The 46,188-nt window shown below is 67.0% G+C and carries 40 protein-coding genes and 2 pseudogenes; 24 read left to right on the plus strand and 18 right to left on the minus strand.

Translation table 11 applies throughout. The features are described from left to right. From FBT96_RS17805 to FBT96_RS17825, 6 genes and pseudogenes are all read right to left on the minus strand, one after another. A pseudogene (locus FBT96_RS17805) lies at positions 1 to 239 on the minus strand (recombinase family protein); the annotation flags it as partial. 1 nt (position 240) lies between these two features. Continuing rightward, on the minus strand, positions 241 to 873 hold the full coding sequence (locus tag FBT96_RS21490; protein WP_283234947.1) for a recombinase family protein: 633 nt from the start codon (positions 871 to 873) through the stop codon (positions 241 to 243). A gap of 90 nt (positions 874 to 963) precedes the next feature. Then, positions 964 to 1,350: pseudogene (locus FBT96_RS21495) on the minus strand (recombinase family protein); the annotation flags it as partial. 1,160 nt (positions 1,351 to 2,510) lie between these two features. Continuing rightward, entirely contained in the window at positions 2,511 to 4,571 is a 2,061-nt protein-coding gene (locus FBT96_RS17815; protein ID WP_136909044.1) for an AAA family ATPase, read from the minus strand. After that, entirely contained in the window at positions 4,568 to 5,956 is a 1,389-nt protein-coding gene (locus FBT96_RS17820) for an aminotransferase family protein (protein ID WP_136909046.1), read from the minus strand. The genes FBT96_RS17815 and FBT96_RS17820 overlap by 4 nt, the downstream gene beginning before the upstream one ends. A 6-nt stretch (positions 5,957 to 5,962) precedes the next feature. Further along, entirely contained in the window at positions 5,963 to 7,390 is a 1,428-nt protein-coding gene (locus FBT96_RS17825) for an APC family permease (RefSeq protein ID WP_169583573.1), read from the minus strand. A 530-nt stretch (positions 7,391 to 7,920) separates the two neighbouring features. Here FBT96_RS17825 and FBT96_RS17830 point away from each other — a divergent pair. The 7 genes from FBT96_RS17830 (at position 7,921) to FBT96_RS17860 (ending at position 14,955) form a co-directional block, all read left to right on the plus strand. Continuing rightward, entirely contained in the window at positions 7,921 to 8,904 is a 984-nt protein-coding gene (locus FBT96_RS17830; protein WP_169583575.1) for an ABC transporter substrate-binding protein, read from the plus strand. Positions 8,905 to 8,908: 4 nt separating this feature from the next. Beyond that, a complete protein-coding gene (locus FBT96_RS17835) occupies positions 8,909 to 9,697 on the plus strand; it encodes an ABC transporter ATP-binding protein (protein WP_136909052.1) in 789 nt (262 codons plus the stop codon). After that, the gene (locus FBT96_RS17840) at positions 9,694 to 10,458 is read left to right on the plus strand and encodes an ABC transporter permease (RefSeq protein ID WP_136909054.1); all 765 of its coding nucleotides are present in this window, start codon (positions 9,694 to 9,696) and stop codon (positions 10,456 to 10,458) included. The genes FBT96_RS17835 and FBT96_RS17840 overlap by 4 nt, the downstream gene beginning before the upstream one ends. After that, positions 10,455 to 11,216, plus strand: coding sequence for an ABC transporter permease (locus FBT96_RS17845; protein WP_136909056.1), 762 nt, complete (start codon positions 10,455 to 10,457; stop codon positions 11,214 to 11,216). The genes FBT96_RS17840 and FBT96_RS17845 overlap by 4 nt, the downstream gene beginning before the upstream one ends. After that, positions 11,213 to 12,880, plus strand: coding sequence for an alkaline phosphatase family protein (locus FBT96_RS17850; protein WP_136909058.1), 1,668 nt, complete (start codon positions 11,213 to 11,215; stop codon positions 12,878 to 12,880). Before FBT96_RS17845 ends, FBT96_RS17850 begins: the two co-directional genes overlap by 4 nt. Before the next feature lie 133 nt (positions 12,881 to 13,013). Continuing rightward, entirely contained in the window at positions 13,014 to 13,874 is an 861-nt protein-coding gene (locus FBT96_RS17855) for a nitroreductase family protein (RefSeq protein WP_136909060.1), read from the plus strand. Positions 13,875 to 13,917: 43 nt separating this feature from the next. After that, a complete protein-coding gene (locus tag FBT96_RS17860; RefSeq protein WP_136909062.1) occupies positions 13,918 to 14,955 on the plus strand; it encodes an isopenicillin N synthase family dioxygenase in 1,038 nt (345 codons plus the stop codon). A 94-nt stretch (positions 14,956 to 15,049) separates the two neighbouring features. Here FBT96_RS17860 and FBT96_RS17865 read toward each other — a convergent pair whose 3' ends face one another. The 10 genes from FBT96_RS17865 to FBT96_RS17910 form a co-directional block, all read right to left on the minus strand. Beyond that, positions 15,050 to 16,243, minus strand: a complete 1,194-nt coding sequence (locus tag FBT96_RS17865) for a trans-sulfuration enzyme family protein (protein WP_136909064.1) — start codon at positions 16,241 to 16,243, stop codon at positions 15,050 to 15,052. 22 nt (positions 16,244 to 16,265) lie between these two features. Next, positions 16,266 to 16,961: a DUF1847 domain-containing protein gene (locus FBT96_RS17870; protein WP_136909066.1), complete on the minus strand. Its 696-nt coding sequence runs from the start codon at positions 16,959 to 16,961 to the stop codon at positions 16,266 to 16,268. 35 nt (positions 16,962 to 16,996) lie between these two features. Then, positions 16,997 to 17,803, minus strand: a complete 807-nt coding sequence (locus FBT96_RS17875) for an SDR family oxidoreductase (protein ID WP_136909068.1) — start codon at positions 17,801 to 17,803, stop codon at positions 16,997 to 16,999. 22 nt (positions 17,804 to 17,825) lie between these two features. After that, positions 17,826 to 18,926, minus strand: a complete 1,101-nt coding sequence (locus FBT96_RS17880) for a class II histone deacetylase (RefSeq protein WP_136909070.1) — start codon at positions 18,924 to 18,926, stop codon at positions 17,826 to 17,828. A 14-nt stretch (positions 18,927 to 18,940) separates the two neighbouring features. Further along, on the minus strand, positions 18,941 to 19,726 hold the full coding sequence (locus FBT96_RS17885) for a DUF1684 domain-containing protein (protein ID WP_136909072.1): 786 nt from the start codon (positions 19,724 to 19,726) through the stop codon (positions 18,941 to 18,943). Beyond that, positions 19,723 to 20,094, minus strand: coding sequence for a hypothetical protein (locus FBT96_RS17890; protein WP_136909074.1), 372 nt, complete (start codon positions 20,092 to 20,094; stop codon positions 19,723 to 19,725). The genes FBT96_RS17885 and FBT96_RS17890 overlap by 4 nt, the downstream gene beginning before the upstream one ends. Continuing rightward, a complete protein-coding gene (locus FBT96_RS17895) occupies positions 20,091 to 20,882 on the minus strand; it encodes an ABC transporter ATP-binding protein (RefSeq protein WP_136909076.1) in 792 nt (263 codons plus the stop codon). Before FBT96_RS17895 ends, FBT96_RS17890 begins: the two co-directional genes overlap by 4 nt. Next, complete coding sequence (locus FBT96_RS17900; RefSeq protein ID WP_136909077.1) at positions 20,882 to 21,877, minus strand: ABC transporter permease; 996 nt, start codon at positions 21,875 to 21,877, stop codon at positions 20,882 to 20,884. Before FBT96_RS17900 ends, FBT96_RS17895 begins: the two co-directional genes overlap by 1 nt. Before the next feature lie 7 nt (positions 21,878 to 21,884). Then, positions 21,885 to 22,916 (minus strand): ABC transporter substrate-binding protein, encoded by a 1,032-nt coding sequence (locus FBT96_RS17905; protein ID WP_136909079.1) that lies wholly within the window; start codon positions 22,914 to 22,916, stop codon positions 21,885 to 21,887. Between the two features lie 72 nt (positions 22,917 to 22,988). Further along, entirely contained in the window at positions 22,989 to 24,311 is a 1,323-nt protein-coding gene (locus FBT96_RS17910; RefSeq protein WP_136909081.1) for an O-acetylhomoserine aminocarboxypropyltransferase/cysteine synthase family protein, read from the minus strand. A 784-nt stretch (positions 24,312 to 25,095) separates the two neighbouring features. Here FBT96_RS17910 and FBT96_RS17915 point away from each other — a divergent pair. The 15 genes from FBT96_RS17915 (at position 25,096) to FBT96_RS17985 (ending at position 40,168) form a co-directional block, all read left to right on the plus strand. Beyond that, positions 25,096 to 26,688 (plus strand): ABC transporter substrate-binding protein, encoded by a 1,593-nt coding sequence (locus FBT96_RS17915; RefSeq protein ID WP_136909083.1) that lies wholly within the window; start codon positions 25,096 to 25,098, stop codon positions 26,686 to 26,688. 9 nt (positions 26,689 to 26,697) lie between these two features. Next, positions 26,698 to 27,693: an ABC transporter permease gene (locus tag FBT96_RS17920; protein ID WP_136909085.1), complete on the plus strand. Its 996-nt coding sequence runs from the start codon at positions 26,698 to 26,700 to the stop codon at positions 27,691 to 27,693. Between the two features lies 1 nt (position 27,694). Beyond that, positions 27,695 to 28,516 carry an ABC transporter permease gene (locus tag FBT96_RS17925; RefSeq protein WP_136909087.1) on the plus strand — a complete coding sequence of 274 codons (822 nt, stop codon included), beginning with the start codon at positions 27,695 to 27,697 and terminating at the stop codon, positions 28,514 to 28,516. Continuing rightward, positions 28,513 to 29,295, plus strand: coding sequence for an ABC transporter ATP-binding protein (locus tag FBT96_RS17930; RefSeq protein ID WP_136909089.1), 783 nt, complete (start codon positions 28,513 to 28,515; stop codon positions 29,293 to 29,295). The genes FBT96_RS17925 and FBT96_RS17930 overlap by 4 nt, the downstream gene beginning before the upstream one ends. Then, positions 29,292 to 30,071 (plus strand): ABC transporter ATP-binding protein, encoded by a 780-nt coding sequence (locus FBT96_RS17935; protein ID WP_136909091.1) that lies wholly within the window; start codon positions 29,292 to 29,294, stop codon positions 30,069 to 30,071. The genes FBT96_RS17930 and FBT96_RS17935 overlap by 4 nt, the downstream gene beginning before the upstream one ends. Further along, positions 30,068 to 31,153 (plus strand): aminotransferase class V-fold PLP-dependent enzyme, encoded by a 1,086-nt coding sequence (locus FBT96_RS17940; protein WP_136909093.1) that lies wholly within the window; start codon positions 30,068 to 30,070, stop codon positions 31,151 to 31,153. Before FBT96_RS17935 ends, FBT96_RS17940 begins: the two co-directional genes overlap by 4 nt. Positions 31,154 to 31,358: 205 nt before the next feature. Then, positions 31,359 to 32,873: an ABC transporter substrate-binding protein gene (locus FBT96_RS17945; RefSeq protein ID WP_136909094.1), complete on the plus strand. Its 1,515-nt coding sequence runs from the start codon at positions 31,359 to 31,361 to the stop codon at positions 32,871 to 32,873. Between the two features lie 17 nt (positions 32,874 to 32,890). After that, positions 32,891 to 33,853 carry an ABC transporter permease gene (locus tag FBT96_RS17950; protein ID WP_136909096.1) on the plus strand — a complete coding sequence of 321 codons (963 nt, stop codon included), beginning with the start codon at positions 32,891 to 32,893 and terminating at the stop codon, positions 33,851 to 33,853. After that, positions 33,853 to 34,665, plus strand: a complete 813-nt coding sequence (locus FBT96_RS17955; RefSeq protein ID WP_136909098.1) for an ABC transporter permease — start codon at positions 33,853 to 33,855, stop codon at positions 34,663 to 34,665. Before FBT96_RS17950 ends, FBT96_RS17955 begins: the two co-directional genes overlap by 1 nt. Then, a complete protein-coding gene (locus FBT96_RS17960) occupies positions 34,662 to 35,468 on the plus strand; it encodes an ABC transporter ATP-binding protein (RefSeq protein ID WP_136909100.1) in 807 nt (268 codons plus the stop codon). Before FBT96_RS17955 ends, FBT96_RS17960 begins: the two co-directional genes overlap by 4 nt. After that, entirely contained in the window at positions 35,465 to 36,211 is a 747-nt protein-coding gene (locus FBT96_RS17965; protein ID WP_136909102.1) for an ABC transporter ATP-binding protein, read from the plus strand. The genes FBT96_RS17960 and FBT96_RS17965 overlap by 4 nt, the downstream gene beginning before the upstream one ends. A 388-nt stretch (positions 36,212 to 36,599) precedes the next feature. After that, entirely contained in the window at positions 36,600 to 37,697 is a 1,098-nt protein-coding gene (locus FBT96_RS17970; RefSeq protein ID WP_169583577.1) for an ABC transporter substrate-binding protein, read from the plus strand. 80 nt (positions 37,698 to 37,777) lie between these two features. Beyond that, positions 37,778 to 38,632: an ABC transporter permease gene (locus FBT96_RS17975; RefSeq protein ID WP_136909106.1), complete on the plus strand. Its 855-nt coding sequence runs from the start codon at positions 37,778 to 37,780 to the stop codon at positions 38,630 to 38,632. Then, a complete protein-coding gene (locus FBT96_RS17980) occupies positions 38,622 to 39,395 on the plus strand; it encodes an ABC transporter permease (RefSeq protein ID WP_169583579.1) in 774 nt (257 codons plus the stop codon). Before FBT96_RS17975 ends, FBT96_RS17980 begins: the two co-directional genes overlap by 11 nt. Next, positions 39,392 to 40,168, plus strand: a complete 777-nt coding sequence (locus FBT96_RS17985; protein ID WP_169583581.1) for an ABC transporter ATP-binding protein — start codon at positions 39,392 to 39,394, stop codon at positions 40,166 to 40,168. Before FBT96_RS17980 ends, FBT96_RS17985 begins: the two co-directional genes overlap by 4 nt. A gap of 46 nt (positions 40,169 to 40,214) precedes the next feature. On the opposite strand, the gene FBT96_RS17990 is transcribed toward FBT96_RS17985, so the two are convergent. Further along, a complete protein-coding gene (locus FBT96_RS17990; protein ID WP_136909110.1) occupies positions 40,215 to 41,192 on the minus strand; it encodes an agmatinase in 978 nt (325 codons plus the stop codon). 35 nt (positions 41,193 to 41,227) lie between these two features. Then, the gene (locus FBT96_RS20875) at positions 41,228 to 41,536 is read right to left on the minus strand and encodes a hypothetical protein (protein ID WP_169583583.1); all 309 of its coding nucleotides are present in this window, start codon (positions 41,534 to 41,536) and stop codon (positions 41,228 to 41,230) included. Between the two features lie 97 nt (positions 41,537 to 41,633). Here FBT96_RS20875 and FBT96_RS17995 point away from each other — a divergent pair, with 97 nt between their 5' ends. Next, positions 41,634 to 43,313: a hypothetical protein gene (locus FBT96_RS17995; RefSeq protein ID WP_169583585.1), complete on the plus strand. Its 1,680-nt coding sequence runs from the start codon at positions 41,634 to 41,636 to the stop codon at positions 43,311 to 43,313. Between the two features lie 139 nt (positions 43,314 to 43,452). Beyond that, positions 43,453 to 46,032: a cation-translocating P-type ATPase gene (locus FBT96_RS18000; protein WP_136909114.1), complete on the plus strand. Its 2,580-nt coding sequence runs from the start codon at positions 43,453 to 43,455 to the stop codon at positions 46,030 to 46,032. Positions 46,033 to 46,188: the final 156 nt, after the last annotated feature.

Raw genomic sequence — 46,188 nt, forward strand, 5'->3', positions numbered from 1 at the left:
GGGCTTGGCGCGGGCAGGGCGGCCAGCTTCGCCTCGAGCCCCGCCTTCTGCGCCTCCAGCGCATCCATCTTCGCCTTCATGCTCGGATGGAACATCCCTTCTGTGATCGCCGTGAGGATGTTCTCGATCTCTCTCGTGATCTTGACCAAGGCCCGTTCCGCCTCGACCCGGCCGGCCGCGCTCTCGCGCCGCTCTTTATCCATCTCCCGATGAAACTCCGCGATGAACTCCCGGATCAAGTCAGGATGCATGAGCTATGAGCTGCGTCCTCAACCCGCCCAGAACCCGCGCCTCGACGTCGGTGCGTTTGATCGTCTTGCGATTGGCGCAGGTCCCGGAGTTCCGTGCCGCAGCACAGCCCAGGCGGCTATCGCTGATCATGATATAGCCCGAGCCGCAGCAGCCGCAGGTCAGAAGCCCCGACAGCAGATAGCGGGGGCGATGGCCACGTTCGATCTTGGGGCCGTCGGGATTGGCTACCCGTTCGGTCAGGATATCTTCGCGGATTGCGCCCTGCCGATGTTTGACCCGTGTCCAGAGTTCCTCCTCGATGATGCGCAGGGCCGGGATGTCTTCGATGATCCAAGCATCGGGCGGGTTCGGCCGTGCCTGACGTTTGCCGCTGTCCGGATCCTTCACGAAGTGCTGCCGGTTCCAGACCAGTTTGCCCACATACAGCTCGTTGTTGAGAATGCCCGTGCCGCGCTTCCAGTTGCCCGATATCGTCGAAAAAGACCAAGTGCCCTTGCCGCCTGATCGCGGGGCGGGGATGCCATCGCGGTTCAAGCCGATCGCGATCGCCCGCGCACTGCGCCCCCGGTCATATTCCGTGAAAATCCGCCGAATGATCGCGGCCTCCGCCTCGTCGATCACCCGGTCTCCTGTGGTGTAGGTCCCGTCTGGCAGCGGCTGCCGGTCAAGCCGGTAGCCATAACTCAGCCCTCCCGCCGATTTGCCTGCCTTGACCCGCCCCTCAAGCCCGCGGTGCGTCTTCTCAGCCAAGTTGCGCAAGAAGAGCGCAGACATCGTGCCGCCAAGACCCACATGCATCTCGCTGATCGCGCCCTCGGCCTTCGTGACGATGTCCACGCCGAGAAACCGCATCCGCTTGTGCAGCCCAGCAATATGTTCCTGATCGCGCGAAAGCCGGTCGAGCGCCTCGGCGACCAGCACATCGAACTGCTCGGCCATCGCCGCCTGTTGCAGGCGCTGAAAGCCGGCCCGAAGCTGCGTGGCCCCGCTCATTGCCTCGTCCGCGAAAACCTCCACGACGGTCCAGCCACGCTCTTCGCACAAGCGTCGACACAGTCGAACCTGATCCGGGATCGAGGCCGCTGACTGAAGATCCGAGGAATACCGCGCCTAGATCGCCGCGCGCAGGGGGGCAGTCCGAGTCGTCATGCTCACCTCCGTCAACTGCCATCAATATCGCACGCGCGCGCCTCGCGCGCAGCTTGTCTCGCCAAAAGCCGTGCCAGCGCGACAAGGCCGGGATGTGGGGGGCAACTCATGGACAAGGAATCCGGCGCGGTCGACACCGGCAGGGCAGGGGCCGCAGCTTCCACCGCGACCTTCTTCCCACCGACATGCCTGCTCCGGTCCCGTGCCACGACAGGTTGCTCCCGGCCAAGCCAGAATAAACCCGGCCAGCTCGCTGATTGATGATCCCTGACACCGGGTGGCCCCCGATGCCCTCGAGATCAGTATACCAGAGATGCCGACCGCTTCGCCGTGGCCCGTCGAGTAACCCATTGCGATTATTGTGGAAAACCTCCCCGAAAATCCGGAGAACTCTCCACAGGAAATTCTTTGACCCATTGCGATCACTCCCAAACAGATAGACCGGCGCCCAGGCGCGCCCTGCTTGCGACATGAAAATCCGGATAATCCGGAGCATCGCTCGTCAGCCGGGCATGCCTGACGCGGTCGCGACAGCCCAGAAACTCCAAAAAAGAAGACAGCGGAAAAGACCGCCGCCGCAGGCGAGGCGCAAATCGCCATGAAAAACCGAAAGAGGAAAAAGGTCTGAAAGCTAGGTGCAAAGGAAGACGAGAAAGGGAATAGGAAAGAAGGGGCATCGTGGCGCTGCTCGAAAAGGAGAAAAAAAGAGGAAAAGGGAAGCAGGGCCTGTGTCCCGCCGTCACTCCGGACCCTCGATGAGCAATGCGACCTTTTGCGCAAACGCCCGCACGCTATCGCGAACGTCGGCCCGGAGAGGATTGCGCGTGGCGCAGAGGGTGGAGTTGGCCGGATGGGGCCGTCGTCCTGCCTTCCGAGCCGATACCAGCCCTCTACCGCTCGAATTGTGCTCGAATCCCAAGCGATATGGACCACCGCGTCGGTCAGAAAGCCAGTCGGCGCGGTCTCGTTCGAGCGGCCCCAGACCCGGGGAACCTGGCCATCTCTCAAGCAGATCCAGTCCTCCAGGATCGGTAACCTGTAAAGCTGTTCGGGGTCGATACCGAGGCTGACATCGCGCAACGCCCCGTCGAGGGCGGCGATCAGATCGGTTACGGCCATTGCGCGTCCTCCTCACCTGCGGGAGCGATCGGCGGAACGCCCGATGGCGTCATCGGCAGAAAAAGGGACTGACGCAGGTCCTCGCCGGTCAACTCCCGCTCCACGACTAGGCGCGCGGCCAACGCCCGAACCGCTCCGACATGGGGCCGCAGCGTCTCAAGGGCCCGTACCTCCGCAGCCTCCACGCGCGCGCACACGCGCGGAAACAATTGTGGGGATCGGAGCAGTAGAAGATCGTCTCCGCTTTGCCAGACCGGGCCGGTCTCGCCCAAGCCGAGTTGCGCTTCGATCGCGGCGGCGAGCCGCGTCGCTTGTGCGAGATCCGAGCTCGCGTCGCCGCCCGCGCCGGCACTCACGTCGCCAAAGATCAAACGCTCGGCAGCGCGCCCCGCCATCATCGTCGCGAGTTCGCGTTCAAGATCAGCAAGCAGAGCTTGGCTGGGCGCCCGCGTCCGTTCCGTCAGCCCGCCCGCGCCCGCGATCGCGATCCGCGTGACCCGCCCAACGCTGAGCGCCGTCGCTGCGAGCGCGTGGCCCGACTCATGCACCGCAACTCGCCAATCGACCGCAGGCTCGGGGGCGTCTCCGGGCGCATGTGCGAGCATATCGTCGATGGTCAGGTCTCGATCCGCGGCGCGCGCGCGGGACCGCGCGGCGCGGATCATCGCGTCGACCGCCGCGGCGCTAGCTCCAGTGCAGCGCCGCGCCAACGTCTCGATCTCGGCGGAAGACAGATACGATCCGAGTGCTGCCATCAGCATTGAGAAAATCGCATGCCGATCAGGGAGAGGCACCTCGATAGTGCGATCGAACCGACCGGGCCGCCGGATCGCGGCGTCAAGCGCATCGGGATTGTTGCACGCCCCCACGAGGAGCACGCCCTCTGAGCGGTTGAGCAAGTCGAGCTGCTCGAGAAAACCGTTGACTACTTGCCTGCGATAGCTGGCATTTTGCGAGTCTACGTCATCGCGCGATCCCGCCGCGTCGATCTCGTCCACAAATAACACGCAGGGACGAGCGGCAACGGCTGCAGCTAAAGACTCCCGCATCGCGGCAAGCATCTGGCCGAGGTGACCGGCCGATTGCCATGCGGCAAACGACGCTTGAATGCAACGAATGCCCGGCTCGGCGCCCATGGCTTGTGCAAGCCAAGTTTTGCCAGTGCCGGGCGGGCCGAAAAACAGGACAGAGTGTTCGATCTCGTTCCACTTCGCCGCGCCAGATTGCCATGCGCGCAACCCGTCAATGAGGCCTCGCGCAGCCTCGACGGCAGGGCACGGCGAAAGGTCCGAAAGGCAGGGGCCGCCCGGAGCCTGCGCGCAGGCCGCAGCAAGTCGATGCGCCGCGGCGACAGGATCGTCCGCCCGCAACGCGTGCAAAATGACGGCTTCGGGCAGGCCCGCGAGATGGCCATCTGGGGGCAGGAATGCTGCCGCCTCGGCGAGGTGCTCAGCCGTGAGATCAGCCGCCGTCGCGCGCCAATAAGCGCAGAGGATCGCTGTCGAAATCGGTGCGATCTGGATCCGCAATGGCGCGCACGCCGAGAGCGAGGGATCGAGGCCGACGCCGCTCGGCAGCGCGCTGTTGAAGACGTTGTTGACGATCATCAGCGCGCCGAAAGTGGTCAGCTCGACGATCTGGGTCGGGTTGAACTCGGCCGACAGCCGCTCGAAGAGCGCATCGGACACCCGGTTCGGATCCTTGGCGATCTGCGTGCCGTAATCCCAGATCACCTGCTCGCGTTCGTCGAGGTTCAGCTTTTCCGGGTTCTCGCCCCAGCCCGCGATGGCGCGGCGCATGAAGGTGGTGCACAGCTCGCAGGCATTGGCGCGCGAGATGGCAAAGCAGAACAGGATCGCCTCGCGCTGGCCCAGCCAGGGTTTGACCGCATCGAACAGCGCATACCATTCGAGCACGGCCTTGAGCGCCACGGGCGAGCGCAGAAGCGTCGCTTTCATGTTGGTCAGCGCATGGGTCTTGCTGATCTCGTCATGATAGGCGCGGATTTCGGGCGTGGCGGTGGCCAGATTGACCTTGGTGACGCGGGTCATGGTTTTTTCCTTTGTGTGTTGGCGGGAAGGACGGCGTGGATGGCGCCGATGACGATGTCGGCGATGGCCTCTAGCTCCGCGTCTGGCGTGGTCAGCGGCGGCGCGAGGCAGATCACGTCGGTGAGCACCCGGGTCGAGAGGCCGCGGGCGAAGAGCTCGCGGCGCAGGCGTGGTGCCAGATCCGTCTCGGGGCCGAAGCGGCGTTTCGTGGTGCGGTCGGCGACCAGTTCGATGCCGAAAAGCAGGCCAAGGCCGCGGATGTCGCCCACGTTCGGATGATCGGCAAGCCCGGCGTGCAACCGGCCAAGCAGATGCTTGCCCTGTTGTGCCGCACGCTCTGCCAGCCCCTCCGCCTCAAGGATGCGGATGGTTTCCAGTGCCACCGCGCAGGCGACCGGATGGGCCGAGGCGGTGAAGCCGTGCCACCAGCGCTTGGCGGGGGGGGCCGCGTCGAGCGCGGCCTTGATCCGCCCGCTGACCCCGATCCCGCCCAAGGGGATATACCCCGAGGTGATGCCCTTGGCGAATTGCACGATGTCGGGGCGCACCCCCCACTGCTCGACCGCGAACCAGTGCCCGGTGCGGCCAAAGCCGGTGATCACCTCGTCGGCGATGAAAAGCACATCGTAGCGGTCGCAGATTTCGCGGATGCGGGGGAAATAGTCGTCTTGCGGCACGATCACCCCGCCGCCGCCGCCCTGCACCGGTTCGGCGATGAAGGCGGCAACGGTCTCCGGCCCCTCGCGCAGGATGGCCTGTTCCAGCAGATCAGCGGCCTCCTGTCCCGTGCCCTCGAAGCGGTAGGGGTAGGGCGACGGGATGTGCAGGATGTCGGGTGCCGGTGGGCCGAAACCCTGCGAGAACTCGGTCACGCCGGTCACGCTCGCCGCCACCCCGGTCGAGCCGTGATAGGAATAATCGCGCGAGATGATCTTGGTCTTGCGCGGCTGCCCGACGGATTGCCAGAACCAGCGCGCAGTGCGGACCGAGGTTTCGGTGGCCTCGCTGCCCGAGGTGGTGAAGAAGAACGCCTCGATCCCCGGGGGGGCGATCTCGGAGAGTTTTTCGGCCAAGGCCACGCCCGGGCCGTGGCTGGCCCCGGCATAGGTGTTGGCAAAGGCGAGCCGTTCCAGCTGCGCGGTCGCTGCCGCGATCAGCTCCGGGCGGGCATGCCCGAGGTGAACGTTCCACATGCTGGACAGGCCGTCGATCAGCCGCCGCCCCTCGGCATCGATCAGAAAGGCGCCCTCACCTCGCGCCCAAAGCACCGGGGCGGCGTGGTCGACGGGGTGATGTTGCGGATGGATGAGATGGGCGCGGTCAGCGTCGCGCCAGCCGGAGAGGGTCTCCGCCGCTGCGGAAGGGTTGAGAAAGGGATGGGTCATGGCGGATCACTCCGCCGGAACGGCTTGGGTGGCGGTTTCGAGATCGTCCTCGATCAGCCGCAGCACGTCGGGGTTCGACCAGCGCAGCCAGAGGAAATGCCCGACCCCAAGGCCCAGAAGCCCGAGGAAGGCATAGGGCAGCAGGTTGAAGGGCGCGGGCGGCACCGGGTAAAGCAGCCCGATCAGCGGCAGCGACAGCAAGCCAACCGAGGCGACGGAAATTGCGACGTGATGCGGGCGCAGCTCGCCCCGCCGCGCCAGAAACACCGGTGCGCCGATCGCGACAAGGATATAGGCCGCAAGGAAGCCGAGCGTGGCGATGGTGCCGAGCCAGGCGAAGATGTCGAGCAACCCGTTGCCCGCAAGCGTCAGCGGCAGCGACAGCAGAGCCACGACAAGGGCCGAGATCGCCACCGCGACATGGGGCGTTTCATGCACGTCATGCGCATCGCCCGCACGGCCGTGGATGATGCCGTGCCGCGAGAGCAGATAGATCACCCGCGCCCCCGCATTGATCGAGGCGAGCGCCGAGGCGAAGAAACTGGCCGAGACCCCCGCCGCGATCACCGGACCCAGCACGCCAAGGCCAAGCCGCGCGGCGAGCGCCGACAGCGGCGCATCGATGCCGCCAAGGCCGGTCACCTCGCCCTGAAAGGCCGCGACGAGCACATAGGCCGAGACGGTGAAGAACAGCCCGGTCGCCAGCACCGTGGTGATCACGGACCGCGGGATCACCCGCAGCGGATCTTTCGCCTCGTGGCCGAGCACGGTGGCGCTTTCAAAGCCCACGAAAGAGAAGAAGGCGAGCACAAGGCCAAGGCGCAGGTCCTCGCTTTCCACGCCCTGCAACGTCAGCTGCGCTGGATCAGCCCCCGCCGCGCCTTGCCAAAGCGCGACGCCCAGAACGATCAGCACCGCGCCCACGGTGATCGCCTCGAGCGTCAGCGACAGTCGGGTCGACAGCCGGATCGAGCGCCAGGCGATGGCGAAGGCTAGCCCGATCGCCAGCGCCGACAGCAGCACCGCGGGCAGGTGGGTGTCAAAATCGCCAAAGGCCAGATGCAGCACTTCAAGCGCATAGCTCACCGAGCCCGCCACCACGGCCGCGGCGGTGAAGAGATAGGCGATGACGAGCGACCAGCCCGCGACCGTGCCCCAGAACGGCCCGAGGCCTTGCCCCGCAAAGGCGTAAAGCGCCCCGGGCGAGGCCGAGCGGCTGGAAAACGCGGTGATGGTGAAGGAAAGCACCAGAAGCGCCAGCGTGGCGAAGAGATAGGCCAGCCAGGTGCCGTTGCCTGCGGTGGCGAAGACGCCAAGGATCACGAAAGCCGGTGTGCCCGAAGGGGCGATGGTGCCGACGGCCTGCGCGACAACGTCGAGAAAGGAGAGATGGTCACGCTTCAGCGCGCCCGAAGAGCGTTCGAGAGAGGTCATGGGTCCTGTCCATGCTGGGAATGTCGTTGGGGAAGGCGGGTGTTGCGGCGACAGCCTCAGGCTGCCGCCCATCTACACGGGTCCGCCGCGCCCTTGACCGAGGCAAGGATGATCGCAAACCCGGCAAAACCGGTGACCTCCTTCCAGGGCTGGGGCACAAACGACATCTCGGCCTCTTTCGGCGCTACGGGTGACTTTTCGGATGCTGCATCCTCGCCCGCAAATCACGACCGATTCAATGGATAATTCTTGGCCTTTCGCGGCGCCCGCGCAGAAGGAATGCGGTGCGCCGCCCGCGCCAGGCGCAAGGTTTCTTCCCGGCGACGAGTCGGGGGGGCTGCGAAGCCAAGGCGGGCGGATGGCACGGTGGCGGCAATGGCCGCGCGGCGGGGGAATAGCCTTCTCCTCCCGGCGGCGGGTTTGGAAGCGGGTGTTCGTTTCGCCGGTTTCTTCGCCTGGGCTGTTTTCTTGACCCAGTCTTGGGGGGGTGAGATAAAAAGTTAAATGAAATCATATATGTGATGCGATTCATGCCGAGCTTGATACTGACCCGCCGCCGTCTTGGCGCCACTGTGACCGCCGCAGTCCTTGCGGCGGTTCTGGCGCTGCCCGCGCAGGCCGAAGAGCTGAAGAAGGTGCGCTTCGCCTATCTTCTGTCGGATACGCTGCTCTCGGTCTTTCGTGCGCAAGATCAGGGCTATTTCGCCGCCGAGGGGCTTGATGTCGATCTGATCCCGGTGCAGGGCGGCCCGGCGGTGATTGCGGCGCTGGCCTCGGGCGAGGCCGATATCGGCTATGCCGCCCCGGTGCCGCCGCTCAATGCCCGCGCGCAGGGCGTGCCGGTGAAGCTGTTCCTGACGCTCGGCCACGAGGCCGACCCGGATCGCAAATATGTCTGGCTTGTCGCCTCGAAAGCCTCGGGCGTGACCGCGCTTGCCGATGTGAAGGGCAAGAAGATCGCGATCAACGGCAATGGCACCGGCTGCGAATTGGCGTGGCGCGACCATCTGGCCGCGGCGGGCCTGTCCTATGACGCGGCAGAGGTGGTGGTGCTGCCCTTCCCGCAGCAGGAAGCCGCGCTTGAACAAGGCACGATCGACGTGGGCTGCGCGATCCAGCCCTTCTACGCCTCGATTTCGGCGAACCCCGAGATTGGCGCCAAGGTGATCGCGCGCGGTCTGCTCGCCGATGAAAAGGAGCCGGTGATTTCCGACAGCGTGATCGGCACCGATGCCTGGCTGGCCGAAAACGAGGACACCGCCAAGGCCTTCGCCCATGCGGTGGTGAAGGCGCGCGACGAGTTGCTGGCGAACCGGACGCTGGTCGAAGAGGCGGCGGTGAAATATCTCGACCTGACGCCGGAACTGGCGAAAACGCTCGATTATTCCGTGCTCAAGCCCGAGGTGGACGTGAAGCCCGGCGAGGTGCAGCGGATCCTCGATGCCTTGGTCAAGGCGGGCATCCTCAAGACGCCGCTTGCGGCCGCGGATGTTTCGATCGATCTGAAGCTCTGAGCCGATGACGGCTTTGCTTGAGGCCGTGGGGCTGGCCAGGGTCTTCCCCGACCGACCCGATCCGGTCGAGATCCTGAAAGAGATCTCCTTTTCTGTCGCGCCCGAGGAATTCGTCTCCATCGTCGGCCCCTCGGGCTGCGGCAAGACCACGCTTTTGATGTGTCTGGCGGGGTTGTTGCCGCCGTCGTCGGGCACGGTGCGGTTTCGCGGTCAGCCCGTGACCGAGCCGCCGCGCGGGGTTTCGGTGGTGTTTCAGGATTATTCCCGCTCGCTTCTGCCGTGGAAATCGGCGCGCGAGAACGTCACTTTGGGGATGCGCCGGCTTGGCCTTGGGCGGGCCGCGGCGCGCGATCGCGCCGATGACCTGCTGGCCGAGGTGGGGCTCTCGGGGTTTGAAGGTCATTTCCCGTGGCAGCTTTCGGGCGGCATGCAGCAGCGCGTGGCGATCGCGCGGGCGCTGGCGGCGGAAAGCGCGCTTCTCTTGCTCGATGAACCGCTGGCCGCCGTCGACGCGCAGACCCGCGCCGATCTGCAGGATCTGCTGCGCAGGCTGGCGCGCAAGTTCCGGCAAGCCTGCCTTCTGGTCACGCATGACGTCGACGAGGCGGTTTACATGGCGGATCGGGTGCTGGTGCTCAGCCGCCGCCCGACGCGGATCCTGCGCGAAGTGCCGCTTGCGCTGGGGGGCGAGCGCGACCAGATCGACACCCGTGAGCGGCCCGATTATCTGGCGGCGCGGCACGAGATCCTGACGCTGATCCGCGCCGCGCGACCCGAGGGGGCAGGGGCATGATCGCGGTCCTGCGCCCGGCCCTTGCGCTTGCGCTTCTGGCGGCGCTTTGGCAGGCGGTGGTCTGGGCCGCTTTCGTGCCCGAACGCTATTTCCCGCCGATCGCCACGGTGGTGCAGGCGGGCCTGTCGATGATTGCCCGCGGCCAGATGCAGCAGACCCTGTTCGACACCGGATCGCGGGCGATCCTCGGGGCGGTGGCGGTCAATCTGATCGGCATCGGGCTGGGGCTTGCGGCCACGGGGGCGCCCAGCCTGCGCCGCATCCTTGATACGGTGGCGGCGATCTTGCAACCGGTTCCGCCTGCCGCCGTGGTGCCGATGGCGGTTTTCGCGCTGGGCCTTGGCTGGAAGCTTTACGCCTTCGTCGTGGTGCTGGTGACGATCTGGCCGCCCTATCTGGCCACGGTCTCGGCGCTGGCTGCGACGCATCCGGTGCTGCTCTCGGTGGGGCGGATGGCGGGCTTTGGCCCGCTGGGCCTGCTTTGGCACATCCGCCTGCCCGCCGCGATGCCCGAGATCCTGGCGGGGGTGCGCTATGCCACCACCATCGCGCTGATTGCGGTGATCGTCTCCGAGATGATCACCGGCCGCGACGGCATCGGATTTTTGTTGTTTCAAAAGGCCTTCGCCATCCGCATCCCCGAGGTTTTCGCGTTGATGTTCGCGGTCGGACTGCTGGGCAGTGCAATGGGGCTGGCCGTGAACGCGGTCTACCGCAGTGTCGCGGGCTGGCATCTGGCGCAGCGGGGCAGGGCGGCATGAGGCGTCTTTTCCTCCATCCCGCCACTGTGCTGATCGCCGCGCTGCTGGCCTGGCAGATCGTGGCCCTGGTCAAGACGACGCCGCTGTTTCCCGGTCCGCTCGACGTGGTGGGGGCGCTTTGGGAAGATGGCCCGCGGCTCGTCCGCGAAATCGGCCACACCCTGCGCCGCGCCTTCGCGGGCTTTGCGCTGGCCGCGCTGACGATGATCCCGCTTGGGCTTGCGATGGGGCGCATCCGTGCGCTGGCCTTCGTGGGCGAGCCGCTGGTCGCCATGCTCGCCACCCTGCCGCCGCCCGCGACGGTGCCGGTGGTGATGCTGTTTGCGGGGACCGGCGATCTGGCAAAGATCCTTGTCATCGCCTATGCCGCCGCCGTTCCGCTGGTGATCAATGCCGCCGAGGCCGCGCGCAACCTGCATCCGATGCTGGGCCTCGTCGGGCGCTCTTTGAGGCTGACAAGGCTCGAAACCCTGCGGCTGATCGCGCTGCCCTCGGCGCTGCCGATGCTGGCCGTGGCCGCGCGCATGGCGGCTTCGGCGGCGCTTCTGGTCTCGATCACCTCGGAAATGCTGCTTTCGAGCAATGGCATCGGCAACTACCTGCAGCGCGAACAGGAAAACTTTCGCCTTGATGCGGGCCTTGCCGGGATCGTGCTGATCTCGGTCGTGGGCCTGATCCTGAACCGGCTCATCGCCGCGTCCGAACGGCGCTGGCTGGGCTGGCATTACCAATCCCGAACCGCGGAGACAGAGGCATGAGCCCGACGCAGAACGTGCTTTTCATCATGTGCGACCAGTTGCGCTTCGATTATCTGTCCTGCGCCGGGCATCCGACGCTGCGCACGCCCAATATCGACGCGCTGGCCGCGCAGGGCGTGCGGTTTGACCGTGCCTATGCGCAATCGCCCATTTGCGGCCCGTCGCGGATGAGCACCTACACCGGGCGCTACATGCGCTCGCATGGCTCGACGCAGAACGGTGTTCCCCTGCGGGCAGGCGAGCCGACGCTGGGCGATCATCTGGCCGAGATCGGCGTACGCAACGTGCTGGTGGGCAAGACGCATATGGTGGCCGACCGCGCGGGGCTGGCGCGGCTGGGCATCGACCCGGCGTCAGAGATCGGCGTGCGGGCCGCGCAATGCGGTTTCGAGCCTTACGAGCGCGACGACGGGCTGCACCCCGATGGCGGATACGATCCGGCGCCCGCCTATGACACGTATCTGCGCGCGCAGGGCTTTGACGCCGAGAACCCGTGGGAATACTGGGCGAATTCTGCCGAAGGCGCGCAGGGCGAAACCTTGAACGGCTGGCTTCTGGTGCATGGCGACAAGCCCGCCCGCATTCCCGCCGAGCATTCCGAAACCGCTTACATGACCGCGCGCGCGATCGATTTCATCGAGGGCGCGGCGGCGGCGGGCCAGCCCTGGTGCCTGCATCTGTCCTTCATCAAGCCGCATTGGCCCTATATCGCGCCTGCGCCCTATCATGCGCTTTACGGGCCAACGGATGTGAAACCGGCGGTCCGTTCCGACGCCGAGCAGACTGAGGCCGCGCATCCGATCTTCCGCGCCTTTCAACAGGAACGCTATGCGCAAAGCTTCGCGCGCGACGAGGTCCGCGAAAGGGTGATCCCGGCCTATATGGGTCTCATTGCGCAGATTGATGACGAGGTCGGCCGTCTGCTGCGGTTTCTGGACGACAAGGGCCTGCGCGACAGCACGCTGATCGTGTTCACCGCCGATCATGGCGATTATCTGGGCGATCACTGGCTGGGCGAAAAGCAGCTCTTCCATGATGTGTCGGCGAAAGTGCCGCTGATCGTGGTCGATCCCGCGCCCGCCGCCGATGCGACGCGCGGCACGGTCAACCGCGATCTGGTCGAACTGATCGACCTCGCGCCCACCTTCCTCGACTGGTTCGGGGGCGCGCCGAAGCCGCATGTGCTGGAGGGTCATTCGCTTTTGTCCCTCACCCGCGCCAGTGCGCCGGGGCCTTTGCGCGCCCATGCGGTCAGCGAATATGATTACGCCGTCGATGGCGTGCGCCGCCGCCTTGGCACGAAGGTGCGCGATTGTCGGCTGGTGATGATCACCGATGGCCGCTTCAAGCTGATCACCGCACCGGGGTTCCGGCCGATCCTGTTCGATCTGGACACCGACCCGGGCGAGCTGACCGATCTGGGCGCCGATCCCGCGCAGGCCGAGACGATTGCACGGCTGACGGCGGCGCTGCTTGACTGGTATCGCGGCGCGGCGAACCGCATCACCGTCAGTGACGGGTGGTTCAGTGATGGCGACGCGGCCGCCGAGGCCTTCGATCCGCTGCTCGATCCGGGGATTTTGATCGGCTACTGGGACGAGGCCGAGCTGGAGGCCGAGAGCACCAAGCGGGCGGCATGGCGGGCGGCGCGGGCCGGGAGATGAGGCCGCCTCGCAAGCCTCGGAAAAAGCGAGGTTTATTCCCTTTTTTGGGGGAACAAGGAAATGGACCCGACCGGAAAATCTTGACATCCTTTGTCGTGTATCTGGTGCCCTTGCCTGTCCCGAAAGGATCGTCATGACCCGCAACACCCCGCCGCCGCAACCGACGGCTTTGACCGAAGCTCTGGCCGCGCGCTATGGCGCCGGGCTCGTGCCGAACCCGCCCGAAGATCTGCCCGCCGCTGCCGCACAGATCTTGCATCAGATCCTGTCGCACCGAACCTGGCGGGCCTTTCGCCCCGATCCGCTGCCTGAAGGCGCGCTGGAACTGGCGATTGCCGCGGCACAATCGGCGGCGACTTCGTCGAACCTGCAATCCTGGAGCGTGATTGCCGTGCGCGATGCTGCCCTGAAGGCGCGGCTGAATGCGATCGCGGGGGATCAGCCGCATGTCGCGCAAGCTCCGGTGCTGCTGGTGTTTCTGGCCGATCTGAACCGCCCGCGCCGGGTGACCGAGGCGGTGGGCGGCAAGGCGGAGGCGCTCGAGTATCTCGAAAGCCTTGTGGTCGGCATCGTCGATGCGGCGTTGGCCGCACAGAACGCCGTGCTCGCCTTCGAGGCGCAGGGGATCGGATCTTCCTATATCGGTAGTCTGCGCAACGATGCCCATCAGGTCGCCGAACTGCTCGGTCTGCCCCCCGAGGTGTCCCCGGTGTTCGGCCTTGCCGTCGGGCTGCCCGATGCCACGCATCCGGCGCAGGTGAAGCCGCGGTTGCCGCAAACGGCGGTCTTCTTCTCCGAGCGGTACGATCCCGCGGCGGCACTTGCGCCGGTTGCAGAATATGACACAACGCTGCGCGCGTTTCAGGCCCGTGTCGGTCAGCTCGAACTGGGCTGGAGCCGGACGGTGGCCGAACGTCTGCGCGGCCCGGAAGCCCTGCACGGACGCGAAAACCTGCGCGATTTCCTGCGCAATCTAGGGTTTCGCCTGAAATGACCGGCGAGCCCCGCCCGATCCCGACCAAAGAAGGACTCTTCCGATGACTGCCCCCCATGTTGCGCTTCCGATCCTCGATTTTTCCCTGTTTCGCGGCACGGCCGAGGATCGCGCGGCTTTTGTGGACGATTTGCGCCGCGCTCTGCACGATGACGGCTTTTTCTACCTGTCCGGCCACGGCGTGCCGAAGGAACTGATCGCGGCGCTGGTTGCCGCCTCGAAGCGGTTTTTCGCCCTGCCCATGGCCGAGAAATTGCAGATCGAAATGGTGAAATCGCCGCATTTCCGCGGTTACAACCGCGCCGGTTTCGAACGCACCCGGGGCGAACAGGACTGGCGTGAGCAGATCGACTTCAACACCGAGGGTACGGCCCGGTCGATCAGCCCCGACAGCCCCGGCTGGGCGCGGCTTTTCGGCCCGAACCAGTGGCCCGAGGCGGTGCCGGAGCTGAAAGAGATCGTGCTTTCCTATCAGACGCAGGTGACCGCGATCGGCATCGATCTGCTGAAGGCGATCGCGCTGGCACTGGGTCAGCCCGAAGACGCTTTCGCCGCCGTGTATGAGCCGCAGCCGACGCAGCTTCTGAAGCTGATCCGCTATCCCGGCCGCGATGTGGCGCAATCCGATCAGGGGGTGGGCGCGCACAAGGATGGCGGGCTGATCACCATCTTGCTGCAACACGAGGTTCCGGGGTTGCGGGTGCAGACGGTGGATGGGCGCTGGATCGACGCGCCGCCGGTGCCCGGAACCTTCGTCATCAACACCGGCGAGTTGCTGGAGCTGGCGACGAACGGCTTCGTGCGCGCCGATGTGCATGATGTGATCGCCCCGCCGCCGGGGGTGGAGCGCTTTTCTTTCGCCTTCTTCCTCGGGGCGCGCTACGATGCGACGATCCCGGTTCTGCCGCTGCCCGAGGACCTGCGCAGCCTTGAACGCGGCCTGAGCGTCGATCCGCTCAATCCGCTGTTTCGCAACGTCGGGCAAAACCATCTGAAAAGCCGGCTGCGCTCGCATCCCGATGTGGCGCTGGCCCATCACGTTGATCTGCTTGCCGAATTGGCCGAGGCAGACCCGGCCTGAGCCGACAAACGGTCTTCGGGGGCCGGAACTGGACCGCCGAAGATCCGCCACCTGCCGTCGCTTGTATCGCGCGGCGGCGGGTGGGGCCTTTCGGTCAACGACCAAGGGCGGCGACAATATCGTCGAGAATGTCGTCGGTCGTCTCAAGCCCGATCGAGAGCCGCACAAGTCCATCGGGGATGCCATGCCGCGCCCGTTCTTCGGCGCCATAGGCGGCATGGGTCATCGAGGCGGGGTGCTGCACCAGCGTCTCGGCATCGCCAAGGCTCACCGCGCGGTGCGCGAGTTGCACCCGGTCCATGAAGCCCACCCCCGCCTCAAACCCGCCCTTCAGCTCGAAGGCGACAAGCCCGCCGCCGCCCGACATCTGCCGCGCCGCAACCGCGTGCTGCGGATGGCTGGGCAGGCCGGGGTAATAAAGCCGCGCGACGGCCGGATGATCTTGCAGAAGCTGCGCCACGGCGGTTGCGGAGCGGACATGTTGCCCAAGGCGCAATTCGAGCGTTTTCAGCCCGCGCAGGATCAGGAAGGCGGTCAATGGCGAGATCGTCGCCCCGGTCAGGAACCGCAGCCCGTGACCACGGATTTCGGCCACCAGCGCGGCCGGTCCAACCACCACACCGGCCAGCAGATCGCCATGCCCGCCCAGATATTTCGTCGCCGAATGCACGACGAGATCGGCGCCAAGGGCAATCGGCCGTTGCAGCACCGGCGTTGCGAAGGTGTTGTCGACCACTGTCAGCGCGCCCGCCGTCCGCGCGAGCGTCGAAATGCGCGCAATGTCGATCACCCGCAGGTTCGGGTTCGCCGGGGTTTCGAAATAGACCAGCTTTGCGGGCGTCGAGAGCGCCGTCTCGACCGCTGCGGCATCGGTGAAATCGACAAACTCGGTGGTGATCCCGAAGCGGCTCAGGCCTTTCGAGAGCAGGGCAAAGGTGTTGCCATAAAGGATCCGGTCGGCCACGATCCGGTCGCCCGCCTGGCACAGGGTCTGCAGCGTGGCGCTGATCGCGGCCATACCGGAGGCGAGCGCCAGCCCCGCCTCGGCGCCTTCCAGATCGGCGAGCCGGGTTTCCAGAAGCGCCTGGGTCGGGTTTTTCGTGCGCCCGTAAATGTAGCCCTCGCGCTCGCCCCGAAACAGTGCCGCGCCCTCTTCGGTCGAGCCGAAGGCATAGGTCGAGGTCATGTAGATCGGCGGGGTGAGCGCGCCTTGCGCCGTTGCCGGGTCATAGCCGTGATGGATGGCGCGGGTGGCAAAACCGGGTTGATGGTTGCGTCTGTCACTCATGGGACGGCTCCTTCGGGGGGGATCAGCGGCGCGTTGATTTGCGGGGCAGGCGGGCGGACTTGCGGGCCTTTTCCGGGCCCCAGAGCCGTGCATAATAGGTGTCGGCAAGCATCAGCGCGGCCAAGGGGTTGTGGCCCAGCACCCGGTCCTTGACCACAAACACGGTCGCGGGCGCTTTCGAGGCGCGGAAAAACAGGCTGTCATGGCCGACACAAAGGCCCAGCACGATGTTGAACTCCGATCCATGCGCGTCGAGCAATTCGGCCTGCGCGATCGGGTTGCACATCGGCTCGAAGCCGCCCGGCACCACCTTTTGCGCATCGCGCACGCCGATTTCCTCTTTCGCCACATGGCCTGCCTTGCAGGCGACCGAGGCGACCTCGAAGCCGTGACTTTCCAGAATTCCGGTCAGGGTGCGGGAAAAATCGACGAACATGATGCAATTGGCGATGCCGAGCTTGCGGTAGCCCATGCGCTTGGCAAAGGCGACGATCTCCTCGACCCGGGTCCATTTGCCATAGCCCTCGCCCTCGACGATGGCGGCGTTCTGGGCGAACTGGCGGGTTTCGGGGGCGTCGTAAAGGGGACGCGCCTCGCTCAAAGTCAGCGCATCGACCTGGGAAGGGCAGAAACCGGGGCCGCGCGTTGCGGATGTGCCCTGACGGCAGGCGCGCACCGTGGCGGGGCAATAGGCGCAGGAGGGGTCGTCGTAGCTCATCGGCGGCTCTCGGTCCCGGGGCGTGTCATCGGCGCTCATCGCGTCAGAAGCCCGGCATCGACGACGAAGGAGCTGCCCGTGACATAACGGGCCTTGTCGGAGGCCAGAAACAGCACGGCATTGGCCACATCCTCGGCCTCGATCCACGGCACCGGCAGCAGGTTGCCCGCCGAGCGCTCGGCGATTTCGGTGGCCGTCGTGCCCTCAAGAAAGGCGAGGCCGTCGTTCATCGGCGAGTTCACCCCGGTCGGGTTGACGGTCAGCACGCGGATGCCATGCGGCGCCAGTTCGATCGCCTGCGAGCGCGCAAGCCCGATCAAGGCGTGTTTCGAGGCCGCGTAATGCGAGAGCCGGTTCATGCCGCGCAGCCCCGCGACCGAGGAATTGTAGACGATCACCCCGCCGCCGCGGGCGATCAGCTGCGGGATGACCTGCCTTGCCGTCAGCCAGGCGCCGGTCAGGTTGATGCCGATCATCGCGCCCCATTCCGCTTCGGTCAGCTCGTGCGAGAGGCCATAGGCGGCGATGCCCGCATTGACGAAGAGAATGTCGATGCCGCCATGCGCGGCCACCGTCTCGGCCACGGCGCGCGACAGATCCTCGGCGCTGCGCACGTCGCCCGCATGGGTGCTGGCGCGGCCGCCAAGCGCCTCGATCTCGGATTTGAGGCTCGCAAGCGCCTCGGTGCTGGCGTCATTGTAGGCGGGATAGGCGATCGGTGCGGGCAGATCGAAGCCCGCCACGGCGGCGCCTGCACGGGCAAAGGCGAGCGCCGTGGCGCGGCCCTGTCCCTTGGCGGCGCCGGTGATGAAGACCACCTTGCCTTCGAACTCTTGGCTCATTCGCTGTCCTTTCGGGTCTGCGTCATGCGAAAAACGGGGCTTCCAGAGCGCGGATGCGGTCCAGGACATGTGTCTGACCCTCCGGGCGCGGCTGGCGCGCGGCGACGATTTCCGCCATCGGATCGGGTGCTGTGCGGGGGCTGCCGGAAAGCGCCTCCAGCACCGCATGGCCGCAAAACGGCACATAGGCCTCGGAATAGCCGCCCTCATGCGTCAGGATCAGCCGCCCGTCGCACAGCTCTTCGGCTGCGGATTTCAGCCGCGCCGTCATCTGACGAAATGTGTCGGCACTCGCCAGCATCCGCCCCAGCGGATCATAGGCCGAGGCGTCATAGCCACAGGCGACCACGATCGCCTCGGGCGCAAACCGGCGCAGCGCCGGGATCACCAGCCTTTCGATGGCGTCAAGGTAGCCCGCATGGCCGGTGCCAGCGGGCAGGGGGATATTCAGATTGAACCCCGTTCCCGGACCCTCGCCACGCGCCTCTGCTGCGCCGGTGTCATAGGGATAGTTGAATTCCTCGTGCAGCGAGATCGTCAGCACGTCGGGGTCGGTCCAGAACACCGCCTCGGTGCCGTTGCCGTGATGCACGTCCCAATCCACCACGGCGATGCGGCGGGCAAGGCCTGCCGCCTGCGCCGCACGGATCGCCACGGCGATGTTGTTCAGAAGGCAAAAGCCGTTCGGCCAGTCGGGCAGGCAGTGATGCCCCGGCGGGCGGGTCAGCGCATAGGCATTCGTCGCGCGCCCCTCGAGCACGGCGAACAGCGCCGCCTTGGCCAGACCCGCCGACAGCGCCGCAATCTCGTAGCCGCCGGGGCCGAAGGGGGTGCGCCGACCAAGCTCGCCCCCGCCCGCATCCGAGAGCGCCTTGAAGGCATCAAGATAAGCGGCAGGATGGACGCGCAAGAGATCCTCGCGCGTCGCTTCGGGGGCGGATTGCGCTGCCAGATCGTCGATCAGCCCGGTGACCCGCATCAGATTCACCAGCCGCCGCTTCGTTTCCGGGTTTTCGGGCAGGCCTGCGCCGGGCTGCACAAGACCGCCCACCGGCAGGGTGAAGGCGTAATTGCCCCCGCCATGCCAGAGGCTGCGTTCGTCATGGAAAAAGGCAGTGGTCACAAGGGGCTCCAGGCTCAGGCGGGGCGACGCTCGCCCGCGCGGATGGCGAAGGGCAGGCGGTTTTCGGGCGGCGGCAGCGGGCAGGCGGCCAGATCGGTGAAGGCGCAGGGCGGGTTGAAGGCCTTGTTGAAATCCAGCACGACCCGGCCCTCGGGCCCGCCCTGTTCCAGCTCGCCGATCAGGAACCGCCCCGCCGCATAGGTTTCGCTGGCCGCGGTGGTATCGCGGATCACGAACATCGGCTTGCCCGCTTTCCAATGCGTCGGGATCAGCGTCACCTCGCGGCCGTCATGGGTAAAGCGCGCCCGATGGGTCAGCCGCACCTCGGTGGCGATGCCCACCACGGTGTCGATGGCCCGGGCTTCCGGCGTGTCGAGCACCTCCCATTGCGCCACGATCCGCCATGCCGGATCGACAGGAAAACGTTCGATCCCGGCAAACCGCGCCGGTTCGGGCGAGGCCAGATCGCGCACGCGCAGGGCGCGGCTTCCGGCAAGCTCGGTGATTTCCAGCAGCAGATCGCCCGTGCGCAGCCGGGGCGGCGCATCGGGCACCGGCACGAAGGGCCGCGGCCCCGCGCCGGTGTCAAGCGTCGCGCTGCCGTCTTCGGCCAGCTTCAGCACGCCAAGCCGTGCCGGGCCGACGGACAGCCGCAGATCGCAGTCTTTGGCTTGTCCGACGCGGTAAAAGCCGGGGGAAAGGTCGATCCGGTCAGTCAGGTTCAGCCAGCCATCGGCGGCTTGCAGCGCCACAAGCCGCGCGGCATGCCAGCGGGCGATGTCATCGGCGTGATCGGTCATGTCTTTTTCCTGTGTGGGGGCAGGCCCTCAAAAGCCCGCGACGGCGGCATCTGCCCACGAGAAACGGCCTGCGGTGCGAAAGCAAGCCGCAAGCCAGAGACGACGAGGCCAGCCGTGACGAGAGACACGGCGCCAAGAAAGAGCTTGGGCGTGTAGACCTGAATGCCGAACGGGTGCTCGGTGCCGCAGATCGACAGCGCGAATTGGCAGGCGTAGGAGGCGGCGGCAAGGCAACGGGTCGCTGCGGCCCCCGACATCAGTCCGGTTTCGATCACCGGTCCATAGGCGAGACCCCACCAGAGGGCGGCGAGGCTGGCAAGGCCAAGGCCAAGCGCGGTCAGCCCGCGCGACAGGGCGACAAGGCTCATGCGATCATCTCCGGGATGTCTGCGCCGAGCAGCGCCAGAACCTTTGCCCGCAGCGCCACCAGTTTCGGATCGTCGCGATGGCGCGGATGCGGCAGCGCGACCGGAAGTTCCGCCACAATCTGCGCCGGGCGGTCGGAGAGCACGATCACCCGATCCGACAGAAGCAGCGCCTCCTCGACGTCATGGGTGACGAGCACGGCGCTGAAGCCCACCTTGCGCCAGAGGTGCAGCAGTTCGCTCTGCATCGAGAGCCGGGTGAGCGCATCGAGCTTGCCCAAAGGTTCGTCGAGCAGCAAAAGCGGCGGATGGTTGATCAGCGCGCGCGCCAAGGCCACCCGCTGCGCCATGCCGCCCGAAAGCTGATGCGGAAAGGCTTCGGCAAAGGCCTCAAGTTGCACGAGCCGCAGCGCCGCGTCGATCTCGTCGCCCCGCCGCGCCGCGCTGCCATCGGTTTCCAGCCCAAGCGCCACATTCCTCCGCACCGTGCGCCAGGGAAACAGCGTCGGATCCTGAAACACCAGAATGCGCGACCGGTCGGGCGCGGTGACGTCGGTTTCGCCCGCAACAATCCGGCCCTCCAGTGGCGGTTCGAGCCCCGCGATCAGCCGCAGAAGCGTCGATTTTCCGCATCCCGAGGTGCCCAGAAGCGAGACGAATTCGCCCGGCTTCAGATCGAGCGAGATGTTTTCCAGCACCGGCAGGGCGCGTCCCTCGATCCGGTAGCTGTGCGAGAGGTTTTCGATGCGCAGCGCAATGCCATGCGGTTGAAACGTGCCTCCATCGGCCATCAGAGGAATCCTTCCTGCCCGCGCAACAGGCGGTTTCGCGCGACGAAGAGCAGTTTGACCAGCCCCGCACAAAGCACCGCCATGATCAGCAACGTGGCGTAAACATTGGCATAAGCGGAATAGGCGGTCTGAAACTGGATATACCAGCCAAGCCCGTATTTCGCGCCGAGCATCTCGGCCACGACCATCACCGCGAAGGAATAGTAAAGCCCCATGAAGAGGCCGACGAAGACTTGGGGCAGGGCGGCAGGCACCGCGACGCGCGAGATCAGGAACAGCGTCGAGGCACCCAGATTGCGCGCGACGTCGAAATAGGCGCGGTTGACCGAGGCGACGCCCGCCGAGGTCAGGATCGCCACCGGAATGCCCGAGGCCAGCGCCACGATGAAGATCGAGGCGTCGAAGGTGCTGGGGAAGAAGTAGAAGGTGACGGGGATCCAGGCCGTGGCAGGCACCGGTCCGATCAGCTTCAGAAGCGGCATCCCCCAATAGGAAAAGCGCGGCGCCCAGCCAAGGCCGACCCCGGTCAGGAAGCCGACGATCACCCCGCTGAAATAGCCGAGCGCCCAAAGCCGCAACGTGTAAACGATGCACAGCCCAAGGCGCGCGCCATCCGAGACATAGACCTGCAACAGCCCCTGCGGCGGCGAAAAGAAGGGTTTCGGCAGCCAGCCGGTTTTCGCGGTGCTCAGTTCCCAAAGCGCGAACCAGATCCCGAGCGCGATCAGCCACGGGCCAGCGGCTTTCACCGCCCGGCCAAACCGGCCAAAAATCTCGGCGGTGAAGGCGAGCGTGACAAGCGTCAGCGCCCCCGCCGCCATCAGCGCGGCGAAAAGATCGGTGCTGCCCCACGGAATGACATCGGGCAGGGCCAGCGTGATGCCCGCGGCAGCTGCCCAGACGAGGCTTGCCAGAAGTCCCGCGGGCCAGATCTTGGCCAGCCCTGCGGGAGCCTCCAGCCCGCGCCGGGCCGGAGAGGTGAGTGCATCTGTCATCGGTCCGTCACCCCAGCAGGTTCACGGTGATGCGGCGGGCGAAGTCCTCCGGGTCGGTGCCTTCGTCGATCACCTTGATCAGCTTGAGATCCGAGGAGGCGCGGGCGATCTCGCGCACGAGCGGCGCGCCGACGGGGTGGTTGTGCAAAACGAAGCCCGCCAGAATTTCGGCCAGATCCTCGGTCGAGAGCCCGGCGGGGTTGAGCGCCTGCTTGTACCAGGCGGCGACCTCTTCGGGGTGGGCGGCGGCATATTCGTGGATCTCGATATTGGCCGCGGCCACCCGTTGCAGGGCATCGCGGTTTTGCTCGAGGAACGGGCCGTTTGCGCCCAGCACGCAGCAGACCGCATCTTGGAACACCCCGGTCTGGGTGTCGGCGATCAGCTTGAACTTGTGCTGTTTCTGGAGGCTCCAGGCCCAGGGGTCGAGCTGCGCCACCGCATCGGCGCCGCCGCGCGCCGCCACCTCGCCCAGAAGGTCGAAAGGCGCCACGGTCCAATTCACATCGCGTTCGGGGTCCAGCCCGGCCTTGGCCAGCGCCACCTGGAACGATTGCTTGGGCGGCGAGGCGACATCATAGCTGACGATGGTCTTGCCGCGCAGGCTTTGCAGATCGCTCACGCCCGAGGCTTCGGTGGCCAGAAGCCGGGTGCAACCGCCATGCGTGCCCGCGAACAGCTTGACGTCAAAGCCCTGTTCGAGCGGCTTGAGCCATTCGAAGGTCAGCCCCGAGCCGATATCGGCCTTGCCGGTGGCCAGCGCCTGAATGAGCGTCTGGCCCGAGGCGCCCTGATTGAACAGCTCGACATCGACGCCCTGCTTGGCAAAGAGGCCCTTCGCCACGCCAAAGCCGAGCGGCGAATGGCAGGCCGCGACCTCGGTCCAGGCCAGGCGCACCTTCGGCGCGGGACCGGCGATGGCCGGGGTGAAAAGCCGTGCGCCGCCAGCGGCAAGCGCGCCGGTGGTAACGACAGCGGCGGCTGCGCCCTTGATCAGGCTGCGACGGCTGAGGCGGGAAGGGGAAGGCGTCTGGGGCATCGGAAGTCCTTGCAGCACCATGGGGAGGCGGGCCGGGGTGTCCCGGCCCGTCGAGGCTCAGGCCGAGAAGGTTCAGGCGGAGCGGGCCAGCGGCAGCCTTGCGACGTGCGACAGCGCCTGATCGAGATCGGCGAGGATGTCCTCGGGATGCTCAAGCCCGATCGAGAGCCGCACATAGCCCGGTGTGACGCCTGCCGCGCGTTGCTCGGCCTCCGAAAGTTGCTGATGCGTCGTCGAGGCCGGGTGGATGGCCAGACTGCGCGCATCGCCGATATTGGCGACGTGGTGGAACAGCTTCAGCGCATCGATGAAATCGCGCCCCGCGCCCAGACCGCCCTTGAGCTCAAACCCCACAAGCGCGCCATAGCCGCCCGTCAGATAGGCCTCGGCGCGGCGGCGATGTTCGCCGGTTTGCAGGCCGGGAAAGATCACCCGCGCAACCTCGGGGCGGGTTTGCAACCACTCGGCCACCCGGATGGCATTCGCATTGTGCTGGCGGATCCGCAGCGGCAGGGTCTCAAGCCCCTGAATGAACAGGAACACGTTTTGCGGTGCCGCCGCCGCGCCGATGTCGCGCAGAAGCTTGACCCGGGCGCGCAGGATATAGGCGATCGGGCCCAGGGGCTTGGCCGCCTCGGTCCAGATCGCGCCGTGATAGGCCGGGTCGGGCTGGGTGAGCAGCGGGAAGCGCTCGGCATGGGCTTCCCAGTCGAAATTGCCGCCGTCAACAATGGCGCCGCCGATCGCCGTACCATGCCCGCCGATGTATTTCGTCGTCGAATAGACCACCACCGCCGCGCCATGCGCCAAGGGCCGCGCCGTCAGCGGCGCCGCGGTGTTGTCAAGGATCAGCGGAATGCCAAGCTTGCGGCCCCGCTCGGCCACTTCGGCGATCGGGAACACCTCCAGCTTCGGATTGGGCAGCGTTTCGCCGAACCAGGCCCGGGTGCGGGCGTCGCTGGCGCGGACGAAGTTTTCCGGGTCGTCATGGCTGACGAAGCGCACCTCGATGCCGAACTGCGCCAGCGTCTGCGACAGAAGCGTGACGGTGCCGCCGTAAAGATCGGTCGAGGCGACGATATTGTCGCCCGCCTGCGCGATGTTGGTCAGCGCAAAGAACGTGGCCGTCTGACCCGAGGCCAGCGCCAGCGCCGCCACCCCGCCTTCAAGCGCCGCGAGCCGTTCCTCGAAGGCGTCCTGCGTCGGGTTCTTCATCCGGGTGTAGACTTGCCCCACCTCTTCGAGCGCAAAGAGCCGCGCGGCATGGGCGGTGTCCTGAAACTGGAACGAGGTGTTTTGGTAGATCGGCACCGCGACCGCGCCGGTGGCCGGATCGGCACGCCAGCTGCCGCCATGGAGCGCCAGAGTTTCGGGGTGAAGGCTGTCGGTGGTCATGTCGGTATGGTCCTGTTCTTAAGCCCTGTTCGGGCGGTTCTTGGGGGGCGCCGTTCGAGGCGTGCCGCGTAAGGGGGGATGACGGGGAGGGGGATGGTGCACTTTCGGGCGTGCAAGGCTTTGGCAGGAAGTCGTTTTTTGCTTCTCTTGGGGCGCGGACCTTTGGCTTGGAATCCTTTAAAATCTCGATGGACTTGATTGATTATTAATAGCCGAGATCGCGAAGCGCGTTGTTTCAAACTTGCGCCGCATGGCGCCGGATTTGTTTTCTCGCCGGGCGCGCAAAGGGAAGGAATGTTCCGCGCGTTGCCCATGGCCGGCGTCTCATTCAGACAGGGTGCGCCCAAGGGAATCGTCCCGCGCCGCACCCGCGACACCGCTTGCCCGAGATGCTTGCGGGCGCCCGGCTCGACCCGCTCGGCCGTCCGCAAGGCCGCGAGAGAAGGAAACTCTTCCCGCGGCTTGTGCCGTGGAAGGTTCGCTCTGTTGCCTTCCATAAAAGACGATTGAACTTGACGTGATTTGTCCCGAACCTGATCTGGCGCAATCGGCAGACCTGACACCTCAAGATTGCGCGCCTGGCGGCCGGGCCTCGGCCGTCGGATCAGGAAGGCCAGAACATGCCAAAATCCGATTTCATGCACGCGGTCGCTCTCGCTGTTTGCCGCAAACCCGCCTTGGCGGAAATTTCCCGTGGCATCGTTCTGGCCCTTCCCTCCTGCGAAATCCTTGCGGTCGGCCCGCGCGCCTGACCCGCCCCATTCCCCAACGATCAGGTTCCGACATGCCCCTTTCGCTCACCCGCCGCGCGCTGCTTTTGTCCTCCGCCGCGCTTCTTGCCGTGCAAGCCCTGCCGTCATCGGCGCATGCCGCGACATCGGGCCGGATCACCATCGCGGCCGACAGCGAGCCCACCCAGCTCAACCCGGCCATCGCGGCTTCGAACGGCACCTTCTTCATCGCCTCGAAAGTGATCGAACCGCTGGCCGAAGCCGCCTATGACGGCACCGGGCTGAGGCCCCTGCTGGCGACGGGCTGGGAAGGTTCGGAGGATGGCCTCTCCGTCACTTTCCATCTGCGTGAGGGGGTGCGCTGGCACGATGGCACGCCCTTCACCTCGGCGGATGTGGCCTTCTCGGCCTTGCATGTCTGGAAGCCCCTGCAGAACATCGGCCGCACGCTTCTGGCCAATCTGACCGCCGTTGACACGCCCGATGCGAAAACGGCGATCTTCCGCTTCTCCAAACCGACGCCGTTGCAGCTGATTGAAAAGGCCCTGCCCGTGGTGTCGTCGGTGCTGCCCAGGCATGTCTACGAGGGCAGCGACATTGCCAAGAACCCGGCGAATTCGGCGCTGATTGGCACCGGGCCCTTCGTCTGGGGCGAGCACAAACCGGGGCAATATTACCTGCTCAAGCGCAACCCGAGCTATTGGCAGCCGGATCTGCCCCGCGCCGAGGAGCTTGTCTTCACCGTCCTGCCGGACCGGGCCTCGGCGGCGAGCGCGCTTGAAGCGGGCGATGTGCAGCTTGCGGCCTTTTCGGCGGTGCCGCTCGTCGATCTGGCGCGGATCGGCGCGGTTCCGGGGCTGGCCGTCATCACCAAGGGCTACGAGGCGCTGACCTATCAACTGATCGTCGAGATCAACCACCGCAACGACCATCTGGCCAATCTGAAGGTGCGTCAGGCGATTGCCCATGCGATCGACAAGAAATTTGTCCGTGACACCATCTTCCTTGGTCATGCCACTGAGGCCACCGGCCCGGTGCCGGCGAATGATCCGACCTTCTACACCTCCGACGTGACGCCCCATGCCTTCGATCCGGAAAAGGCGAAGGCGCTTTTGGATGAGGCCGGCTATCCGGTGCGGGCCGACGGCAAGCGTTTTGACCTGAAGCTTCTGCCCGCGCCCTATTTCACCGAAACCCGCCAGTTCGGCGATTATCTGCGGCAGGCGCTGGCCGCCGTGGGGATCGAGGCCACGATCGTCGCGCAGGATGCGCCCGGCCATCTGAAAGCGGTCTATACCGACCACGACTTCGACCTTGCCGTGGCGCCGCCGGTGTTCCGCGCCGATCCGGCGATCTCGACCACCAACCTGGTGCGGTCGGGCCTGCCTGCCGGGGTGAATTTCTCCAATCAGGGCGGATATTTGAACCCCGAACTGGACAGGCTGATCGACACCGCGCTGACCACGCTCGATCCGGCGAAACGTGTGGCGCTTTATCACCGTTTCCAGCAACTGGTGACCGAGGAGCTGCCGCTGATCAACGTGGTGGACTGGACCTTCACCTCGGTCGCCGCGACGCAGCTTTCGGGCCTTGCCACCAATCCGCGTTGGGCGGTGTCGAACTGGGCGGAGCTTGCGCTTGCCTGAGGACGGTCGATGACAGCGGTGTTGCGCTTTGTTATCTCGCGGCTGATCGGCAGCATTCCGGTGCTGCTGATCGTGCTCGCGGGGGTGTTCGCGCTTCTCGAAGCGGCGGGGGGCGATGCGATTGACGCCTATCTCGCCAGTATCGGCGGCGGCGATGCGGCTCTGGCGGCACAGTTGCGCGCCGAGCATGGGCTCGATCACTCCGCGCTGCAGCGCTTCCTGTTCCTGCTCGGGCATCTGGCGCAGGGGGATCTGGGCTGGTCGGTGGCGCTCAATCGCCCCGTCGCCTCCCTGATCGCCGAGCGTCTGCCCGCAACGCTTGCGCTGATGGGGTCGGCGACGGCGTTTTCCTTCACGCTGGGCTCGGGGCTTGGCATTCTGGCCGGGCGGCGCCCCGGATCGGGGCTTGACCGGCTCCTGTCGGGGGGCGCGCTTCTTCTGCATGCCGTTCCAGGCTTCTGGCTCGGCCTCGTGCTCTCGGTCGTCTTCGCGGTCAAGCTGCGCTGGCTGCCGGTTTCCGGGATCGAGACCATCGCCTCGGGCAAGACCGGCCTTGCGCGGGCGGTCGACATTGCGACGCATCTGGTCTTGCCCGTTTCCACGCTCACCCTGATTTATCTTGCGCTTTTCCTGCGGGTGATGCGCGGGGCCATGGCCGAGGTCTGGGCACAGGAGTTCGTTCTGGCTGCACGGGCGCGGGGCATCGCGCCCCGCCGCATCCTGCTCAACCATGTCGCGCGCAATGCGGTCTTGCCGCTGGTCACGCTGCTGGGCCTGCAATCGGCGGCGATGCTGGGCGGATCGGTGGTGATCGAAAGCGTCTTCGGCATTGCCGGTTTCGGGCGGCTGGCCGCCGAGGCCGTGGCCGGGCGCGATCCGGCGCTGCTTCTGGCGGTGATCTTCGTTTCGGCCGTGCTGGTGGTGGGGTGCAATCTGCTGGTCGATCTGGCCTATGGTCTGCTCGATCCGCGCGTACGGCCCGCCGCGCACAGGCGCGAGGTCTGAGATGCCCGTCTCCGCCTTCCATCGCCCCGAGGCACGGATCGGTGCGGCCCTTCTTGCGGCGCTCGGCCTGATTGTGCTTTTCGCCCCTTTGCTCGCCCCGGGGGATCCGTTGGCGATCTCCGGTCCGCCGCTGGTGTTGCCCTTCACCGAGGCCGCCCATCCCCTCGGCACCGACCGGCTTGGCCGCGATCTGCTGGCCGGGTTGATCCACGGCGCGCGCACTTCGATGACGGTGGGGCTTCTGGTCGCGCTCGTGGCGCTGACGGCGGGGATGCTGGTCGGAACGCTTGCAGGCCTGATCGGTGGCTGGACCGAGGTGATCCTGATGCGGATCGTCGAGGCGTTTCAGATCGTGCCCGGATTTTTGTTGGCACTGGCCTTCGTCTCGGTCACCGGGCCGCGCCTGTCCACCGTTGTCGTGGCAATTGCCCTTGGCGCCTGGACCGGGCCTGCGCGGTTGGCGCGCGCCCGGGTTCTGGTGCTGCGTGAAAGCGATTTCGTGGCGGCGGCGCGGGTTCTTGGCCATCATCCGCTTGAAATCGCCCTGCGGCAGGTGCTGCCGCTGGCCCTGCCGCCGGTGCTGTCGCTTACCGCGGTCATCGTTGCGGGCGCAATCCTGACCGAGGCGGCGCTCTCGTTTCTCGGTCTTGGCAATCCCAACGGGGTGACTTGGGGCGCGATGATCGCCGAGGGGCGCAACCAGATGCGCTCGGCCGCCTGGCTCTCGGTTCTGCCTGGCCTTGCGCTGTTGCTGACCGTGGTGGCCAGCTATCTTCTGGGCGAGGCTGTCGCCGACAGCCTTGCCGCGCGGGATCGCCGATGACTGCGGCGCCGCTTTTTTACCTGCGCGGTTTTGGCCTGCGCTATCCGGGCCAAGGCCAGCCAGCGCTGACGGGGATCGACCTTGATCTGGCGCAGGGCGAAAGGCTGGCGCTGATCGGGCCGTCCGGGTCTGGAAAATCCACCCTTGCGCGTGCGATTGCCGGGCTTTCGCCCTCCGGCAGCGCCCCTGAAGGCGGCATTCTCTGGTCCGGTGGCGCGATGCAGGCGGGGCGCGATATCGGCTTCGTGTTTCAGGATCCGGGCGGCAGTCTCAATCCGCTTTTGACGATCGGCGCGCATCTGCTGGAGGTCTTGCATCGCCATGGCAAGCTCTCGCGCAAGGTCGCCCTGGCGCGGGCCGAGGCGCTTCTCGATCAGGTGCATCTGCCCGATCCTTCCGCGGCGCTGCGGGCCTATCCGCATCAGTTTTCGGGCGGCCAGCGCCAACGCATTGCTATCGCGCTGGCGATTGCCACCGGGCCGAGGCTTTTGATCGCCGACGAGGCCACCTCGGCGCTCGATACGTTGGTGCAGGCCGAAATCGTGGCGCTGCTGCGCGATCTGACCGGGGCAGGGGGCATGGCGCTGATCTTCGTCACCCATGACATCGCGCTTGCCGCGGGGCTTGCCGACCGGATCGCCGTGCTGGAGGCCGGGCGGCTGGTCGAGTGCGGACCTGCGGCGCGGGTGATTGCCTCGCCGCAAGTCGGCCAGACGAGGGCCTTGCTGGCCGCCCATCTCGATCTGGCAAGCCCGCGCCTTGTCGGAGACCGGCCATGAGCCTTCTGACGGTGGAGGGGCTGCGCAAGACCCACCCCGGCGCCCGCGGGGGGATTGCGCTTGATGATCTGTCGCTGACGCTTGCCCCCGGCGAGACGCTGGGCCTTGTCGGGCCCTCGGGATGCGGGAAATCGAGCCTTGCGCGGGTGCTGTTGCGGCTCGACCGGCCCGATGCGGGGGCGATCCGCTTCGAAGGGCGGGACTGGCTCGCCCTGCAAGGCGGTGCGCTGCGCCGGGCCCGCGGGCGGATGCAGATGGTGTTTCAAGATCCCGGCGCTGCCTTTCATCCCCGCGCAACCGTTGCCGGTGCGCTGGCCGATGCGCTGCGTCTGCATGTGCCCGCCCCGCGCAAGGATTGGCCCGGGCTGATTGCGGCGCAGCTCGATCTGGTGGGGCTTGCCCCCGATCTGGCACCGCATCCGATCGCTACGCTGTCTGGCGGGCAGCGCCAACGTCTTGCCATTGCCCGCGCGCTTGTCCCCAATCCGAAGCTGATCGTGCTCGACGAGGCTGTTTCCGCGCTCGACACTGTCACCCGAGGGCAGATCCTCGCCCTTCTGGTGCGGTTGCAGCGCCAGCTTGGTCTTGCGCTTTTGTTCATCAGCCACGACCTTGCGGTGGTGCGCGCGGTCTCGCACCGGATCGCGGTGATGGCGGCGGGCCGGATCGTCGAGACCGGCCCCGCGGATCAGGTGCTTACCCGGCCGCAAAGCGAGATTGCCCGCCGCCTGATTGCCGCCGTGCCGACCCTGTCCCGAACCGGAGACCCGCCATGACCGATGCCCTCTGGACCCCGCTTGCCGATGTGCCGCCGTTTCCGACCGAGGGCTTTGCACCGCTTGCCGATGCGTTTGCCCGGGTGCTGCGGACAAGAAACGATGTGGTGCTGGTGCAGGCCGAGGCAGCCGTGGCGCTTGAAGCGGTGGCGCACTCGCTCGGCCGGCCGGGGCTGCGGGCGCTGGTGCTGGTCAGCTCGCTTTACGGGCGCTGGTTTGCGGGCTGGCTGCGGCGCGCGGGCGCCGACGTGCGCGAACTGGCCGCGCCCCCCGGGCAGCCGATTGTGGCGCCCGAGGTGGCGAAGGTGCTGGCGGCAGAGCGCTTCGATCTGGTTTTTGTCGTCCATGCCGAAAGCGCCTATGGCATCTTGAACCCGCTCGAAGACATCGCGGCCCTTGTGAAAGCGCAGGGTGCGCTTCTGGTGGTCGATGCGGTGGCCTCTGTCGGCGGCCATGCGCTTGATGTGGATGCACTCGGCGCGGATCTTGTGGTGATCGGGCCGCAAAAGGCGCTGGGCGGGCAGGCGGGCGTTTCGGCGGTGGCGGTGTCTGAGGCCGCTTGGGAGCGGGTGGCGCCACCGGGCGAGGCGCCCTCGGTTTTGTCGCTCGCCGATCTGCGTGCGGATTGGCTTGAGACCGGGCGCAAGGCGCTGCCCGGAACGCCGTCGGCGCTCGAATTTCACGCTCTGGCGCAGACCTTGGCACAAGTCGAGCGCGAGGGGCTTTTGGTGCTTCGGGAGCGTCACGCCTCTGCCGCCCGGGCCGCGCGGGCGGGTGCGCTGGTCCTGACCGGCCGCGCGTGGGTTTCGCCCGATCGGGCTTCGACCCTTGTCACGGCGGTAGCACTGCCCGAGGGCATTGCCGCGGCGCAGGTGCTCGCCGTGGCCGAGGTGGGGCATGCGCTTTCGGGCGGGGTGGGGTCGGGGGGCGAGCGGTTGATCCGGCTCAACCATACCGGCGCTCGGGCGCATCGTGCCGTGGTTCTGGAAGATCTGACGGTGCTCACCCGCGCCTTGGGACGGCTTGGCCATCGGGTCGACCCGGGCGCCGTCGTCTTCGCGGCAACGGGGGGCGGTGCCTAAGCCGCAGTCGCCACAACTTTAACGCGCAAGGCGGTTGTGGGCAGCATTCCGTTCTGTTTCGGGGGCCTCCGGGAGAAGCCGCCACGCTTTGAATCTCAAAAAACGCGATTGAATATATCGTGATTTATCGTGTTCCTTGAGCCTTGAAACCGGTGGGGTTCAAACCTGTGCCGGAACGAAATTCGCAAATAAAGGAGTGCCTTGCATGGCGTTCGCATCTCTGGCCGTCAGCGGTCGTCGTCTTTCCCTGTCGGCTGGCCTTGTGGCTCTTGCCCTTGGCGTCTCCCCTGCGGCCCTTCTGGCTGGCGAAGCGGATCCGGCAGCGATCCTGCGCATCGGTTCGCTTTATGAGCCGCAGAACCTCGACAATACCGCGGGGGCGGGGCAGGGCATCAACGAGGCCTTCAACGACAACGTCTACGAGGCGCTTTACCGGCTTGCCGATGACGGCACCGTCGAACCGGTTCTGGCAGCGGGTCACACGGTCAGTGCGGATGGGCTGACCCATACGTTCACGCTGAAAGACGGGGTGAAGTTCCATTCTGGCGATCCGCTCACCGCGAGGGACGTGAAATATTCGATCGAGCGGGTGATTGCGGAAGGCTCGAAAAGTTCGCGCAAGAAAAGCCTCGCTCCGATTGCGAAGATCGACACCCCGGATGATCGGACCGTGGTCATCACGTTGAAATCAAAGTCGATCTCGCTGCCCTACAACCTGTCCTATGTCTGGGTGGTGAACGATGCGGCGGGCGACATCACCGGCAAGGAAGACGGCACCGGCCCCTATGCGCTGACGGGCTGGAAGCGTGGCTCGACGCTGTCGCTCAAGGCGTTCGATGGCTACTGGGGCGCGAAACCCGAAAACGGTGGCGCGGTGTTCACCTATTTCACCGAAGCGGCGGCGCTCAACAACGCGCTGCTGACCGATGCGGTCGATCTCATTACCTCGGTGCAAAGCCCCGATGCGCTGTCGCAATTCGCCGACACCTCGACCTTCACCATCGCCGAGGGCAAATCGACGACGAAGCAGCTTCTGGCGTGGAACGACCGGGTGGCGCCTTTCGACAACGTCAAGGTACGCAAGGCGCTGGCACGGGCGATTGATGACAAGAAGCTGCTTGAGGCGATCTGGGGCAGTCGTGGCACGCTGATCGGCTCTTTCGTGCCGCCGACCGATCCGTGGTATGTCGATCTGACCGGGGTCGATGCCTATGATCCGGCAAGTGCCAAGGCGCTTCTGGCCGAGGCGGGCTATCCGAACGGCTTCAGCTTCACCCTCGATACGCCGAATTACGATCCGCATCCGATCACCGCGGAATTCGTCAAGGCGGAGCTGGCGAAGATTGGTGTCACGGTGACTATCAACATCATCACCGCCAATGAATGGTATGAGAAAATCTACCAGAAACACGATTTTCAGGCGACGCTGCAGGAACATGTGAACCACCGCGACATCGTGTTTTATGGCAACCCGGATTTCTACTGGGGCTATGACAATCCGAAGGTGACCGGACTGATTGCCGAGGCCGAAGTCAGCGACACCGAGGCGGGGCAGACCGAACGCCTGACCGAGGCGAACCGGATCATCGCCGAGGACGCCGCCTCGGACTGGTTCTTCCTCTATCCGCAACTCGTCGTCTCGAAAGCGGGGGTGAGCGGCTATCCGGTCAACGGGCTCAACGCCCAGTTCTTCCTGCGCCACATCCGCAAGGAGGGCTGAGCGGAAAGATCCAGGTCATGACGCGCTATCTGATGCGTCGCACGCTGGTGCTGGTCCTGTCGCTGATCGCGGCGGGGCTGGTGCTGTTCGTGCTTTTGCGCCTTTTGCCGGGCGATCCGGCGGCGGCGTTGCTCTCGGTGGGGGCCGATGACGCCCAGATTGCCGCCGTGCGCGCCGAACTTGGCTCCGACCAGCCGATTGCCGTGCAACTTGGTCAGTTTCTGACGGATCTGGCGCGGTTCGATTTCGGTCGGTCCTTTGTGAGCAACGCCCCCGTCGCGCCCGAAATCCTGTCGCGGCTGACGGTGACGCTGCCGCTGACCCTCGCAGCCTTTGCGCTGGCGCTGGCCTTTGCCCTGCCACTTGGCATTCTGGCGGCGCTTCGGGCGGATCGCTGGACGGGGGCGGCGCTTTCGGCGCTCTCGCAGCTTGGGCTTGCCGTGCCGGTGTTCTGGATTGGTCTCATGCTGGTCTGGCTGGTTGCGGTGCGCGCGCGCCTGCTGCCCGCCAGCGGCTTTCCAACCGAGGGCTGGTCCGACCCCGTTGCGGCGGCGCGTGCGTTGGCGCTGCCGGTTCTGACCGTCGCGCTGGTGATGGGGGCCTCGCTCTTGCGCTACATCCGGTCGGCGACGCTGGATGTGCTCGGCGCCGACTATCTGCGCCATGCCCGGGCGCTGGGGGCAAGCTTTTCCGAGGCGCTGATCCGGCATGGCCTGCGCAATGGCGCCGCGCCGGTGATTTCGATCATCGGGATCGAACTCGCCTCGACGCTGCTTGGCGCGGTGGTGGTGGAGCGCGTCTTCGCCTTGCCGGGGCTGGGCTCGATGCTCGTGCTGGCGATTGCGCAGCGCGATTACCCCTCGGTGCAGGGGGTGCTGATGGTGACGACGCTGCTGGTTCTTCTCATCGGCTTTGCGGCCGATGTGGTGCAACGCCTGATCGATCCGCGGTTGCGCGGTGAAGAGCGGGGTGCAAGCTGATGAAACGCTTGACCTGGCGGCTGGGCCTGCTGGTTCTTGGCCTGAACCTTGCGGTGGCTTTGCTGACCCTATTCTGGACGCCCTGGCCGCTCGATGGCATGACCGGCGGCCGCCTTGCCGGGCCGTCTGTCGCGCATTGGGCCGGAACCGACCGGCTGGGCCGTGACAGCCTCTCGCAGGTGATGGTTGGCGCCCGGATCGCGCTGACGGTCGGGGTGGGGGCGGCCTGCGTGGGCGGGCTGATCGGCACTCTCGTCGGGATCCTGGCGGCTTTCGCGCAGGCCTGGCTCGAGGATGCGCTTGCCGCCGCTTTCGACATTCTGATCGCCTTTCCAACCCTGCTTCTGGCGATGCTGATCGTTGCGGCGAGCAAGGATGCGAGCCTTGTGAGCGCCATTCTCGCCATCGGGATCGCAATGTCGGCGATCATCGCGCGGCTGGTGCGGGTTCTGGCGCGGCGGGTTCTGGCGCTCGATTTCATCACCGCCGCCCGGTGTTGCGGGGCCAGTTGGCCGCGCATCGTGCTCACCCATCTTCTGCCCAACATCGCGCCGACGCTACTGGTGGCCCTCGCGCTGCAAGCCGGTCTGGCGGTGATCGCCGAGGCCTCGCTTTCCTATCTCGGGCTTGGCGCGCCGCCGCCGAATGCCTCCTGGGGTCAGCTTCTCTATCAGGCGCAGGCGACGGTCTACACCGCACCGCTTGGGGTTCTGGTGCCGGGGGCGGCGCTTGTGGCGCTGGTTCTGGCGATCAATTTCGTGGCCGACGGGCTGCGCGACCGGCTCGATGCCGAGGCGGAGGCGCCAAGATGAGCCTGCTCTCCACCCTTGGGCTGAGCATTCGTGCCGGCACCCGGTGTCTGGTCGAGGATGTGGGTTTCAGCCTTGCGCCGGGGGAACGGCTGGGCCTCGTGGGCGAAAGCGGCTCGGGCAAGTCGCTCACCGCGCTCGCCCTTCTCGGGCTCCTGCCGCCGGGCCTTGTGGCCTCGGGCTCGGTCCGTCTGGCGGGCCAGCAGGTGATCGGCCGTCCCGATCGGCAGATTGCGCCGTTGCGGGGCAACGTGGCGGCGATGGTGTTTCAAGATCCGCGTGCGGCGCTCGACCCGCTGATGACGCTTGGCGCGCAGCTCGCGGTGCCGATCCGGCGTCGCGCGAAACACGACGGAGAGCGGCTCTCGCGTGACGATCTGCGCGCCCGGCAGATGGCCGCGCTGGAGCGGGTGGCCATCGACGCGCCCGAGCGGGTGCTGGCGGCCTTCCCGCATCAGGTCTCGGGCGGCCAGCGCCAGCGCGTGGCGATTGCCATGGCGCTGGCCTGCCGTCCGCAGCTTCTGATTGCCGACGAGCCGACGACGGCGCTCGATGTCTCGACGCAGGCCGAGGTTCTGGCGCTGCTCGACCGGCTCGTGCGCGAGGAGGGGCTTGCGCTGCTGTTCGTCAGCCACGATCTGCCGGTGGTGGCGGGCATCGCGGAACGGGTGGCGGTGATGGCTGCGGGCCGGATGGTCGAGACCGGGCCGGTGGCGGAGATCTTCTCCACGCCACGCGCCCCTTACACGCAAGCCTTGATCGCCGCCGCGCGGCGACTGGATGATGCACTGGGACTGCGAAAATGAGCTTGCTTGCCCTTGAAAAGGTTCACTTCGGCTATTCCCGAGGGACGACTGTGCTGCGTGGTGTTTCGCTCTGCGTGACGCAGGGCCAGAACCTTGGCATCGTTGGCGAAAGCGGGTCGGGAAAGTCGACACTGCTTCGGCTCTTGCTCGGGCTGGCCGCGCCGCAGGCGGGGCGCGTGCTGAGTGCGGGGCACCCGCTTGACCGCGCCGATCGCAGCAATATGCAGGCGCATCGGCGCTTCGTGCAGCCGGTGTTTCAGGATCCCTACACCTCGCTCGATCCGCGCATGACGGTGCGGCAGATCCTGACCGAGCCGCTGCGCGCCCTTGGCCTTGCGGCAGATCCCGAGGCGGAGGTGCTGCGCGCGCTTTCGGCGGTGCGGTTGCTGCCGGAAGCCGCCGACCGGCGCCCGCGTGACTTCTCGGGTGGGCAGCGCCAGCGCATCGCGATTGCGCGCGCGCTGATTGCCCGGCCAAAGGTGTTGCTGGCCGACGAGCCGGTGAGCGCGCTCGATCTCTCGACGCGGGCGAGCATCATCGACCTTTTTGCGGCCCTCTCGCATCAGCTGACGCTGGTGCTGGTCTCACATGATCTTGCCGTCATTGCGGCGCTCTGCCCAAGCCTTGTGGTGATGGAGCAGGGCCGGATCGTCGAGGCGGGCCTGACCCGGCAGATTTTGGATGCCCCGGCGCATTCCTATACCCGGCGCCTGCTGGCAAGCCTGCCGCGGTTGCCGCGCTAGCACCGCGCCAGAATCGTTCGGGCACCACCGGAGGAAGATCAGCGCCAGTTTTCTTCGCGCAACCCTGCGGAGAAATCGGTGTGTCCAAAACCGCGGCCAAGATCGCTGAATATATTCTACTGATCTTGTCGTGATTTTTCGTATTCTGACATCGGAACGGCGTTGAGCCGCCCTGCCGCACCGGGCTTGTCCGGTCACGGCAAGGCTGTCCCGACGCGGGGCTTGCCCGGCTGCAGGGCCTGCGCCGCTCCACGAAATTCCCCCCGCGGCCGAATGGCCGCAAACCTGTGCCCCCGCGGCCGAATGGTCGCAAACCCGTGCCCCCCGCGGCCGAATGGCCGCAGATCCTTTCCCGCGGCCTGTCCGCAGCCCCTTTCAAGGACCGACCATGAGCCTTTTCAAACTTCTGGCCACGCTTGCCCTGGCCGTGCTGACCACCACGGCCGCCCAGGCCGAAGACGAGGCCAAGGTGATCCGCTTCGGCTTCCCCGGTGTGGGCGCCGACAACCGGCCCTACAGCCATTCCACCGCCATCGCCTATGCCCGCACCCGCGAGACGCTGGAAAAGGATTTCGCCGCCGACGGCATCAAGATCGAATGGACCTTTTTCCGCGGCGCCGGCCCGGCGCTGAACGAGGCGGTGGCGGCGGGGCAGCTGGATTTCTTCCTGCTCGGCGATCTGCCCGCCATCGTCGGGCGGGCGAACGGGCTCAGGCACAAGTTCCTGTTTGCCACCGGCCGCAACGACCCGATCTATCTGGCGGTCGCGCCGGACAGCGACATCAGGACCGTCGAGGATGTGAAGGGGCGTAAGGTGGCGCTGTTCAAAGGCACCAACCTGCAAAACGCCACCGACCGCATCCTGGAACGCCACGGCCTGCGCGAGAAGGACGTGAAATTCATCAACCTTGACGCCAATTCCGCGGTGGCGGCGCTCACCTCGGGCAATGTCGATGCGGTTTTTGGCGGGCAGGAATATCTGGCGCTGGCGCAAAAGGGCGTGGTGGCGATCCCCTACACGACGAAGGGCGATGATCCGACGCTGGGGCGCAACACCTCGTTTCTGGTGACCGAGGCTTTCGCGACGGAAAACCCGAAGCTGACGCAAAAGGTGGTGACCTCGCTGATCGCCACCACGGCCTTTGCGAGCCGGGAGGAAAACCGCGCCGAGGTTTTCGACGCCTGGACCGCCGCGGGCTTCCCCGTCGCGACCTTCGAGGCGAATTTCGACGGCGTGCGGCTGTCGCAGATCCTCAACCCGCTGATCGACGATTATGTGCTCGCCCGCTACACCGAACAGGCCGAGGCGGCGAAAGCCTATGGGCTCTTGCGCGGCGATCCGCAGATCGCGACCTGGTTCGACCGCAGCTATCTCGACCGGGCGCTCGAAGACCTCAAGCTCGAGCATTTCTGGTCGAGACGCGGCGCCGATGGCGAGCCGGTCGAGATCGGCACGAACGACACGCCCACCGCGACCGGCGGCTGATCCGGCGCCGGTCCGGCCCCCGGACCGGCCTTTCCCGCCCCGGTCCGGCCCCGGACCGGCCCATTCCGATGAGGCCGACCATGACCCTGATCCACATCCAATCCGTCTCTCCCCCCGTCCTGCCGCGGTTGTTGCGCAGGGCCGCCAGCGCCGCCGAGGCGCTGCGCGCGGCGCTGGTGCCGATCCTGCTGGGCCTGTCCTTTCCGCTTGCGCTTCTGGGCCTGTGGGCGCTGGGCGCCGCGCAGGGCTGGGTGCCGCCGCAGATCCTGCCCGCGCCCGCCCTGGTCTGGCAAAGCTTCCGCGACCTCTGCGCCGATGGCAGCCTGGCGCAGCACCTGACCGACAGCCTGATCCGCGTCGCCGAGGGCTTCGCGCTGGGCGCCACGGCCGATCTGGCCTTCGGCGCGGCGGTGGCGCTGGTTCCGGCGGTCCGCGCCTGGATCTGGCCGCCGGTGCAGGCGGCGACGCGGGTGAACGCGCTGGCCTGGATGCCGCTTCTGACGCTGTTTCTGGGCATCGACGAGGCGTTGAAAGTGGTGGTGATCGGCTGGTCGGTGTCGATCCCGGTGATCCTTTCGACGGCGCGGGCGCTGGGCGAGCTGCCCGCCGCGCTGCGCGAGTTGGGGGCGGTTCTGCACCTGACGCGGCGCCAGCGGCTGCGGCTGATCGTGCTGCCGCATGCGGCGCCCTCGATCGCCACGGGGCTGCGCGAGGGCCTGGCGAACGCCTGGCAAAGCCTTGTGATCGTGGAGCTTTTCGCCTCGTTCGAGGGGCTTGGCTATCTGATGACCTGGGGGCGGCAACTCTTCCAGCTGGATCTTGTGCTGGTCGCGATGGCGGTGATCGCCACGCTCGGCTTCAGCCTTGATGCGGGGCTGCGCGCGCTCGAGCGGGCGCTGCACCCCTGGCAGAGGGAGGCCGGGCATGACCGCTGAGCTTGCCGCGCCGCGGCGCCGCGATCTGCGGCCGCTTCTCTCCTTCGCGCTCGTGCTGATCCTGTGGGATCTGGCGCATCGCTTCGCGCTTGTCGATCCGCGGTTCCTGCCCGCGCCGCTCGACATCCTGACCCGGTTCGTCAGCGAGTTGCGCGACGGCACGATCCTTGCCGATCTGGCCGCCACCTTGCGGCGCAACCTGATCGGCCTTGCGATCGGCGCGGCGGCGGGGGTCAGCCTTGGCGCGGTTCTGGGGGCCTCGCCTCTTGTCGGGCGGATCATCGGGCCGACCGTGGTGGCACAGCGGCAGACCGCGCTTTTCGCCTGGGTGCCGCTCATCGCGATGTGGTTTGGCGGCGGCGACGGCGGCAAGATCGCCTTCATCGCCATAGCCGCCTTTCAGCCGACCGTCATCAACACCTGGCGCGGCATCGCGCTCGTGCCCGAAGGTTACCGCGAACTGGCGGCCAGCCTGCGGTTTTCCCGCCTGCAATATCTGCGCCATGTCGCGCTGCCCGCCGCTGCCCCGCAGATCTTCACCGGGCTGCAGGCGGCGCTGATCTACGCCTGGCTCGCCACCGTGGGCTCCGAGCTGTTCATGAACATCACCCCCGGCCTTGGCGGGCGTCTGAGCGAGGGCAGCCAGCTGTTCAAGATGGACCTGCTGTTCCTTGCCATCGCGATCTTCGGCGCGGTCGGGCTTCTCTACACCCGCCTCGCCGAAGCGCTCGAGGCCAAGCTTCGGAAAGGAAATCGGCCATGACCGACCCGACACCCGCCTTGCAGATCCGCGCCCTGAGCAAGACCTTTGCCCTGCGCGACGGCGCGCTTGAAGTGTTGCGCGACATCACCCTGACCGTCGATCCGGGGGAATTCGTCACCATCGTCGGCGCCTCGGGTTGCGGCAAGTCCACGCTGTTGCGCCTCATCCTCGGGCTTGACCGCGACTTTCGCGGCGAGATCCTGGTCGATGGCGCGCCCGTCACCGGCCCGGCGCCCGACCGCGCGATCGTGTTTCAGGATCACCGGCTTTTGCCCTGGCTCACCGCCGAGGCGAATGTCGCGGCGGCGCTTTTGAACAGCCCGCTTGATGCCGGGACCCGGGCACGGGCGGTACGGGAACACCTTGATCTGGTGGGGCTTTCGAAATTCGCCAAAGCCTGGCCGCGGCAGCTGTCGGGCGGCATGGCGCAGCGGGTGGCGATTGCCCGCGCGCTGGTCGGGCGGCCGCGGTTTTTGCTCCTTGACGAGCCTTTGGGCGCCTTGGACGCGCTGACCCGGCTGCGGATGCAGGAGGAGTTGAAGCGCATCGTCGCGCATGAGGGGGCGACGGCGCTTCTGGTCACGCATGACGTCGACGAGGCGGTGTATCTCGGTCATCGGGTGGTGGTGATGCAGCCGCATCCGGGCCGGATCGCCACGCTCCTTGCGGTGCCGCCCGAGGCGCGGGCGGATCGCTCAAGCCCCGCCTTTGTCGCGCTGCGCGACCGGATCCTGGGGCTTCTGGGCGTCGGGGTGGAAGCACTGGCGGGTTGATCTCAGCTTTTAGACGGTGAAGCCCCGCTCCACGGCGGGGCTTTTTTCATCGCTCGATCCCGGCGGCGGCGATCCGCTCGGCCATCACGCACAGCATCTCGAACATCAGGCTGACGCCGAGCCAGGCGGTGCTGCCCGAGGGATCGAAGGGCGGCGAGACCTCGACCAGATCGGCGCCGACGAGATCAAGCCCGCGCAGCCCGCGCGCCACTTCAAGCGCCGTCCAGGAGGTCGGCCCGCCCACCTCGGGCGTGCCGGTGCCCGGCGCGAAGGCGGGATCGACGAAATCGATGTCATAGGTGACATAGGTCGGCCCGCTGCCCGCGATCGCGCGCGCTTCGGCCATCACATCGGCGGCGCCGCGGGCGTGCAGCTCGCCCGCCGGGATGATGCGGATGCCGTTCGCGGCGGCGAAATCCCGATCCTCGCGGCCAAAGGCGGTGCCGCGGATGCCGATCAGGCAATAGCGTTTCGGATCGATCAGCCCCTCCTCGACGGCGCGGCGGAAGGGCGTGCCGTGGGTGTAGCGGGCGGTGCCGAAATAGACGTCGTTCAGGTCGGTGTGGCTGTCGAACTGAATGAGCCCGACCGGCCGCGCCTTGGCCAGCGCCCGCAGGATCGGCAGCGTGCACAGATGATCGCCCCCGGCGGTCAGCGGCCGGATCCCCGCCGCCGCGACGCGATGATAAAACGCCTCGATCCGCGCCAGGCTGTCCATCAGATCGCCCGGATTGGGCGCCACATCGCCCAGATCGGCGCAACGGGCCAGCTCGAACGGCGCCACCCAGGTTTCGCCGTTCATCGCCCGGATCATCGTCGAGGCATCGCGCAGCTGTCGCGGCCCGTGCCGCGGTCCGGGGCGGTTCGTCGTGCCGCCATCCCAGGGCACGCCGATGAGGCCGATCTGCACCTCGGCCAGGCGCGGATGATCGAAAGGCACATGCGGCAGCCGCATGAAGCTGGGTACGCCGGCAAAGCGCGGCAGATCGAGGCCGGAAACCGGGGTGAAAAAGCCGTCCGTCAAGCTGATCTCCTGTCGTGGGAAAGGGCTGGCCCAGCCTAGCCCGCCATGCCGGAGAATTTCTTTCTGAAATCAACCGCCCCTGCATGTCCTTGGCCGCGCGACAGGCTCTGTCGCCCAGGGATCGCGGCCCCGGGCAAGCGTCCTTGCGCATCCGCGGAAGGCGGGTTGTCCGGCGCGCCGCTTCGGGGCATCGCGCCAATCGTTGCCGCAGAAAAGGGGACGAAACCGCCCCTGCGCAGGCGCCGGTTCGGAAAGCGGCTCTCCGCAAAGGCGATCTCGTGCAGCTTGCCTGCCGTCTTGCCTAAAGCCGCATTCTGAGGCAGGTTTCGGCCACGCCCGATCATCTGCCGGTTGAAACGCCGGCGTTCGAGACCCGAGGCCCGTCACATGCATCCCTTCGTGGAAGACTTCATTTCTCCGGACGAACCCGATTTCGAGACCATGCGCCATTCCGTTCTGACCGGGGCGCCCTTTCAGCGCGCCGTCGGCTGCCGGAGCGACCTGGAGGAGCATCTTGCGATGCTGCATCGCGAATTTGTCGGCCAGCCCCGGATCAAGTTTGCCCATGCCGCGATGACCGTCCTGCTGCGCCGCAAGATTGCCACCGAAACGGTCCACAGGCATTATCGCGCCCTCTGGTCCGAACATGCGGACATCCTGCTGGAGACCCTCGACAGCCGCTGGCTTGTCTCGGCCTGCGACACGCTGAGCGACCTGAGCGAGGATCCCGACGAGGCACGGACGGCGACACTGATCACCCTGTTCGTCAGTACGGTGAAGCTGTTCGAGACGGAACGTCTCATGGACGGGCCGCCGCCGCCGGGGACGCCCTTGACGCAGCGCTGCCTGCTGCATGACGGGCTGACCAACTTCATGGTCGGGGGCGGGGACATGGTCGCCAACCTGCTGCACAGGCTTGACCGGACGCTTCGGCACGGCGTGCTTGTCGACCGCATCGCCCGCCAGATCATCAGCCGTGCCCTGGCCTGCGACACGGTGTTCGCGCGGTTTGGCAGGCACCAGTCGCGGAACACATGGCCGCCGCACCTGCCGATGCCGCCGATCCTGCCCCGACCGGTCCGACCGGCCAGGGCCGTCCGCGCTGCGCCGCCCGGGCGACCGCGGTATGTCCTGCTCAATGACACCGCGCGGCTTGGCGGCGGGTTCCATCTTGGCACGCTTTGCGCCTGTCATGCGATTCGCAGCCATCTTGCCGACCGCGGGCTGCAGGACGTCGGCTGGGCCAATGATCTTGCGGGCTTTCGCGCGCTGCTGGACGGCTGTGAAACGCCCCCGGAGCTTCTGGTCCTGAACGGAGAGGGCACGCTGCATCACGGTGCGCCGCGCGCCCGCGCCCTGCTGGAGACCTGCAGGATCGCCGGCACGCTTGGCATGAAAGTTGCGGTCATCAACACCGTCTGGGAGGCCAATGACCCCGAGATGGCCGCGATCCTGAAAGGTGTCGATGTCGTCCATGTCCGCGACACGCGTTCCCGCGCGGCGCTGCCGCCGGATGTGCCGGCATGCGTGACGCCGGATGCCTCCATCCCGATCTTCCGGGAAATCACCCGGTCGGCGGGGTTTCCGCCCCCCGGGCATGCGGTTGCGGTCATGGACAATGTCGTGCCGAAGGCCGCAGAGGCGTTGCTGCGGTTCGCCGAAGCCGGTGCGCTGCCGTTCTTCGCCATGCCCGGGGTGGCGCTTGGCCAGATGCGGCAGACCGTTTCCGCAAGATCAGGTCCGGTCTGGCCGCGCCTGCTGCAAGTGACCGATCTGATGTCGGCCGAGGCCTGGGTCACCGGGCGGTTTCATGGGCTGATCGGCGCGCTTTGCGCCGGGCGGCCGGTTTGCGCCACCCGGTCGAACACCGCAAAGATCGAGGGGCTGCTGGCGGACCTCGGGCTGACCGAGGCGTGTCTGCTGGGCGAAGACTGGGGGTCGAAACCGCGACCGGAGCAAGTCCTCGAGGTGCACAGCTGTCTGGACCGGCAGAAGGATCCGGCTTTCATGGCCCGCCGTGACCAGCAGCTGCTGTCCGCCTGCGACCGGATTGGCCAGATGTTCGATCAGGTCGCGGCGCTGGTCGTCGACACGCCGCCAAAGGCGGCCGCGCGGGGCTGAACGGGCGCCGCCCGCTGCGACAGGGCCGGGTTGCATCCGCGCAACTCCGCCCCACCGGCGGTCGTTGCGGGCTGATGCAGGTCAATGCGGGCGCGGTCGGTCGGTCGCAGACTGACGGACCGGTGAAAGGGTTCCACCCATGCGCAAGCCTTCCTCTGACGCGCCGCCCGAAGACCTGCCGCAAGACCGGCGGGGGGATCTGTCGCCCCGCGGTCCCGGGCTGACGGGGGCCAGACTGACGGGGGCCGGGTTGACGGGGACCGGGTTGACGGGGGCCGAGGCCGCCCGGCGGCTGCGGGCCGAAGGGCCGAATGCCCTGCCGCGCCCGAAGCCGCGCGGCGCGGTGCGTCTGGTTCTGGACGTGCTGCAAGAGCCGATGCTGAGCCTGCTTCTGGCGGGCGGGGCGATCTATCTGCTGCTGGGCGATCGCGCCGAAGGGGCGATCCTGCTGGTGTTTGCCGGGCTTTCGGTCGGCCTGACCGTGGTGCAGGAGGCGCGGACCGAACGCGTGCTGGAGGCGCTGCGCGATCTGACCAGCCCGCGGGCGCTGGTGATCCGCGACGGGCAGCGGCGGCGCATCGCCGGGCAGGATCTGGTCCGGGGCGACCTGATCGTGCTGGCCGAGGGCGACCGGGTGCCCGCCGATGCGCAGCTGCAGCCGGGGGCGGAGCTGACCCTCGACGAGTCGCTTCTGACCGGCGAGGCGGTGCCGGTGCGCAAGACCGCCGCCCGCGCGACGGCGCGGGTGTTCTCGGGCACGCTGGTCGTCGGCGGCAGCGCCGAGGCGCGGGTGACCGCTACCGGCCCGGCCAGCGAGATCGGCCGGATCGGCACCTCGCTGGCGCTTCTCGATCCCGAAACCCCGCATCTGCAGCGCCAGATGCGCGGGCTGGTGCTGGGCTTCGCGCTGATCGGCGGGGCGGTCAGTCTGGGGGTGGTGGCGCTTTACGGCCTGACCCGGGGCGGCGACTGGCTGCAGGCGCTGCTGGCCGGGATTGCCGTCGGCATGTCGATGCTGCCCGAGGAATTCCCGATGGTTCTGGCGGTCTTCATGGCGATGGGGGCGTGGCGGATCTCGAAGGCGGGGGTTCTGACCCGCCGCGCCAGCGCCATCGAGACCCTGGGCGCGGCCAGCGTGCTGTGCACCGACAAGACCGGCACGCTGACGGAAAACCGGATGACCATCGCCAGCCTGCAGCTGGCCGATGGCCGCGCATGGGACGCCGATGCCGCGCTTGCGCCCGCCTTTCAGGGGCTGGCGCAGGCGGGCACGCGGGCCTCGGCGCCTGCGCCCTTCGACCCGATGGAGGCGGCCTTTCACCGCCTCTCGCCGCTGGGCGCGGGCAAGCTGATCCGCTCCTATCCGCTCGGGCCGGAGCTTCTGGCGATGACGCAGGTCTGGCGGCAGGGCGATGCGGTCACCGCCTATGCCAAGGGCGCCCCCGAGGCGATCGCGGCGCTCTGCGGTCTCGCCCCCGAGACCCTGCGCGCGCAGGTGGACCGGCTTGCCGCGACCGGGCAGCGGGTGCTGGCGGTGGCGCAGGCCGAGACCGGGGCGGCGGCTTTGCCCGCGCGGCAAAGCGGCTTTGCGTTCCGATTCCTGGGGCTGGTCGGGCTGATCGATCCGCTGCGCGCCAGCGTGCCGCAGGCGATGGCCACCTGCAAGACGGCCGGGATCCGGGTGATCATGATCACCGGCGACCACCCCGCCACCGCCGAGGCGATCGCCCGTCTTGCGGGGCTGGGCGATCACCGGGCGATCACCGGCGACGATCTGGACGGGATGACCGATCCCGCGCTGCGCCAGGCGCTGGCGGGCGCCGCCGTCTTTGCCCGCATCCGGCCCGAGCAGAAGCTGCGCATCGTGCAGGCGCTGAAAGCCGGGGGCGCGATCGTGGCGATGACCGGCGACGGGGTGAACGATGCGCCCTCGCTCAAGGCGGCGCATATCGGCGTGGCGATGGGCGGGCGCGGCACCGATGTCGCGCGCGAGGCCGCCGCGATCGTGCTTTTGACCGACGATTTCGGCGCGATCGTCCGCACCATCGCGCTGGGGCGGCGGATTTACGACAATCTGCGCAAGGCGATGAGCTTCATTCTGGCGGTGCATGTGCCGATTGCCGGTCTGGCGCTTCTGCCGCTGATCCTTGGCACGCCGCTGCTGTTCGGGCCGCTGCATATCGCGCTTTTGGAAATGATCATCGACCCGGTCTGCGCGCTGGTCTTCGAGGCCGAGGAAGAGGAGGCGGGCCTGATGGCGCGTCCGCCCCGCCCGGTGGCCGAGCCGCTGTTTTCCGGGCCGACGATCCTGTGGAGCCTGACCCAGGGCGTCGTGGCCTTTGCCGCGGTGGCCGCGATCTATCTGGCCGCGCCGCAGTTCGGCATGGCCGAGGCGCAGACCCGGGCGCTGAGCTTTGCCGCGCTCGTGATGACGATCCTGGCGCTGATCCTGGTGAACCGGGTGCGCGCGGCCTCGTTGCTGAGCGCGCTTTCACGGCGCAACCGCGCGCTTGGCGTGATCCTCGCGGCGGTGACGACGGTTCTGGCGCTGGTGCTGGGGGGGGCGCAGATCCGCGCCCTGTTCGGCTTCGAGCTGCCGCCGCCCGTGGCGCTGGCGGTGCCTTTGGCGGCGGGGGCGGCGGTGCTGGTGCTGCTCGAGGCGCTCAAGGCGCTGTGGGCGCGGTTCGGCCCCGCAAGACCCGCCCCGGCGGCAGGCTGACCCGGAGCGGCGGCCGCCCGTTCCCGCCTGACGCATGACGCTTGGCACATGACGCTTGGCGCGCATGGAGAGGCCCCCCTTTCGGGGGGCCTTTTGGTCTGTCTCAGGAGCCGAAGGTGAAATTCGGCAGGGCCTTGAGGGATTCCTTGGTGGCGC

This window comes from Rhodobacter capsulatus (genome assembly GCF_005144475.1).
Lineage (GTDB): Bacteria > Pseudomonadota > Alphaproteobacteria > Rhodobacterales > Rhodobacteraceae > Rhodobacter > Rhodobacter capsulatus_C.

Coding starts and splice junctions, on each gene's coding strand:
- FBT96_RS17815 (WP_136909044.1), bottom strand. CDS start 4,571: ATGACCCGCGTCACCAAGGTCAATCTGGCCACCGCCACGCCCGAAATC.
- FBT96_RS17820 (WP_136909046.1), bottom strand. CDS start 5,956: ATGACCCATCCCTTTCTCAACCCTTCCGCAGCGGCGGAGACCCTCTCC.
- FBT96_RS17825 (WP_169583573.1), bottom strand. CDS start 7,390: ATGACCTCTCTCGAACGCTCTTCGGGCGCGCTGAAGCGTGACCATCTC.
- FBT96_RS17830 (WP_169583575.1), top strand. CDS start 7,921: ATGCCGAGCTTGATACTGACCCGCCGCCGTCTTGGCGCCACTGTGACC.
- FBT96_RS17835 (WP_136909052.1), top strand. CDS start 8,909: ATGACGGCTTTGCTTGAGGCCGTGGGGCTGGCCAGGGTCTTCCCCGAC.
- FBT96_RS17840 (WP_136909054.1), top strand. CDS start 9,694: ATGATCGCGGTCCTGCGCCCGGCCCTTGCGCTTGCGCTTCTGGCGGCG.
- FBT96_RS17845 (WP_136909056.1), top strand. CDS start 10,455: ATGAGGCGTCTTTTCCTCCATCCCGCCACTGTGCTGATCGCCGCGCTG.
- FBT96_RS17850 (WP_136909058.1), top strand. CDS start 11,213: ATGAGCCCGACGCAGAACGTGCTTTTCATCATGTGCGACCAGTTGCGC.
- FBT96_RS17855 (WP_136909060.1), top strand. CDS start 13,014: ATGACCCGCAACACCCCGCCGCCGCAACCGACGGCTTTGACCGAAGCT.
- FBT96_RS17860 (WP_136909062.1), top strand. CDS start 13,918: ATGACTGCCCCCCATGTTGCGCTTCCGATCCTCGATTTTTCCCTGTTT.
- FBT96_RS17865 (WP_136909064.1), bottom strand. CDS start 16,243: ATGAGTGACAGACGCAACCATCAACCCGGTTTTGCCACCCGCGCCATC.
- FBT96_RS17870 (WP_136909066.1), bottom strand. CDS start 16,961: ATGAGCTACGACGACCCCTCCTGCGCCTATTGCCCCGCCACGGTGCGC.
- FBT96_RS17875 (WP_136909068.1), bottom strand. CDS start 17,803: ATGAGCCAAGAGTTCGAAGGCAAGGTGGTCTTCATCACCGGCGCCGCC.
- FBT96_RS17885 (WP_136909072.1), bottom strand. CDS start 19,726: ATGACCGATCACGCCGATGACATCGCCCGCTGGCATGCCGCGCGGCTT.
- FBT96_RS17890 (WP_136909074.1), bottom strand. CDS start 20,094: ATGAGCCTTGTCGCCCTGTCGCGCGGGCTGACCGCGCTTGGCCTTGGC.
- FBT96_RS17895 (WP_136909076.1), bottom strand. CDS start 20,882: ATGGCCGATGGAGGCACGTTTCAACCGCATGGCATTGCGCTGCGCATC.
- FBT96_RS17900 (WP_136909077.1), bottom strand. CDS start 21,877: ATGACAGATGCACTCACCTCTCCGGCCCGGCGCGGGCTGGAGGCTCCC.
- FBT96_RS17905 (WP_136909079.1), bottom strand. CDS start 22,916: ATGCCCCAGACGCCTTCCCCTTCCCGCCTCAGCCGTCGCAGCCTGATC.
- FBT96_RS17910 (WP_136909081.1), bottom strand. CDS start 24,311: ATGACCACCGACAGCCTTCACCCCGAAACTCTGGCGCTCCATGGCGGC.
- FBT96_RS17915 (WP_136909083.1), top strand. CDS start 25,096: ATGCCCCTTTCGCTCACCCGCCGCGCGCTGCTTTTGTCCTCCGCCGCG.
- FBT96_RS17920 (WP_136909085.1), top strand. CDS start 26,698: ATGACAGCGGTGTTGCGCTTTGTTATCTCGCGGCTGATCGGCAGCATT.
- FBT96_RS17925 (WP_136909087.1), top strand. CDS start 27,695: ATGCCCGTCTCCGCCTTCCATCGCCCCGAGGCACGGATCGGTGCGGCC.
- FBT96_RS17930 (WP_136909089.1), top strand. CDS start 28,513: ATGACTGCGGCGCCGCTTTTTTACCTGCGCGGTTTTGGCCTGCGCTAT.
- FBT96_RS17935 (WP_136909091.1), top strand. CDS start 29,292: ATGAGCCTTCTGACGGTGGAGGGGCTGCGCAAGACCCACCCCGGCGCC.
- FBT96_RS17940 (WP_136909093.1), top strand. CDS start 30,068: ATGACCGATGCCCTCTGGACCCCGCTTGCCGATGTGCCGCCGTTTCCG.
- FBT96_RS17945 (WP_136909094.1), top strand. CDS start 31,359: ATGGCGTTCGCATCTCTGGCCGTCAGCGGTCGTCGTCTTTCCCTGTCG.
- FBT96_RS17950 (WP_136909096.1), top strand. CDS start 32,891: ATGACGCGCTATCTGATGCGTCGCACGCTGGTGCTGGTCCTGTCGCTG.
- FBT96_RS17955 (WP_136909098.1), top strand. CDS start 33,853: ATGAAACGCTTGACCTGGCGGCTGGGCCTGCTGGTTCTTGGCCTGAAC.
- FBT96_RS17960 (WP_136909100.1), top strand. CDS start 34,662: ATGAGCCTGCTCTCCACCCTTGGGCTGAGCATTCGTGCCGGCACCCGG.
- FBT96_RS17965 (WP_136909102.1), top strand. CDS start 35,465: ATGAGCTTGCTTGCCCTTGAAAAGGTTCACTTCGGCTATTCCCGAGGG.
- FBT96_RS17970 (WP_169583577.1), top strand. CDS start 36,600: ATGAGCCTTTTCAAACTTCTGGCCACGCTTGCCCTGGCCGTGCTGACC.
- FBT96_RS17975 (WP_136909106.1), top strand. CDS start 37,778: ATGACCCTGATCCACATCCAATCCGTCTCTCCCCCCGTCCTGCCGCGG.
- FBT96_RS17980 (WP_169583579.1), top strand. CDS start 38,622: ATGACCGCTGAGCTTGCCGCGCCGCGGCGCCGCGATCTGCGGCCGCTT.
- FBT96_RS17985 (WP_169583581.1), top strand. CDS start 39,392: ATGACCGACCCGACACCCGCCTTGCAGATCCGCGCCCTGAGCAAGACC.
- FBT96_RS20875 (WP_169583583.1), bottom strand. CDS start 41,536: ATGATCGGGCGTGGCCGAAACCTGCCTCAGAATGCGGCTTTAGGCAAG.
- FBT96_RS17995 (WP_169583585.1), top strand. CDS start 41,634: ATGCGCCATTCCGTTCTGACCGGGGCGCCCTTTCAGCGCGCCGTCGGC.
- FBT96_RS18000 (WP_136909114.1), top strand. CDS start 43,453: ATGCGCAAGCCTTCCTCTGACGCGCCGCCCGAAGACCTGCCGCAAGAC.